The sequence below is a fragment of the Streptomyces sp. NPDC007896 genome (assembly GCF_042959425.1).
Classification (GTDB): domain Bacteria; phylum Actinomycetota; class Actinomycetes; order Streptomycetales; family Streptomycetaceae; genus Streptomyces.
Genome location: NZ_JBIBKX010000002.1, coordinates 602163 through 659833, shown reverse-complemented (window position 1 = coordinate 659833; position 57671 = coordinate 602163). Strand labels below are relative to the sequence as shown.

The following is a 57671-nucleotide window of genomic DNA, read 5'->3' as shown; positions in this document are numbered from 1 at the left end:
GCACGCCCGAACCAGGCATTTGTCGACGGCCCACAAAAAAAGCAACCTCCTCCTCGGACTCCGCTCCCACCGCCTCGGGCTCCGTCCGTGCACTGACGCTGCACGGACGGCCACCCCTTGGCCACCGTCGCCCCTGGATTTACTGACTCATGGATCAGTAGAAATCCAAGAAACAGCAGTTCAACGACCTCTTCCGGGATCCCGAACGCACCGACGACCCCGGAGGGCGAAACCTTTGACCTACGCATTCCATGCACAGGCGACTGAAGCATTATCCGAGCACATTCCAAGGTCAAGAAAACAAAGAAACCGCAGGTCAGAGGCTTGACCTGCGGTTTCCCATGGAGCCGCCTTCGGGATTCGAACCCGAGACCTACGCATTACGAGCTGTCCGGGCTTGTTCCGCAGTGGTCTGAGGACGTCCGTCAATGAGTTCGCATTGCAGGTCAGGTGGCGGGCCAGACGTTCACGGACGGGCGCGTACTACACCGGATTGAACAGCAATCGAGACTAAGACTGAGACTGAGGTCAAATCCGAACCCGAGGTTTGCTTACGCCTCAGCCGGTCCCTGCACATCCCCCGCCTGCCCCCGCCACCGGGTGAGCGCGTGCCGGGCGGCGAGGGTGCCGAATTGGTCCGGGCCCAACACCCGGATACAGTCGGCCAGCAGCGCGGCAAGCTCGTCGACCGCACCCTGCACATCCCCCGACTCCCCTCGCCACCAGGCAAGGTCGTGCCGGGCAGTAAGGGTGTCGGGGTGGTCCGGGCCTAGCACCCGAGTCCGGTCGGCCAGCAGCGCGGCAAGCTCGTCGACCGCGCCCTGCGCAATTCCCCGACGATGTCGACCTGATCTGTGGTGTCACCGTTGCCGCAGAGTACGCGTCCCTTTGTGGTGATCTGCAAATCCCCTGGAAGCCACTTCCTGAAGAGTGATGCCCAATTCTCTTCACCTTCGTCTCCGGCTGTTCCGGGATCTTCGGTAGCGCGTAATCGGATGCGTTCGTACTCTAGCTGCATTTCCATTGTGGCTTGTGTGAAGTAGGAAGCTAACTCCCGCCGGCTCACCGCTCATCTCCTCGCTAGGTATAGCCATTGATGCCAGTAGTGGCCCCAGGGGTCACAGTGCTTCAGGGGGCACCCTTCCGAATTGCCCTTCAAGGAAAAGTGTCGCCATTTCCCTCGCTAGGCGCAGGGGAGTGTTGCTGTTGGCGCAATTCTCTCGGATTACTTGCGAAGCGGCGAGGATCGCAGCTCTCGCCTTAGCGACCCCACGGTCTTCTATCTTTCTGGCGCCGAGCGCGGCGTAGAATGCTGTCAGAAATTGATCGCTAGCCACTCCGTTAGAGTCGGTTACTTTGGTGGCAATAGCGAAATCAAGCGCAAGAGTAGCTGCGACTTCAGTATGGAAAATTACACCCGATTCTTCCCCCCATTTTTCCGCTTCTAGTGCGCTAGCCAGTGCGTACTGCAATCGCTGATTTACGTGTTCGATTCTGGCGGACCATGCCAAGTGGTCCACGGCATCCTGGTCGAATGGTTGGTCGCGCGAGAAATTCAGCGGGAGTTGGTGCCCAATCTGTTCCTTGAGCTTTAGGTGATTGAAATGTATTTTGGGTTCGGTGTACCACCCGCAGTCGTCTTTGACGTCCCAGAGGACGGCTATGACAAGGTCTGCGCTTCGGGCCCAGCGTAGAATCTGGTTCGAGTCCACGTAGACGGAAGGGAGATTTCTTCCGCTATCGCGACAACCCTTCTCGGTTCCTTTTACTTGGATCCAGATCTTTCCTGGATCCATGTGCCCATCAAGGCAAGTCTGTACTAGTAGATCTTCGCCGTAGTCTTCCTTTATCTCATCAACTGCATGCCCTCGCCTATTCCACTCCTGACGAACTGCTGCGACGGCGTACGACGCGACTTGGTGTTGACGAGGCCTTCTTGTCATGAATCCCCCTCTACGTTGCTCTCCGGCTTCCTCAGCTTCGCACGAGGTACGGACAGTGGATGTGGCTTCCTCAATGTCTCAGGCACCCGCCGGGGCGTGCTCCTCTTGCTGTTCGGCGCTCGCGCCGCCCTAAGGACATGCCGCGCAGCGGCTCCTTCTTCACGCTCTGAGCGGCACCGCACTACACCAGACACCCCCTCTCTTTTTCCTAAGAGGGAAGACGCTGCGTCATCTGCGTCATGCGAGCCGAAAAACGGCCCCTGACCTGCGGCTACCGCCATGACGCAGACGGCCGCGCCTGCGTCATCCTGCGTCACCTGCGTCATGGGCTACGTCACGGATGACGCAGCCCATGACGCACCCATGACGCAGGCCTCGCCGCCTGCGTCACTCAAAACCGCAGGTCAGAAGCCCGAATGACGCTGATGACGCAATGACGCAGAAATCCGCACCTCGGACAGGCGCAGGCAAGGTCCCCCGCGCAACTCCCCGAAGGCGAAGACGAATTGCCCAGGAGGCACCCGGATGAGCACCGCGATCGCCGCCCCCGTCGACCGACTCCTGTACAAGCCCGAGGAAGCTGCCGAGGCACTCGCCCTTGGCCGGTCCACGGTCTACGAGCTGATGGCCGAGGGCGCCCTGAAGTACATCAAGTTGGGTCGCACGCGCCGGATTCGGCGCACTGACCTCGAAGCCTTCGTAGCCGCCCTCGCTCTGCTGCCCAACTGACCTGAGCACACCCTGAGGCGCCCCGAGCACTCCGCTCGGGGCGCCTCCCGCGTGGAGGAACACACATGAGCCCCCGGAAGTCGGATCTGGAATCGACCATCTACTTCGGTGATGACGGTTGGTGGCACGGTCGCGTGACCATGGGCGTACTGGCTGATGGCAGCCCTGACCGCCGCCACCGCATGGCCCGCACCGAACCCGCAGTGCGCCGCAAGGTCCGTGAACTGGAGAAGCTCCGGGACAAGGGACGCGCCCCGGTGGCCGGCCGCAAGCCGACCGTAGAGCAGTGGATGACCACGTACCTGACCGATATCGCGAGCCTGAAGCTTAAGCCGCGTTCGCTCGATGACTACTGGTCCAAGACCCGCAACGACATCGTTCCTGGCGTCGGGAAGCACCGCATCGACAAGCTCGCCCCCGAGCACCTTGAGCAGATGTACCGGGCCATGCTCGACGCCGGCCACGCCCCGTCCCACATCGTCAAGGTGCACCGCATCCTGTCGAGGGCCCTGAAGATTGCCCACCGCCGCCGGATGATCGGTGAGAACGTCGCCACGCTGGTCGACCCGCCCAGCATCGACGAGACCGAGACGAACCCGTTCACCCAGGAGGAAGCGAAAGCGTTCCTGGAAGCGGCGGCCAAGCGGCCCACGTTCATGCGGTGGATCGTCGGAGTCGGCATGGGGTTCCGGCAGGGCGAAACCCTGGGACTGCGATGGCCGTACGTCGACCTCGCGGCCGAACTGTTCCACCCCAGGTGGCAGCTACAGCGCCTCACGTGGCGGCACGGCTGCGGCGACGCGCACGCCTGCGGGGAGCGCCTGCACCGCTTCGACCCCTGCCCGCCCGACTGCGCCACGCACAAGAACTACAAGCGCGGATGCCCGAAGCCGTGCTCTGCGACGTGCGTCAAGCACGCGAGCATCTGCCCCGACCGCAAGGGCGGAGGACTGGCCTTCACCCGCCCGAAGACCAGGAAGAGCACGAACCCCGTACCGATCCCGCCCGCCTTCATCCCCTACCTGATCACGCACAAGGCACAGCAGGACGAACTACGCGCCGCCGCCGGCGAACTCTGGCAGGAACACCACGCCGTGTTCACCCGACCCGATGGCCGCCCCATCGACCCCCGCGACGACTGGGAGGAGTTCAAGGAACTACTGGCAGAGGCGGGCATCGGAGACCGCCGCCTCTACGACGGAAGCCGCCACACGGCCGGCACGATCCTCAACGAACTCGGGGTCGACATGCCCACGATCATGGAGATCCTGCGCCACACCCAGATCAGCCAGACCCGCCGCTACGTCAAGGGCCGCTCGCACCTCTCGAAGGACGCCATGCGCCGCATGGGAGACACGTTCCTGCCCGCCCCAGAACCTGCCCCTGCGCCCGCGACTGAGACTAGAACTGAGACTGGAGACCGCCGCGCGGCCCGCTCCCGCGCCCGCCGCCGCGTCCGGTAAAAAGCAAAAGCCCCAGGTCACGGCGAGTGAGAATCCTGGGGCTTCCACAGAGCCGCCTTCGGGATTCGAACCCGAGACCTACGCATTACGAGTGCGTTGCTCTGGCCATCTGAGCTAAGGCGGCGCGCTGTCCGCACTATGGTGCGATCAGCAACGTCGGTAAGTCTACACAGTTTCCGGGGGTGCTCTGTACACGCCCCGGGAGGGCCGGTTCCGGGGCGTGTGGGAGGGCTATGAGCAGCGCTTTCCCTTCGCGGGAGGGGTGCCCTGGAGGAGGTAGCGGTCGATCGTGGAGTCGATGCAGACGCTGCCGCGGCCGTACGCGGTGTGGCCGTCGCCGACGTAGGTGAGGAGGACGCCGGAGGAGAGCTGGGAGGCGAGGGACTTGGCCCAGGCGTAGGGGGTGGCCGGGTCCCGGGTGGTGCCGACCACGAGGATCGGGCCCGCGCCCTTCGCCTCGATGCGGTGCGGCTCGCCGGTGGGCCTCACGGGCCAGTACGCGCAGTTCAGGGAGGCCCAGGCCAGGCCGTCACCGAAGACGGGGGACGCCTTCTCGAAGCCGGGAAGGCCCTTCTCCACCTCGTCGGGTGTGGAGAAGGCGGCCGGGAGGTCGAGGCAGTTCACGGCCGCGTTGGCGAACATCAGGTTCGCGTACTTGCCGTCGGCGTCGCGCTCGTAATAGCTGTCGGAGAGGGCGAGCAGGCCCGCGCCGTCCTTGTCCTTCATTGCCGCGGTGAGCGCCTCGCGCAGCTGCGGCCACGCCGCCTGGTCGTACATCGCCGCGATCACGCCCGTCGTCGCGAGCGCCTCGCCGAGCTTGCGGCCGTCCGCGTCGCCCGTCGGGATCGGCTTCGCGTCGAGCTTCTTGAAGAAGGCGCTGAGGTTCCTGCCGACCTGGTCCGGGCTCGTGCCCGGGCCACCCAACGGGCAGTCGCTGTGGCGCACGCAGTCCTTCGCGAAGGACTGGAACGCCGTCTCGAAGCCCGCCGTCTGGTCCTGGTTGAGTCTGCGTGCGGACAGGGACGGGTCCATCGCGCCGTCCAGGACCATGCGGCCCACCCGGTCCGGGAACAGGCCCGCGTACGTCGCCCCGAGGAACGTCCCGTACGACGCCCCCACGTAGTTCAGCTTCTGGTCACCCAGGACCGCGCGCAGGATGTCCATGTCCCGGGCCGCCTCGACGGTGGACACGTGCCGCAGCAGGTTCGGCGAGTGCCGGCCGCAGCCCTCGGCGAACTTCTTGTACGCGTCGACCAGTTCACCCGTCTCCTTCTTGTCGTCGGGGGTGACGTCCGTCTCCGTGTACGTGTCCATCTGGTGGCCGGTGAGGCACTCGACGGGCTCGCTGCGGGCCACCCCGCGCGGGTCGACCGCGACCATGTCGTAGCGGGCACGGACCTCAGCCGGGTAACCGATCCCCGCGTACGACTGGAGGTAGCCCACCGCCGAGCCGCCCGGGCCGCCCGGGTTGACCAGCAGCGAGCCGATGCGCTTGCCGGGACCTGTCGCCTTCTTGCGGGCCACGGCCAGCTTGACGTCGCCCGAGGCCGGTTTCGCGTAGTCGAGAGGCACCTTCATCGTGGCGCACTCGAAGCCGGAGGCGCCGCAGCTGCGCCAGGCCAGCTTCTGGTTGTAGTACGGCGACAGCGTGGAGGGTGTGGCGCGGGGCAGTGCGGCCAGCACCGCGTCCGCCGACGTCGTGGCCGTCCTGGTCGAACTCCCCGTGGAGCAGGCAGAGACGAGCAGCGCGGTGGCGGCGAGCAGCACGCCGCCCGCACGGACGGTACGCATCGCGCGGATCGCACCGCGGGGTCGGTTCGGCCGACGGGACCGGGGCGGCCGGGGAGTGCGCCTGAAGTACCTGGAGTACATCTCGCGAGCGTAACCCTGGGCGACGCAATGATCACCAACAGTCGTGGATGTGCCTCGTACGAGTGATTCCGTCAACATGGCGACTCAACTCCTGGTCCCCACACCTCGCCTCAGCTCCTCACTCCGGCTCCTCGGCACGGCCCGGCCCGGCTGTCGGCTGGTCGCTGTCGGCTGGTCGCTGTCGGCTCCAGTTCCTCGGCTCGAGCGTGCCGTCGAGACTCTCGGCTCAGCCCGCCCGCAGCGCCATCGTCATCGCCTCCACCGCCAGCAGCGGGGCCACATTGCGGTCCAGTGCCTCGCGGCACGCGGCGATCGCGTCGATCCGGCGAAGGGTCGCCTCCGGCGAGCTGCCGCGGGCGAGGCGCTCGAGTACATCCTCGGCCTCCGTGTTGGCGAGGGCCACCCGGGAGCCGAGCTGGAGGGCGAGGACGTCGCGGTAGAAGCCGGTGAGGTCGATGAGGGCCAGGTCCAGGCTGTCGCGCTGCGTACGCGTTCTCCGGCGCTTCTGCCGGTCCTCCAGCTCCTTCATGAGGCCCGCGGTGCCACGCGGCATACGGCCGCCCTGCGACGCGCCGAGGGCCGCCTTCAGGTCTTCGGTCTCCTTGACGTCGACTTCCTCGGCGAGCTGCTTCGCGTCCTCCGAGGCCGTGTCGATCAGCTCCTGGGCCGCCTTGAGACAGCCGCCGATGTCGTCGACCCGCAGCGGGAGCTTGAGGACGGCGGCCCGGCGCTCACGGGCACGCTGGTCCGTGGCGAGACGGCGGGCGCGCCCGATGTGCCCCTGCGTCGCGCGGGCGGCGGCCGCCGCGACAGCGGGCTCGATGCCGTCCCGGCGGACGAGGATGTCGGCTACCGCGTCCACCGGCGGGGTGCGCAGGGTGAGCAGGCGACAGCGGGAGCGGATGGTGGGCAGGACGTCCTCGATGGAAGGCGCGCAGAGCAGCCAGACCGTACGGGGGGCCGGTTCCTCGACGGCCTTCAGAAGGACGTTGCCCGCGCCCTCCGTGAGGCGGTCCGCGTCCTCCAGGACGATGACCTGCCAGCGGCCGGTCGCCGGGGACATCTGGGCGCGGCGGACCAGGTCACGGGTCTCCTTCACACCGATGGAGAGGAGGTCGGTGCGGACGATCTGCACATCGGCGTGCGTCCCGATCAGGCTGGTGTGGCAGCCGTCGCAGAAGCCGCAGCCGGGGACTCCGCCCAGCGCGCGGTCGGGGCTCACGCACTGGAGCGCCGCCGCGAAGGCCCGCGCCGCGGTGGAACGCCCGGAGCCGGGCGGGCCGGTGAACAGCCAGGCATGCGTCATCTTGGACGCCTCGGGGAGCGGGGTGTCCGCGGCGACCGCCGAAACGAGGGCGTCGGCGTCACGAGCGGCGGCGGCGAGCTGCTCGCTCACCTTGTCCTGGCCCACCAGGTCGTCCCACACAGGCACGGGGCACCGCCCTTTCGTCGCACTTTGCCTTGCCGCGTCCATTGTGCGGGTCGCCACTGACAACAGGTCCCCGGACCGCTCCACGAACCACGAACCACGGCCAGGCATCGGTGCCGCCGCTCTCAAGAGCGGCTGCTGAGAGCGGCTCAGCGACGGCGGCGACCGCCCCGTCCCTCGCTCCCGTCGTCCTGCTCGTCGTCGTCACGCGGGCCCAGCAGTTCGTCCGCCAGGGTCGGGAGATCGTCGAGCGGGGTTTCCTCCGCCCAGTCGGAACGGGGGCGGCGGCGCGGTGCGCCCTCGGCATTGACCTGGGGCAGCTCACGCGTACGGTCACCGGCCCTCTCGGGCCGGGGCTCGGGCCGCTCGTCCCGGAAGAAGCCCGGAGGCACCCGGTCCGCGGGATCACCCGCACCGGCATCCGGGACGGCACCCGCGCCTCCGTCACGTACCGGAGGAAGCACCGCCGTCTCGTCGGCCGCGCCCGGCGCCACCGGCGGCAGCACCGTGGTCTCGTCCGCGGCCCCCGGAACCACTGGCGGGAGCACGGCCGTCTTCTCGGCCGCTTCCTCGGGCACGGGCGGCTTCGGCAGCTTGGCCGTCTCCTCCGAGTCGGAACGGGAACCCTCGCGGCTCTCTCCGGAGCGCACGGGCCGCAGCACCGTCGTCTCGTCCACCGAGCCGCCCGAGGTGCTCGGGGGCGTCACGACCGGCGTGGGAACCGTCGTCTCGTTGTCGGCCACGGGACCCGCGGCCGGCGACTCGCCAGAACCCACAGGCGCCGAAGCGGAAGGAGAAGCCGGCGCAGGAGCTGAAGCAGAAGCCGCAGTCGAAGCGGAAGCGGAGGCGGTCGTCGAAGCGGAAGCGGACGTCGAAGCCGCCGTGGCGGCGGCCGCCGCCGCTGCCGCCGTCTCCGTCGCGGCCCGCCGCGCCTCCTCGGCCCGCAGCAGCGCCTCCTCGGCCTTGCGCTGCTTCTCCAGGCGGCGCTCCTCGGCCTCGGCCCGCAGCCGTGCCTGCTCCTCGGCCAGCCTGCGCAGCCGGTCCTGCTCGGCGGCCTGGGCCTGCTCCTCGGCCAGCAGCCGCGCCCGCTCCTCCTCGGCCCGGCGGCGGGCCTCCTCGGCGCGCTGTCGGGCCTCCTCCGCCTGGCGCTCGGCCTCGCGCCGCTGAGCCTCCTCCAGCTCGCGCTGCTTGCGCTCCTCTTCCTCCGCACGCAGCCGGGCGAGCTGCTCCTGGCGCTCGCGCTCCAGTCGCTCCTCCTCGGCCTTGCGGGCGGCCTCTTCCTCGGCCTTGCGCCGGGCCTCCTCCTCGGCCGCCTTGCGTGCCTCCTCCTGGGCCTTCACCTCGGCCTCGGAGAGGGGCAGCATCACGTCGAGCCGGTGCCGGACGACGGTGGTGACCGCCTCGGGCTCCTGGGCGGCGTCGACGACCAGGTACCGGCCCGGGTCGGCGGCGGCCAGCGTCAGGAAACCGGACCGCACGCGCGTGTGGAACTCGACCGGCTCCGACTCCAGCCGGTCGGGCGCCTCCGTGAAGCGCTCACGCGCCGCCTCCGGGGAGACATCGAGGAGCACCGTCAGATGCGGCACCAGTCCGTTGGTCGCCCATCGGTTGATGCGGGCGATCTCGGTCGGGGACAGGTCCCGGCCGGCTCCCTGGTAGGCCACCGACGAGTCGATGTAGCGGTCGGAGATGACGACGGCGCCCCGCTCCAGCGCGGGCCGCACCACCGTGTCCACGTGCTCGGCGCGGTCGGCGGCGTACAGCAGCGCCTCCGCGCGGTGCGACAGGCCCGCCGACGACACGTCCAGCAGGATCGACCGCAGCCGCTTGCCGACCGGCGTGGCGCCCGGCTCGCGGGTCACCACGACCTCGTGGCCCTTCGCGCGGATCCACTCCGCGAGCGCTTCCGCCTGCGTCGACTTCCCGGCCCCGTCGCCGCCCTCCAGGGCGATGAAGAACCCGTTCGCGGTGGGATTCTGCACCGGGTCGTCGCCGCCGCGCAGCGCGTCCAGCAGGTCGTGCCGCAGCGGCACTCCGGAGCGGTCGTCGACCTTGGCGAGCACCAGGGCGGCGACCGGCAGCAGCAGAGCGCCCACCAGCATCAGCGTGAAGGCGGCGCCTCCGTGCGCGAACACGAACTTGCCGTCCTCGAGCCGGTGCGGGCCGATCGCCGCGGCCACCACCGGCGCCAGCAGGGCGCCGAGCGCCACGGAGACCCGTACGACCGCGTGCAGGTGTTCCGTCGTACGCGCCCGCCGGTACTCCTCGGTCTCCTGGTCGAGCAGCGCGTGCCCGGTGTTCGCGGCGACGCCCGCTCCGACGCCCGCGAGGGCGGCGATCAGCAACACCGTGGTGACGTCCGGGACCAGACCGGCGGCCAGCAGCGCGATCCCGGTGAAGGCGATCGCCAGCGAGAGCAGCCGGCGCCGCGACAGCGACGGCAGCACGGAGGAGGCCGTCCGGATGCCGATGACGACACCCCCGGTCAGCGCCAGCACCAGCAGGCCGTACGTGACCGGTCCACCGCCCAGGTCCTTGGCCTGCAGCACGGAGACGGCGACGGCGGCCGCGACCGCCGCGGCGACGGCCGCGCAGGCGAGCACCAGGAGCGGGATCGCGCCGGTACGGCCCTTGTCGACGCCCGTGCCCGTCTTGGGGCGGCGCAGGCCCTCCAGGGGCGAGCGCGCACGCGGGGTGCGGGTGTCGGGCAGTTCGAGGAACGTGAGCACCGAGAGCGAGGCGGCGAACAGTCCGGCGGCGACGTACGAGGCGAGCGCCCCCTGATGCTGGTCGAACCAGGCGATCCCGGCACCCAGCAGGTTGCTGACGAGCGACACCACGACGAGCGTGGCGGCCGCGATCGGCACCGCCACGAAGGCCGTACGCAGTGACAGGCGCCGCAGTGCGTCCAGGTGGTCCGGCAGCGGGCGTACGGTGGCGCCCTCCAGCGGCGGCGCGGGCAGCAGCGCGGGCGCCGCGCTCTCCCGGCACACCGTCCAGAAGCGCTCGGCGACGCCGGTCACGAAGGCGAGGACGAGGAGAGCGGCGAGTGCGTTGTCCGGGGTCCAGTCGATCCACAGGGGCGCGAGGAGCATGAGCACGGCGCGCAGTCCGTCGGCTCCGACCATGGTCCAGCGCCGGTCGAGCGGCCCCTCCTGGGACGTCAGCGAGGTGAGCGGCCCGAGGAGTACGGCTCCGAAGAGCAGCGTGGCCAGAATGCGTGCCCCGAAGACGGCCGCCACGGCCAGGGCGACCCCGCGGTAGCCACCGCCGAAGGAACCCTCCGCGATCGCCGCCTGAAGGACGAGGATGACCAGCACGAGCAGGGCCAGGGTGTCGCCGACACCGCCCACCAGGTGGGCGCTCCACAACCGTTTCAGCTGAGGTCGGCGCAGCAACGCGCGGACGGCGCGCTCGCGGGAATCTGCGACCAGGGCGTCGTCGGGGGCCGGAGTGGGGGCCGTTGGCTGCTCGGCTCGCGTCATCCTGCAAGCCTATCCGGCCCCACTGACTGCCCGTAGGGGTGCCCGAACATGTGGACGCCCCCACACCGAAAGGTGTAGGGGCGTCCACATCTGAATCCGACAGAGGCCGCGAGACCTGGCCGAGGCCGCGAGACCTGACAGCGGCCGCCGAGACCTGACAGCGGCCGCGAGCCCGGACCTCAGTTCTCCGAAGCCGCCGTCTTCTTGGCGGCGGCCTTCTTGGCCGGAGCCTTCTTGGCAGCCGTCTTCGAAGTCGTCGTCTTCTTCGCGGCGGTCTTCTTGGCAGGGGCCTTCTTGGTCGCCGTCTTCTTGGCGGCGGCCTTCTTCGCGGTCTTCTTGGCGGGGGCCTTGGCGCGCTTCTCCGCCAGCAGCTCGTAGCCGCGCTCCGGAGTGATCTCCTCGACGCTGTCGTCGGAGCGCAGGGTCGCGTTGGTCTCGCCGTCGGTCACGTACGGCCCGAAACGGCCGTCCTTGACCACGACGGGCTTCCCGCTGACCGGGTCCTCGCCCAGCTCCTTGAGCGGCGGCTTGGCGGCCGCGCGCCCGCGCTGCTTGGGCTGGGAGTAGATCTCCAGCGCCTCTTCGAGGGTGATGGTGAAGAGCTGGTCCTCGGACTGCAGGGAGCGCGAGTCCGTGCCCTTCTTCAGGTACGGCCCGTAGCGCCCGTTCTGCGCGGTGATCTCCACGCCCTCGGCGTCCTTGCCGACGACGCGCGGCAGGGACATCAGTTTGAGGGCGTCGCCGAGCGTCACCGTGTCGAGCGACATCGACTTGAAGAGTGAGGCGGTACGCGGCTTGACGGCGTTCTTGCCCGTCTTCGGGGTGCCCTCGGGGAGCACCTCGGTGACGTACGGGCCGTAGCGGCCGTCCCTGGCGATGATCTGGTGGCCCGACTCCGGGTCCGTACCGAGCTCGAAGTCGCCGCTCGGCTTGGCGAGCAGCTCCTCCGCGAGCTCGATGCTCAGCTCGTCCGGGGCCAGGTCCTCGGGCACATCCGCGCGCTGGTGGTGCTCGGAGTCCTTCTCGCCGCGCTCGATGTACGGGCCGTAGCGGCCCACACGCAGCATGATGCCGTCGCCGACCGGGAAGGACGACACCTCACGGGCGTCGATGGCGCCCAGGTCGGTGACGAGCTCCTTGAGGCCGCCCAGGTGGTCCCCGTCGCCGTTGCCGGCCTCGGCGGCGCCCGCGGCGTCGCCCTCGCCGAAGTAGAACCGCTTGAGCCACGGCACGGCCTGCGCCTCGCCCCGCGCGATGCGGTCGAGGTCGTCCTCCATCTTGGCCGTGAAGTCGTAGTCGACGAGCCGCCCGAAGTGCTTCTCCAGGAGGTTGACCACGGCGAAGGACAGGAAGGACGGCACGAGTGCCGTGCCCTTCTTGAACACGTATCCGCGGTCGAGGATCGTGCCGATGATCGACGCGTACGTCGACGGGCGGCCGATCTCGCGCTCTTCGAGCTCCTTGACCAGCGACGCCTCGGTGTAGCGGGCCGGGGGCTTGGTGGCGTGCCCGTCGACCGTGATCTCCTCGGCGGACAGCGGGTCGCCCTCGTTGACCTGCGGAAGACGGCGCTCACGGTCGTCGAGCTCGGCGTTCGGGTCGTCCGCGCCCTCGACGTACGCCTTCAGGAAGCCGTGGAAGGTGATCGTCTTGCCGGACGCGCTGAACTCGGCGTCGCGGCCGTCGGAGGCCGTGCCCGCGATCTTCACGGTGACGGAGTTGCCGACCGCGTCCTTCATCTGGGAGGCGACGGTCCGCTTCCAGATCAGCTCGTACAGCCTGAACTGGTCGCCGGTCAGGCCCGTCTCGGCCGGGGTGCGGAAACGATCACCCGAGGGACGGATCGCCTCGTGCGCCTCCTGCGCGTTCTTGACCTTTCCGGCGTAGGTCCGCGGCTGGGCCGGCAGGTAGTCGGCGCCGTAGAGCTGCGTGACCTGGGCGCGGGCGGCCGAGATCGCCGTTTCCGAGAGGGTCGTGGAGTCCGTACGCATGTACGTGATGAAGCCGTTCTCGTACAGCTTCTGGGCCACCTGCATGGTGGCCTTCGCGCCGAAGCCGAGCTTGCGCGAGGCCTCCTGCTGGAGGGTCGTCGTACGGAACGGCGCGTACGGCGAGCGGCGGTACGGCTTGGACTCGACCGAGCGGACCGCGAAGTTCGTGTCCTGGAGGGCGACGGCGAGCGCACGGGCGTTCGTCTCGTCCAGGTGGAGCGTGTTCGCGCCCTTGATCTGGCCCAGCGAATCGAAGTCGCGACCCTGGGCGACGCGCTTGCCGTCGACCGTGGTGAGGCGGGCGACCAGGTTGGACGGGTCGCTGGCGTCACCGGCGCGGCCGGTGAGGAAGGTACCGGTCAGGTCCCAGTACTCGGCGGAGCGGAAGGCGATGCGCTCGCGCTCCCGCTCGACGACGAGCCGGGTCGCCACGGACTGCACACGGCCCGCCGACAGCCGCGGCATGACCTTCTTCCACAGGACCGGCGAGACCTCGTAGCCATAGAGGCGGTCGAGGATGCGGCGGGTCTCCTGGGCGTCGACGAGCTTCTGGTTGAGCTCGCGCGGGTTGGCGACGGCGGCCTGGATCGCGGCCTTGGTGATCTCGTGGAAGACCATCCGCTTGACCGGAACCTTGGGCTTGAGCACTTCCTGGAGGTGCCACGCGATGGCCTCGCCCTCGCGGTCCTCATCCGTGGCGAGGTAGAGCTCGTCGGAGTCGCGCAGCAGGTCCTTGAGCTTCTTGACCTGGGCCTTCTTGTCGGCGTTGACCACATAGATGGGCTGGAAGTCGTGCTCGACGTCCACGCCGAGGCGGCGCACCTCGCCGGTGTACTCCTCGGGCACCTCCGCGGCGCCGTTGGGGAGGTCGCGGATGTGCCCGACGCTCGCTTCGACGACATAGCCGGGGCCGAGATAGCCCTTGATCGTCTTCGCCTTGGCAGGCGACTCGACGATGACGAGTCGGCGGCCGCCGTGTGCGGTGTCGCTGGTCGGGGACAACTTCGCTCTTCTCTCCGGTCGACGCAGGGGGTCTCCCCAGGCCTTGGTCCCGGGGGTCGGGTCATGCTGACGCTGCGGAGTGTGACGGTACATCCCGCCCCCGTGTCAAACGGGAAAAGCCCGCAACGGCCACTCGAACGGTAACCCGACTACCGCCATTCCTGCCGCCCGGAGTGTCCAGCAGCCCTTTCGGGCCTATCCGGAGCGTGACCTACCAGTTACCGGAGGCCCACCTCTCACGCGCGCGTAAAACACCACATCCCCAGTGCCAGCGCACCCGCTCCGGCGACGCCGGAGAGCGTCGCCGATGCGACGCGGTTCACACCGACGGCGACGGGCTCGCCGTGTCGCACCCGCACGGCGGTCCAGACCAGCAGTCCGCCTCCGAACAGGGCGAACACCGTCCCCACGAAGATCGCTGGTCCGCTTTCCATCGATATGTCCTTCCACCCCGGAGCCCCAGGATGGGGAGGCTGCCACTCCCCGGAAGCCGACGTGCGAACCTGCGGTGAACGCCGGGAAGACGGCGCACCATGGACCGCTCAGACCGTGGCGGGGTCGGGTATCCGCTCGCTCGTCCGCGTGCCGTCGACCCGTCTCACGGTGCACACGACTTTGCTGAAACCTTGATTCCATTCCTCCTCACTGGCCAGCCAACCGGAGACGGTGTGCTCCGTGTCGGACGCCCAACTCGACGCGAACTTGTTGGTACAGAGCTTGCCTCCCTGGGCGAGGGCCTTCTTGTAGTCCATGCCCGCCGCGGCCTGCGCGGTGCCGATCACCTGGTCGGTATGCGGCTCGCCGCAGTCCGCCAGGTGAGCATCGAAGCTCTTGTCCTTCTCCGCGTAGTCCCAGCAGTCCCCGGTGCCCATCTGAGTGGGCCACAGATTCACGCCCACGTCCCGGAACCGCCCCACCTCGCCGCCTATCGCGACATGCCGTCCGAGCACGAGACATGCCGTACCGCCCTTGGCCGCACCGAACCCGTCCTTCGTCGGTACGACGGCGTAGACACCCGCGTCGGGCAGGGCGTCGGCCGTCGCCGTGCTCTGGCTGGTGCAGCGCTGCGCGCCATGGGCGAGGGCGTCGGCGTAGTCGTCGGCCGTGTCGACGGCCACGACCTGGCCGTCCGGCCAGTCCTTGGCGCAGTTCACGACGCCCAGGTTGAGCGCCGACTTGAAGGTGGGCCCCGACCAGACCGCCTTCACACAGTCCCCGGCCTGCAACGGCTTGGTGAGGCCCACCTGTTCGCCGTACGGATACACCGGCCCCGTCGGTCCCGACGACGGACTCCCTGTGGGGCGCTTCTTCGCGGACGTGTCCTTCGTGCCCCCGTCGTCACCGGTGAGTGAGACGGCGGCCCAGGTGCCGCCGACGGCCACCAGGAGGACGCCCACGACGAGGGCGACGACGGGGACCAGGGGCCTCTTGCGGCGCGCGGGCGGCCGGGGCGGGCCGGCCGTGGACTGGGTGGGCGCGCCGGTCCCGGCGTACGGATTCCACTCGTACGCGCCGCTGGGGGTGGACGGGCGCCAAGGGCCGTACGGAGGCGGGGCACCGGAAGCCGGTCCGAGCGGGCCGCCGGGGGTGGCCGGGCCGCCGGGTGGAGTGTGCGGAGTGTTGGGGTTGGGCGGGGTGTTGGGGGTGTTCGGGTTGTGCGGGGTCGGGGGCGCACCTGAGGTCTGCGGAACGCCTGAAGTCTGCGAGACACCGGGGATCTGCGGAACGCCTGGAGCCTGCGGAACGCCGGGGATCTGCGGGACGCCCGGGGGCTGCGGGGTTCCCGGAGGCGAGCCGGTGACATATCCGGGTGGCGCCCCGGCGGCATATCCGGGCGACGCCCCCGCCGCATACCCGGGCGACGCCCCCGCGACGTACCCCGGCGGTAGCCCCGCGGGATACCCCGGCGGTGGACCGAACACCCCGCCCGCCGCCGCCTGCACCACCCGCTCAAGCCCCCGCGCGACCGCATCCGGCGACGACCGCCGCAATGGGTCCTTGAGGAGCAGTCCGTGCAGCACTGAGGTCAGTTCGCCGGCGCGGACGGGCGGGGTGGGCTCCTCACCGAGCAGGGCCGTCAGGGTCGCGTACTGACCCGGCCGGTCGAAGGGGCCGCGGCCCTCGACGGCGGCGTACAACGTGGCGCCGAGGGAGAAGAGGTCCGCGGCCGGGGTCGGCGGCTCGCCGCGGGCGCGCTCGGGGGCGAGATAGCCGGGCGTGCCGAGGATGCCGGCGGTGGCGGTGAGCCGGGGCTCGCGGGACTCTGGCTGGAGCGCGATCCCGTAGTCGGTGAGCAGTACACGCGCGTAGGGATCGCCCGAAGAGTCGGGCGCCAGAAGGATGTTGGCCGGTTTCACATCCCTGTGAAGGATCCCGATCCGGTGTCCGGCGGAGAGCGCGTCGAGGACGGCCAGCCCGATCCGGGCGGCCCGGGCGGGCGGCAGCGGTCCCGACTGCCGTACGACCGCCTGCAGATCGACCGCGTCCGGCACGTACTCCATGACGATCCACGGCAGTCCCTCGTGCACCACCACGTCGTGCACGGTGGCCACATGGGGATGCCCGCGCAGACGCGCCGCGTGCCGGGCCTCACTGCGCGCCCGGGCGACGCGCTGCCCATGCTCCGCCGCGTCCATCGGCACGTCCGGCAGCGCGATCTCCTTCATGGAGACCTCGCAGGCCAACTCCGCGTCGTACGCGAGCCACACCCTGCCCATGCCGCCCGCGCCGAGCGTCCGCAGCAGCCGGTACCGGCCGCCGATGATCCTGCCCTCGCCCTGATCCGGCGTCTCCCCCGCCATGGCGCCTCCCCCGAGACAGCGCGCCTCCCCCGAGGACGCATGGAGCTTGTCTCTTGAAGGTAGCTTCGCACGCACCACTGACAGGAGCCCTTTTACCGACCAATCCTGATGAATGTTGCCCAATCCCGCCAGAACAGGCACATGCGGCTCAGCCCTTCACTCCGCGGGCTCGAGGAACCCCTGCTCCACCAGCAGCCGGATCTGCGCGGGCGTACGGTCACGCAGCAACACCGGGTCCTCGCCGACCAATTGGGCGATGGCGTCCAGAATCCGCCCGGCGCTCAGCGTGCCGTCGCACACGCCCGCGAAGCCCGCGCCGACCGTGTCCACCTTGGTGGCCCGGCGCATCCCGCGGTGCTGGCGCAGCACCACGTGCTCCGGGTCCTCGGCGCCGGGCAGCCCGACCTGCTCCTGGACGACCTCGGCCACGAGCCTGAAGTGCCCGGCGAGCAGGGCCGCGTCGTCGCTCGCCCGCAGGTAGTCGACGCGGTCGAAGTGCGCGCGCACGGTCTCGCCGAGCGGCTGCTCGATGGAGTGCGGCCACTCCTCGACCGTGATCGAGGGCTCGGCGGCCGCCGTTCTGCGCAGCGTGATCCATCCGAAGCCGACGGCCTTGACCTTGCGGGCCTCGAACTCGTCCAGCCAGGCGTCGTACCGCGCCTGGTACTCGGCGGGGTCGTCGCGGTGGTCGCCCGCGTCGCGCAGCCACAACTCCGCGTACTGCGTGACGTCCTGCACCTCGCGCTGCACGATCCAGGCGTCACAGCCGCGCGGCACCCAGGAGCGCAGCCGGTCCTGCCACTCCTCGCCCTCCACGTGCTGCCAGTTGGCCAGGAACTGCGCGTACCCCCCGTCGCTGAGCCGGTCTCCCGCCTGCTGAACGAGCGTGCGGCACAGATCGTCCCCGCCCATCCCGCCGTCGCGATAGGTGAGCCGGGCGCCGGGCGAGATCACGAAGGGCGGGTTCGAGACGATCAGGTCGTACGTCTCGTCGTCCGCGATCGGTTCGAAGAGGGAGCCCTCACGCAGATCGGCCGCCGGGGCACCGGAGAGCGCGAGGGTGAGCGCGGTGATGTGCAGGGCGCGCGGGTTGAGGTCGGTCGCGGTCACGCGCGTGGCGTGCTGCGCGGCGTGCAGGGCCTGGATCCCGGAGCCGGTGCCGAGGTCGAGCGCGGAGGAGACGGGCGTACGGACGGTGATACCGGCCAGGGTCGTGGACGCGCCGCCCACACCGAGGACGACGCCCTCCTCGCGGCTGCCGATGCCGCCCGCGCCGCCGACGGCACACCCCAGGTCGGACACGATGAACCAGTCCTCGCCGCTGGGCCCGCCGTACGGCCGGATGTCCACGGTCGCGGCGATCTCGTCCGCGCCCGCCCGGGTCAGCCAGCCGCTCGCCAGGCAGTCCTCCACCGGCAGCACGTCCGCCACGCGCGCGTACGGCACGGGCTGCTGGAGCAGGAACAGCCGTACGAGCGTCTCCAGCGGTGTGTCCCCGCGGGTCGCCCGGAGCGCGGGCACGGTCTCGCTGCGCGCCAGCGCCGCGTACGCCGGAGCGCCGAGCAGGTCGAGCAGGCCGTCGGCGGTGAAGGAGGCGCCGAGCAGGGCGTCCCGCAGCCGAGCGGCGACGGCGACGCGGTCGGACGAGGGCAACGGTGACAGGCTGGTGTGACTCACGTCCCCCATTGTGTCCGTTCCCGCCGAAAGGGACGTACACCTGTGGACAGAGCCCGTGCCAATACGGACAAGCCCGCACGAGGACTCGTGGGGGCTTGCGCCGGGAGCCGTGGGCCGTGCGTCGTCGGGAGTCGTGGGCTTGCGCCGAGAGCCGTAGGGCACGCGCCACGGGCCCGGTACGCGCGCGTACCGGGCTCTTTCCGGGTGACGGGACGGACCCCGCTCTGCGGTCGCTCCGCGGTCGTTCTCCGGGGGTCAGCCCTGGGTGGTCGCCGGCGGGGCGGAGGCGGAGGCGGACTTGCAGCTCACCTGCTTGGCCATCGCCTTGCCGACGTCGCCCGCTTCGAGCTCCTTCAGGGCGTCGGTCCCGGTCTTGCTGAGCTTCTCCAGCTGCTTGGCGACACCGTCGAGACCGTCCGCGAACTTCGCCTGGTCCTTCGTGTTCAGCGCGTCGGACTGCTTCCCCAGATCGGCGTAGGAGGCGGAGAGGGCGTTGAGCTCCTTGACCGCGTTCTCCTGCTTGGTCTTGCCGCTGTCCACGTCCGGCGGGCCGGCCTTCTCGATGGCGGCCGCCATTGCCTTGTAGGCGTCGGAGATGTCCTGGAAGCCCTTGGAGTCGGCCTTCTGCACGTCCGCCGGTGCGCTCTGGTCCGTGGTCTCCTTCTGGATCGCGGTGTTGGCGGCCGCGATCTTCTGGACCTGCGGCTGCACCGCGTCACAGACCTGCTTGGCCCAGGGGTCCAGCTTGTCGTCCTTGCTACTACTACCGCTGCTGCATGCCGACAGCGCCAGCACCAGTACCGCACCGCCGGACAGTGCGGCCGTGAGCTTCTTGTTCACCGGATTGGTCCCTTCCGTGGCTCTCGGCCCCGGAACTTACACGCCGCATGAGTGTCGCCCCCATGGCGAATTTCCGATTTAGTCTCTATTGCAGCCATTTGCTCCACGCGAGAGAAGGCTCACGACACAGGTGTGAACGCACACGAACGACGGGCGGACGGCACGTCGCTGCGTGCCGCCCGCCCGTGGGGACCTGCCCAAAGACCCGAACGCTACGAAACCACCGCGGCGTCGTGAGACTTGGACACTCGTTCCGCGTTGCCTTCGTCACCCACGGCGATCCCGCGCCGCTTGGAGATGTACACCGCGCCCACGATCACGAGGATCGAGAGCACCGCGATCAGGATGCGCATACCGAGGTTCTTGTCGTTGCCGTACGAGAACTTCACGACCGCGGGTGCGATCAGCAGCGCCACCAGGTTCATCACCTTGAGGAGCGGGTTGATCGCGGGGCCCGCGGTGTCCTTGAAGGGGTCGCCGACGGTGTCGCCGATCACCGTGGCGGCATGGGCCTCGCTGCCCTTGCCACCGTGGTGGCCGTCCTCGACGAGTTTCTTCGCGTTGTCCCACGCACCTCCGGAGTTGGCGAGGAAGACCGCCATCAGCGTGCCGGTGCCGATCGCGCCCGCCAGATACGAACCGAGCGCGCCGACGCCGAGCGTGAAGCCGATGGCGATGGGCGCCAGGACGGCGAGCAGACCCGGAGTGGCCAGCTCCCGCAGGGCGTCCTTGGTGCAGATGTCGACGACCCGCCCGTACTCCGGCTTCTCCGTGTAGTCCATGATCCCGGGGTGCTCGCGGAACTGCCGCCGCACCTCGTAGACCACGGCCCCCGCGGACCGCGAGACAGCGTTGATCGCCAACCCCGAGAACAGGAAGACGACCGCCGCGCCCGCGATCAGGCCCACCAGGTTGTTGGGCTGCGAGATGTCCATCATCAGGTTCAGTGGCGCGCCGGGCCCGGAGACCTTCTCGCCCACGTCGTTCGCGGCCGTGAGGATCGCGTCCCGGTACGAGCCGAAGAGCGCCGAGGCCGCGAGGACGGCCGTGGCGATGGCGATGCCCTTGGTGATGGCCTTGGTGGTGTTGCCCACGGCGTCCAGGTCGGTGAGCACCTGGGCACCCGCGCCCGCCACGTCGCCGGACATCTCGGCGATGCCCTGCGCGTTGTCGGAGACCGGACCGAAGGTGTCCATGGCGACGATGACGCCGACCGTGGTGAGCAGACCGGTTCCGGCGAGCGCCACCGCGAACAGCGCCAGGATGATCGACGTACCGCCGAGCAGGAAGGCCCCGTAGACGCCGAGGCCGATCAGCAGGGCGGTGTAGACGGCCGATTCCAGACCGATGGAGATACCGGCCAGGACGACGGTGGCCGCGCCGGTGAGCGAGCTCTTGCCGATGTCCCGTACGGGACGACGGGTGGTCTCGGTGAAGTAGCCGGTCAGCTGCTGGATGAGGGCGGCGAGCACGATGCCGATGGCCACCGCGACGACCGCGAGGATCCGCGGGTCGCCGTCCTTGGCCCTGATCGCCGCGTCCGTGACGCCGTCGAGGTCGGCGTACTTCCCCGGCAGGTAGACGAAGACGGCCGCCGCCACCAGCACCAACGAGATCACCGCGGAGATGAAGAAGCCGCGGTTGATCGCGGACATGCCGCTGCGGTCGGAGCGCCGGGGTGCCACCGCGAAGATGCCGACCATCGCGGTGAGGACGCCGATCGCGGGCACGATCAGCGGGAAGGCGAGCCCGGCGTCGCCGAACGCCGCCTTGCCGAGGATCAGCGCGGCGACGAGCGTGACGGCGTACGACTCGAAGAGGTCCGCGGCCATGCCGGCGCAGTCGCCGACGTTGTCGCCCACGTTGTCGGCGATGGTCGCGGCATTGCGCGGATCGTCCTCCGGAATGCCCTGCTCGACCTTGCCGACCAGGTCGGCGCCGACGTCGGCGGCCTTGGTGAAGATGCCGCCGCCGACACGCATGAACATGGCGATCAGCGCCGCGCCGAGACCGAAGCCCTCCAGGACCTTCGGCGCGTCGGCCGCGTACACCAGCACCACACAGGAGGCGCCCAGCAGACCGAGCCCCACCGTGAACATGCCGACGACGCCGCCGGTACGAAAAGCGATCTTCATGGCTTTGTGCGAGACGGCGGTGAGATCCTTTTCGGGTTCACCCTCGGCCGGAGTCGCTTCCCTTGCCGCGGCGGCCACGCGGACGTTGCTGCGCACGGCGAGCCACATACCGATATATCCGGTGGTCGCCGAGAACGCCGCGCCGATCAGGAAGAAGATCGATCGTCCGGCGCGCTGATTCCAGTCGTCCGCGGGCAGCAGCATGAGCAGGAAGAACACCACGACGGCGAATACACCGAGCGTGCGCATCTGCCGCCCCAGGTAGGCGTTCGCGCCTTCCTGGATGGCCGTCGCGATCTTCTTCATGCTGTCGGTGCCCTCGCCTGCCGCGAGCACTTGCCGTACCAGCACCCCGGCGACCGCCAGGGCCGCCAGGGCCACGGCACCGATGACCATCACGATCAAGCGATTGTCATTGGTCAGTACTGCGGATGCGAAGGTTGTGGGATGGTCAAACTGATGAGGGGTAGAAAGCCCCGCCATTCGTCCTCCTTGACGCCTGTGCTGAGCTCAAGATGTGGACGGATTGTAGGTACCGGAACCTGATCAAAACAGTGCCCGGTAAGCGGAATTCGCCTTCACATGCCGATCAGCAAATGATCGACGGGCATCCATGGAACCCAAAAGAAGTAATGCCCTAAAAGCGTTGACGCTTGATCCAATAATCGCGTGATTGATCGTGAATGAATTCACGAAAAGGCCGGGCCGGACCCCGTCCGGAAGCGGGCATACAAAAAGGGCCCTGCTCAGCAGGGCCCTTCGAGTGTGTTGCGGGGGTGCGATCAGGGAACGAGCGCGGCCGGCGGCGTGGTCGGCCAGCTCATCTTGATCAGTCCACCGTGCTCACCGGCGGTGACTTCGACATCGTCGACGAGGCCACTGATGACCGCGAGGCCCATCTCGTCCTCCTCGGCATCCATGTCCGGATCACCCGACCCACCGGGTGCCGTCTCACCGGGCGCCGAACGCGGCGCCTCGTCGCCGACCTCGATGGAGAACTGCTTCTCCTCCTCGATCAGCTTCACCTGCACCGGCGCCGAGATGCCGTTGCTCTGGTGCAGTCCGACGGCACGAGTACAGGCCTCGCCGACGGCGAGTCTGACCTCGTCGAGGACGGCCTCGTCCACTCCGGCCCTGCGCGCCACCGCTGCCGCCACCAGTCGGGCGGTCCTGACGTGCTCGGGCAGCGCGCTGAAGCGGAGTTCAACGGTGGCCATGCATCCCCCTCAACTACGGGCGTGCTGTCAGGGGGCCGGGCCGCCGAGGCCCGGTCCTCCGTCCATTGCTTCTACCGTCTCGGACGCCACATCACTCGTGAGGCCCGGGTACGGGGTCAGTCGGTGGCCGCTACCGCTTCCTCGACCGAGGTGTGGATGGGGAACACCTTGGTGAGACCGGTGATGCGGAAGATCTTCAGAATGCGCTCCTGGTTGCAGACCAGTCGCAGCGAGCCCTCATGGGCACGCACTCGCTTCAGGCCGCCCACCAGCACGCCGAGCCCGGTGGAGTCGAGGAAGTCCACGCCCTCCATGTCGACGACAAGGTGAAAATTGCCGTCGTTCACCAGCTCGACCAACTGCTCGCGCAGCTTGGGCGCGGTATATACATCGATTTCGCCACCGACCTCGACGACCGTACGATCGCCGACGGTACGGGTCGACAGGGACAGGTCCACGGATCCTCCAGCACCTTGCTATCGAGCGGTCATCCCAAGGGACACCTCGGCAGAGCCCCCGGGACGGTTCGCCAGCCGCGATGGCATTCAATCACTTACCGGCAGGCGTGCACGACGCCTTGGCCCCATTGTCCGTCACGCCAGTGACACACTCGGTGCCGATGGCCAAGAATCACCGATCCGATCGACCCTCGACGGACACCGCTTCCCGCCCCGATCCGGGCGCGGTCCTTGACCGGCTCGCCTCCGGGCCGAGCCGGGCTTCGCGCATCACTCATACGGAGCACTTGCCCCCGCGGGCGGGTCGCCATGCAGTCTGGCCCGACCGGATCCGTCCAGAGGTCATCGCCGCGGTGCAGGCCGCGGGCATCGAGCACCCCTGGGCCCACCAGGCACTGGCCGCCGAGCACGCCCTGGACGGCGACTCCGTGATCGTCGCCACCGGCACCGCCTCGGGAAAGTCCCTGGCGTACCTCACACCGGTCCTGACGGCCCTCCTGGACGGCTCCGAGGCTCCGAACGGCCGGGGGGCCACCGCGCTCTATCTGGCCCCCACAAAGGCCCTTGCAGCCGATCAGCGCCGTTCGGTGAAGGAACTTTCACAACCTTTGGGCAATGCGGTTCGCCCAGCCGTGTACGACGGCGATACTCCGTTCGAGGAACGCGAGTGGGTACGGCAGTACGCCAACTACGTCCTGACCAACCCCGACATGCTGCACCGCGGGATATTGCCCTCCCACCCCCGCTGGTCCTCCTTCCTCCGCGCCCTGAAGTACGTCGTCATCGACGAGGTCCACACCTACCGCGGCGTCTTCGGCTCCCACGTGGCCCAGGTACTGCGCAGGCTGCGCCGTCTGTGCGCCCGCTACGGCTCCTCCCCGGTCTTCCTGCTGGCCTCCGCGACCGCCGCGGAGCCCTCGGTCGCCGCCCGTCGGCTGACCGGCCTCCCGGTCGTCGAGATCGCCGACGACGCCTCCCCTCGCGGCGAACTCGTGTTCGCCCTCTGGGAGCCCCCGCTCACCGAGCTGCACGGCGAGAAGGGAGCACCCGTTCGGCGTACCGCCACCGCCGAGACGGCCGACCTCCTCACCGACCTGACCCTCCAGGGCGTGCGCTCCGTCGCCTTCGTACGGTCCCGCCGCGGCGCCGAGCTGATCGCGGTGATCGCCCAGGAGCGTCTCGCCGAGATCGACCGCTCACTGGCCCGGCGCGTCGCCGCCTACCGCGGCGGCTACCTCCCCGAGGAACGCCGCGCTCTGGAGCGCGCCCTGCACTCCGGCGAACTCCTCGGCCTCGCCGCCACCACCGCCCTCGAACTCGGCGTCGACGTCTCCGGCCTGGACGCCGTCGTCATCGCGGGCTACCCGGGGACTCGGGCCTCCCTGTGGCAGCAGGCGGGCCGCGCCGGCCGCTCGGGGCAGGGCGCACTCGCCGTCCTCGTCGCCCGCGACGACCCGCTGGACACATTCCTCGTGCACCACCCCGAGGCCCTGTTCGACCAGCCGGTGGAATCCACCGTCCTCGACCCCGACAACCCGTACGTCCTCGCCCCGCACCTGTGCGCCGCCGCCTCCGAGATCCCCCTCACCGAAGAGGATCTGGAGCTCTTCGGCCCGGCCGCCGCGGATCTGCTGCCGCAGCTGGAGGCCGCGAAGCTGCTTCGCCGGCGGACGACGGCGTGGCACTGGACCCGTCGGGAGCGGGCCGCCGACCTGACCGACATCCGCGGCGAGGGCGGCAGTCCGGTGCAGATCGTCGAGGCCGGCACCGGGCGGCTGCTCGGCACGGTCGACGCGGGCTCCGCGCACACCACGGTCCACGAGGGCGCGGTCCACCTCCACCAGGGCCGTACGTACCTGGTGAAGCACCTGGACCTGGAGGACTCCGTCGCCCTGGTCGAGGAGGCCAACCCGCCGTATTCGACGGTCGCCCGCGACACGACGTCCATCTCCGTCCTGGAGACGGACACCGAAGTCCCCTGGGGCGAGGGCCGGTTGTGCTACGGCTCCGTCGAAGTCACCAACCAGGTCGTCTCCTTCCTGCGTCGTCGTGTCATCACCGGTGAAGTGCTGGGCGAGTCGAAACTCGACCTCCCTCCTCGTACGCTCCGCACGCGCGCCGTGTGGTGGACGGTCACCGAGGACCAGCTGGACGCGGCCCGGATCAGCCCGGAGATCCTCGGCGGCGCCCTGCACGCCGCCGAGCACGCGTCGATCGGCATGCTCCCGCTGTTCGCCACCTGCGACCGCTGGGACATCGGCGGCGTGTCCATCCCGCTGCACCCGGACACGCTCCTGCCCACGGTCTTCGTCTACGACGGCCACCCGGGCGGCGCGGGCTTCGCGGAGCGCGCATTCCACACCGCCCGCGCCTGGCTCACCGCCACCCGGCAGGCCATCGCATCCTGCGAGTGCGAGGCCGGCTGCCCGTCCTGCATCCAGTCCCCCAAGTGCGGCAACGGGAACGAGCCGCTGCACAAACGGGGCGCTGTGCGGCTGCTCACGGAGCTGCTGCGGGGGGCGCCGGAGGGCTAGGCCCCGGCTCCTGCGGTCTCGCGGGACCGGCTCTGGACCTGACCTCCACGTCGAAGGGTCCGGCGCCCGACGCGGCCGTGACGTCCGAGATCTCGCCCTCCACGGCGCACCGCACCAGCCGGGCCCGCTGGGCCCGCGCCACCCGGTCCGCCTGGGCGCAGGCCGCGGTGCCGCCGTCCGCCCAGTGGTCCGCCGCGGCGAGCGCGGCCAGGTCGGCCGCCCCCGCCGCGCGGTGCCGGACCACGACCGCCTGTCCCATGGCCAGGACGGCCCCGAACACGACACACAGCACGGCGATCGCCCCGACGGTCCAGACGGTGGCCGATCCTCTGTCCGAGCAACGGGTCCGGTAGGTGTGCCATCTGTTCCAAGCGGCCGTCCCCGCGACGTGACCGCGGCTCCAGACCCTCATCCCCTCACCACCCCCACCGTCTCCTCCGCCAGTGCCACGGCCTCGTCGCTCAGCTCCAGCGACAGTCCCTCCGGTCCCGGCGCGCTCGCCTTGACCGTGACCCGGACGAGGCCGCCCTCGCGGGTCACGGTGACCCTGGCGCCGCGCGGTGCCGCGCGGCGGGTCGTCGCCACCACCGTGTCCGGCGGGTCCTGGCGGGCCGCCGCACGGGCACCCGCCCTGGCCGCGTCCACGCACTGGATCTGCGCCGAAGCGGCGAGCAGGGCCCAGACCAGCGCCATTCCGACGAGCACCAGAGAGGGCAGCACCACGGCGGCCTCGGCGGTCACGAATCCCCGGTCCCGGCTCCGGCTTCGGTGCCAGCCCCAACCCGCCGTCCCGCGTTCACATCGGGGCATTGAGCGCCCGCCCCACGATGTCCTGCAACTCCGCGCCGACCTGGCCGCTCGTCACCACCTTGTAGAGCACCGCCGCGAAAGCCACCGCCGCGAGGACACCCACCGCGTACTCGGAGGTGACCATTCCCGCGTCCCCGCGCACCGCCAGACCCAGCAGCCACGCCCGCATCCGTACGCCCACCGTCTTGCACATCTCAACCCCCGTAAGGTTCGAACCTGTTGATCGTCCGTCGTTCAGCTGATCGTCCGTTGCTCAGCCCAAGCCGTAGCCCGTCATCCGCCACCCCCTCCCAGCACCCCGTCCGCCAGCCCGATCACCACGGGCAGGACGCCCATCGCGAGGAACGCGGGAAGAAAGCACAGCCCCACGGGCGCGGTGACCATGACGGCCGCCCGACGCGCCCGCGCCGTCGCGGTGCGGCCCCGCTCGGCGCGGGCCTCCATGGCGAGCCGCCCGACCGGCACGGCAGCCGGTACACCCGACTCGCCCGCCCGTTCCAGCAGTCGCGCCAGCGCCCCCGCGCCCGGGAGCGACGCCAACCTCCGCCATGCCTCGGCCGGTTCGCCCCCGAGCCGTACCTCCGCCGCGCCCCGCGCGAGCCGCTCCCCCACCGGTCCGCCCAGGGCCTCGCCCACCGCCTGCGCCGCGACCACGGGGTCCGCCCCCGCCGCGATACAGGCCGCGACCAGGTCGGCCGCCAGGGGGAGTTGCCGGGCGGCCAGTGCCGCGTCGTACTCCTCCACCGGTCCCGGTCTGCGACGCCGCCGCCACCGCCAGGCCCCGAAGCCGGCCAGCAGCCCCACCACAACCCCGGCAAGACCGCCGACCAGCACCCCGCCGGCGCACACCGCGCCCGCCACCGGCAGCCACCGCCGCACGACGTCCCGGACCGCGAAGCGCCGCTTCTCGGGTGTCCTCTCCAGGGCCAGCAGGTCGGTCAGCCTTCTGCGCGCCCGTCGCTCACGCCGCGCCGCACCGAGCGCCCGGGGCAGCCACCCCAGCGCGAGCGCTCCGCACACAAGCGCCCCCAGCCTGTGGACAACTTCCGTGTTCACGCCGCCTCCGCTCCCCTCACGATGCGCAGCGCCCACCACAGCCCCACGCCCTCCAGCACCCCTCCGACCACCAGACAGCCCAGGCCCGGCCCGCTGTGCAGCAGCACGTGCAGCGGATCGGCGCCCAGCGCGGCGCCGAGCAGAAGGCCCATGACGGGCAGTCCCGCGAGCATCACCGCCGTGGATCGCGATCCCGCCAATTGGGCTCGCAGGTCGGCCCGTTGGTCCCGCTCCGCGCACAGGGCCCCTTCCAGGCGGTCGAGTCCCGCCGCCAGGCCCGCGCCCCGGTCCACCGCCACCCGCCAACACGCGGCGAGCCCCACCAGCCCGTCGGCCCCCGGCTGCCGTGCCGCGTCGGTGAGCGCGCCCGGCACATCACCGCCGAACCGCGCCGCCGCCAGCACCACCGCCTGGGCCTCGCCGAGGCCGCCCGAGTCGCGCGCGGCTCTCCGCAGTGCCTCGCCCGGCTGATGCCCGGCCCGCACCTCGCCGGCCAGCGCCCCGCACAGGGCGATCACCGCCTCACCCCGCTGCTCCCCCGCGCGCCGCGCCTCCCCGGCCCGCCGTACTCGGCGGAGCAGCGGCATCCCGGCCGCCCCGAGGAACAGCGGCACCACGGACGCACCCAGTACCGCGATCACCAACCCGGCGACCAGCGACCACCCTTCGGGGCGCAGCCGCCCGCGCAGCCGCCGCCACTCGGCCCGTGCCCGCTCCCACGCCGGCGGTCCGGTGGCCACGACCCCGCCAGCAGCGCACAGCAGCCGCGCCCTGCGCGCGCCCGCGTCCCACCCGCCCATCAACCAGGCCGCCGCCCCGGCACACGCCATGGCCGCCCCCACCGAGATGTCACCGACCCCCGTCATCGCAGCCCACTCCCCTCGGTCCCGTCCCGGAGCAGCCCCCGCAGCCGCTCCCACCCCCGCTCATACGCGAACGCCTCCGTGCCCCACCGCAGCGCGGGCACCGTCACCACCAGCCCCGTCGCATCGCGCTCCAGGACATGCACCTCGGCGATCCGCCGCCGCCCGGCCCGGTCCCGTACGAGATGCAGGACCACGGACAGCGCCGCCGCCAGCTGACTGTGCAGCGCCGCCCTGTCGAGCCCTGCCGCCGTGCCCAGGGCCTCCAGACGGGCCGGTACCTGCGCCGCCGCATTCGCGTGCACCGTTCCGCAGCCGCCCTCGTGGCCTGTGTTGAGCGCCGCCAGGAGCGACACGACCTCCGGTCCGCGCACCTCCCCGACCACCAGTCGGTCCGGTCGCATGCGCAGGGCCTGACGGACCAGGTCCTGCAGCGCCACGAGTCCGACGCCCTCCTGATTGGCTGGCCGCCCCTCCAGACGCACCACATGGGGATGGTCGGGCCGCAGCTCCGCCGAGTCCTCGGCCAGCACGATCCGCTCCCCGGGACCGACCAACCCCAGCAGCGCGCTCAGCAGGGTCGTCTTGCCGCTTCCGGTGCCGCCGCTGATCAGGAACGACAGCCGGGCGTCCAGCAGGGCTCTGAGCACCCGGTCCCCGCTCGGCGGGACTGTCCCCGCCGCCATTAACTCGTCGAGGGTGAACGCACGCGGCCGTACGACCCGCAGCGACAGGCAGGTGGAGCCGACGGCCACCGGGGGCAGTACCGCGTGCAGTCGGGTGCCGTCCGGAAGCCGGGCGTCGACCCAGGGCCGGGCGTCGTCGAGCCTTCGCCCGGCCACGGCCGCGAGGCGCTGCGCGAGACGTCGTACGGCCGACGTGTCCGGAAAGGAGACGCTCGTCAGTTCCAGGCCACCGCCCCGGTCCACCCACACCCGGTCCGGCGCGGACACCAGGACGTCGGTCACCGACGGGTCGGCGAGCAGCGGCTCCAGCGGCCCACTGCCGACCAGCTCGGAGCGCAACCGCTCGGCGGCGCCGAGGACTTCGGCGTCTCCGAGCACTCGCCCCTGCTCGCGCAGGGCCTGTGCCACGCGCGCGGGAGTCGGCTCCGACCCGCTCTCGGCGAGCCACTGCCGTACGCCGTCCAGCAGTCCCGTTCCGGTCCCCGCGCCCGTGCCCGCCTCCCAGCTCATACGCCCCCGCCTTCCACCGGAACCCGCGCCCAGAAGGCCGTGCAGAACCGGGCGAGCGGCCCCCGCGACGCTCCCCCGGGCGGCACGCCGGTGTCTGGCGGCGTGGATTCCGCGGGCACCTCGCCGACCAGCGGCAGTCCGAGCAGGCGGGCCACTTCGCGGTCGTCGAGCCCCGGCGCGTAGGGGCCGCGGACCGCGACGCGCAGGTCGCGCAGGACCATGCCGACCACGGACGCCACCCGTTTGGCCGCCGCGACGCCGCGCAGATCGGCGGGGACCACCAGCAGCCCGAGGTCGAGCTGGGCGAGGGCTTCCGCGACGCCTTCGTCGACGCGGCGGGGCAGGTCGACGACCACGGTGCCGCCGCGCCGTCTGGCGGCGGCCAGGACCGCGCGGACGGCCTGCGCCGGGATGGTGACGCAGTCGCCGCGGTCCCAGCTGAGGACGCGCAGCGCGTGCAGTGCGGGAAGGGACTCCTCCAGGGCACCGCCGCCGACCCTGCCGCGGGAGGCGGCGAACGCCGGCCAGCGCAGGCCTTCGGCGGCCTCTCCGCCCAGGAGTACGTCGAGTCCGCCACCCAGAGGATCCGCGTCCACGAGCAGGGTGCGGCGTCCCTCGCGCGCAGAGGTGACGGCGAGCGCGCAGGCCAGCGTGGAGGCTCCGGCCCCGCCGCGGCCGCCGATCACGCCGACGGTGAGCGCGGGGCGGCCGACTCCTTCGGCCACGTCGGCGATGCGGTCGACGAGCCACTGCTCGCCGTCCGGAAGCATCAGGACGTGGTCGGCTCCGATCTCGACAGCCCGTTTCCAGACGCCGGAGTCGTCCTGGTCCCGGCCGACCAGCACCACTCCGCGTCGGCGCGCCGCTCCGCGCACGCGCCGCGCCGCGTCGTCGCCGACCAGGACGAGCGGTGCCGCCTCCCAGCTGCCGCGGCCCTCGGGCACCCCGTGGTGAACCTCCGGCCTCGCGCCCGCCGCGGCGCACAGGCGCAGCAGGTCGTCGAGGAGTTCGGCGTCCTCCGTGACGATCAATGGTCCGCCCTGCCGCCCGTCGGCGGCGGGCGGCAGGTCGTGTGTGATGGCTCCCGCCACGATCTCCAGCCCCCTTCGCTGCTCCTTGCGCGGAGCTCGCAAGGTCCTCTGCGGACCCGCGATTCCCGCTCGTGTGAAGAACCGGCAAGCGGCCTCCATATGAACGGCCGATACGAACCGGCCAAACGCGTCCGACAAACGGAACCGACCATGAACTTGCCGCGAGGAACTCGCCGCGAGCGGGACGCGCTGGAATCACGGTGCAGCGATCCAGAAAATCGTGTGGATCTTGGTCGATAACTGTGGACAACTCAGTGGTTGTGAATATCGCCTTCACCCATACCGGTGAGCCGCCTGTGACTTCCACAGAGCAGCCTCACGGATACGCAGAGTGATGAATCACGGGCATGCGGAGGGGGCGGCCACAGCGGTGACAACGGGGTCCCGGGGTCGCGCGAAAGAGGGAAAACCCATCCGGACATGCGACGACCCCCGCCGGGGGGGAGAGCGGGGGTCGTCCCCACGGCCGACTCGGGGGGGGAGGAGTCGGACCGGGTTAGCACGGTCGCGAACGATCCGTGACTTCCATGGTGTACCCGAGAGCCCTCTCAGGCAAACCCACGCGCCCCACACTAGCCCGAATGGTGGGCGCATATGCTCGGGCTCGTGGAAAACCACTCCTTGCCTCGCACGGCAGCCTTCTTTGACCTGGACAAGACGGTCATTGCGAAGTCGAGCACGCTCACGTTCAGCAAGTCGTTCTACCAAGGCGGGCTGATCAACCGAAGGGCCGTGTTGCGCACCGCATATGCCCAGTTCGTGTTCATGGCGGGCGGCGCGGACCACGATCAGATGGAGCGGATGCGCGCGTACCTGTCCGCGCTGTGCCGCGGCTGGAACGTCCAGCAGGTCAAGGAGATCGTCGCCGAGACGCTGCACGACCTGATCGACCCGATCATTTACGACGAGGCCGCCTCCCTCATCGAGGAGCACCACACCGCCGGGCGGGACGTCGTGATCGTCTCCACGTCCGGGGCCGAAGTGGTCGAGCCGATCGGAGAGCTGCTCGGCGCGGACCGGGTGGTGGCCACACGCATGGTCGTCGGCGAGGACGGCTGCTTCACCGGAGAGGTGGAGTACTACGCGTACGGGCCGACGAAGGCCGAGGCGGTCAAGGAGCTGGCCGCGTCCGAGGGGTACGACCTCGCGCGCTGCTACGCCTACAGCGACTCCGCGACCGACGTTCCGATGCTGGAAGCCGTCGGCCATCCCCATGCGGTGAATCCGGACCGTGCGCTGCGACGCGAGGCGCTTGCCCGCTCGTGGCCGATTCTGGACTTCCACCGGCCGGTCCGGCTCAAGCAGCGGCTGCCCGCGCTGTCGGTGCCGCCGCGTCCGGCGCTCGTCGCGGCGGCCGCGATAGGAGCGGCGGCGGCCACGGCGGGACTCGTCTGGTACGCGAGCAAGCGGCGCACGACGGTGGTGTGAGGGCGTCACGCGTGTGCGTGCGGCACATTTACGTCCGATTCACTGCCATTTGAACCTAAAAGTAAAGAAGTGCAGTCAGGGGTTCCGCTTCCTCTGGACCAGGAGTAGAAAGGGGTTAACGGCCCGCGAGACCAAGGACATCCGAAAGGATCACCTTCAAACGCAACCGAAGGCCCCACGGACCGCGCATGGACATCGAGCACCCACGCGACGTCGACCCGTCGATTACGGGCCAGCCGCACCAGGTGACGGGCAGGAGTTCCCGACCTGATGGGCAACATATCGAGGACGCTTGGTAACCCGGTGAGCATGCCAGCGGCGGTACGAAAACTCGTACCGCCGCAACCCTGTCCGGAAACTTACGCCGCGCCGCGCTGAAGCGCCTCGCAGACGGCTGTCGACTCCCTGGCTCCCAGTTCAATCGCCCTGCCGCAGTGGGCGATCCAGGTCGCCATGCCCTGCGGGGTACCGGAGACATAGCCTTCCAGGGCCGCCAGATAGGCCGCACGCCCCAGCTCGGCGTGACCGACCTCCGCCGGGCAGACGGATTTGGGGTCGAGGCCGCTGCCGACCAGGACGATGCGCTCGGCCGCGCGTGCGACCAGGCCGTTGTGGGTCCCGAAGGGGCGCAGGGCGAGCAGCTCGCCGTGCACGACGGCAGCCGTCACCAGCGCCGGGGCCGAACCACCCGCGATGATCAGCTGCGAGAGCCCTTCGAGTCGGCCGGCCACCTCGGTCGCGTCCGGCAGGGGCAGCTCGACGAGCGGCTCGTCGACCGGTTCGCCGTCCTGACGGGGCCTGCCGACGGTGTCCCCCTGGTCCGCGGCCGCGACGAGGTGCAGCCGGGCCAGCACCCGGAGGGGAGACTGCCGCCAGATGGACAGGAGTTGGCCCGCCTCGGCCGTGAGCCGAAGAGCCGCTCCGACCGTCTGGGCCTCGTCGTCACCGCTGAAGTCGGTGCGTCGGCGCACCTCTTCGAGGGCCCAGTCGGCGCCGGACAGCGCCGCGGAACCACGGGCGCCCCGCAGTGCGGCCTCGGAAGTGATCTCGTTGCTGCGGCGCCGCATGATCCGGTGTCCGTAGACCCGGTCCACTGCCTTGCGGACGGACTCGACGGATTCGGCCACGCCGGGCAGCGAGCCCAGGGCCGCGAGCGGATCGGCGGTCGCGCCTGTCGTACTCATGAGTACGACCCTACGCACCCCGACGGCCCGCCCCACGAAGGAGTGGTCTTCTTCACGTCACCAGGGCACTGTGCGCAATCACCCCACTACCCTTGGTGAACATGAAAATTGCTTTCGTAGGGAAGGGCGGCAGCGGCAAGACGACCCTGTCCTCCCTCTTCATCCGCCACCTCGCGGCCTCGGGATCGCCGGTCGTCGCGGTGGACGCCGACATCAACCAGCACCTGGGGGCCGCCCTCGGCCTCGACGAGGCGGTGGCCGCCGGGCTGCCCGCCATGGGCCCGCGACTGCAGCTGATCAAGGACTACCTGCGCGGCTCCAATCCGCGGATCACGTCCGCGGAGACGATGATCAAGACGACCCCGCCCGGTGAGGGGTCCCGACTGCTGCGGGTGCGCGAGAACAATCCGGTATACGACGCCTGTGCGCGGCCGGTGGAACTCGACGGCGGCGCCGTCCGTTTGATGGTCACCGGCCCGTTCAGCGAGGCCGATTTGGGGGTGGCCTGCTACCACTCCAAGACCGGTGCAGTGGAGCTCTGCCTGAACCATCTCGTCGACGGCCAGAGCGAGTACGTCGTCGTCGACATGACGGCGGGCTCCGACTCCTTCGCGTCCGGCATGTTCACCCGCTTCGACATCACGTTCCTCGTCGCCGAGCCGACCCTGAAGGGAGTCTCCGTCTATCGGCAGTACAAGGAGTACGCCCGCGACTTCGGAGTCATCCTGAAGGTCGTCGGCAACAAGGTGCAGGGCCAGGACGACATCGACTTCCTCCGCGCCGAGGTCGGTGACGACCTCCTGGTCACAGTCGGGCACTCGGACTGGGTGCGCGCCATGGAGAAGGGCCGCCCACCCCGGTTCGAGCTCCTGGAGGACGCCAACCGCCGCTCCCTGCGCACCTTGCAGACCGCCGCCGACGCCACGTACGAGCTGCGGGACTGGGAGCGCTACACGCGCCAGATGGTGCACTTCCACCTGAAGAACGCGGGCAGCTGGGGCAACGAGAGAACCGGGGCCGACCTCGCTGCGCAGGTCGACCCCGGTTTCGTTCTAGGAGAGGGACTGGTGGCTACGGCTTGAGGGCCGGCGCCCCGGGGATGCCCTTCGGGGCCGGGGCGGGGCGGCCCGACAGGAAGGACGCCCAGCCCTGCTTCGGGGCCTCTCCGACGGTGAGGCCGCGCAGCCTGTCCAACGTGGCCGGGTCCTGGGCGTCGAGCCAGTCGGCGAGTTGCCGGAAGGAGACGCAGCGGACGTCGGGCTTGTTGCAGACGTTCTCCACGACCTGGTCGATGGCACGCATGTAGGTGCCGCCGTTCCAGGACTCGAAGTGGTTGCCGATGATCAGCGGCGCGCGGTTGCCGTCGTAGGCGCGGTCGAAGCCCTTGAGCAGGCCGTCACGCATCTGGTTGCCCCAGTACTCCTGCTTGTCGGGGTCGCCCTGGGTCCGCGTGCCCGACTGGTTGACCATGAAGTTGTAGTCCATGGTGAGCTGCTCGTAGGTGTGCCCGGGGAAGGGGACCAGCTGCATCGACAGATCCCACAGGCCGTTCTTCTTCTTGGGCCAGAGCTGGTTGTTGACGCCGCTGGTGTCATAGCGGAAGCCCAGCTGCCGGGCCGCCTTCATGAAGTTCTTCTGGCCCTCCAGGCAGGGCGTGCGGGCGCCGATGAGCTCCTTGTCGTAGTCGAAGGGCAGCGGAGCCGCGTTCTTCATGCCCGCGTTGGTCTTCCAGGACTTCACGAACGCCTTCGCCTGGGCGATCTCGCTCTTCCACTCCGCGACCGACCACTCGCCGACACCGCCTCCCGCACCACAGAAGTGGCCGTTGAAGTGCGTGCCGATCTCGTTGCCCTCCAGCCACGCACCACGTAGCTGCTCGACGGTGTCCTTGATGCCCTTCTCGTCGTTGAAGCCGATCTCCGAGCTGCCCGGCGAGTGCTCCGGCGGCTTGTACAGCTCGCGCTTGTCCTCCGGCAGCAGGTACACACCGCTCAGGAAGTACGTCATCGTCGCCCCGTTGTCCTTGGCGACCTTGCGGAAGTGCGAGAAGAGCTTCTGGCTGTCCTCGCCGGCGCCGTCCCACGAGAAGACCACGAACTGCGGGGGCTTCTGACCGGGCTTCAGTCGCTCGGGCTTGGGCAGATACGGCTGCGCCCCGGTGTACGCGGTGGAGCCGTCGCCGATCAGGCGGACCACGCTCTGGGGCGCCGGGGCCCCCGCGGCCTCGTTCGCGCCGTGTGCGCCTTCCTTGGAACCGGTGGTGCCGGTGGCGCAACCGGCGAGCGCCGTGGCGCAGGCCGAGGCGACTGCTACGCCCGCGGCGATCCTCTGGGTGGTGGCCATTTCCGCCCACCTTCTTCCTTCTGTCAGAGCAACGCCGCTTTGGGCGTTCCAGGGTGCTGTGCGGCTAAATGCCGACAGCGCCGTCAAGGTCGCACGAGGCTGAGACCGAATAAATACGACAAGCCGATAAAAAGCTCGGTTCACCCACGAGGGTGAATTAATGCCCCATTTGCCACTAAAGTCCGCATGAGAGCTTTACTCTGGATTACGATCTATTTACCGAGCGTTGAAAGTCCCGCCACTGCACGCCGTGACCCACGGCCGCGATCTGCCCCCGTCCTCCCTGGACGGGGATCACCTGTCCGCGACCGCGCTGCCCCGGAGGAGACGGGAATGTCTGCCTGCGTCCCCACCCGCGCCGCCGACTCGACTCGGCCCAGGCGCATCCACCAACCCCACAGCCCCCCGCCGACCCCGCCCCGCCGATTCCGTATCGCGGGCGCCGATCTGTCGGCCTCGATCGCGGTCTTCCTGATCGCCCTGCCCCTGTCCCTCGGCATCGCCCTCGCCACCGGCGCGCCGCTCCAGTCGGGGCTCGTCGCCGCCGCCGTGGGCGGACTCGTCGCCGCGCGGCTCGGCGGCTCACCGCTCCAGGTGAGCGGGCCCGCCGCCGGGCTCACGGTCGTCACCGCCGAGCTCATCCACCGCTACGGATGGCGTACGACCTGCGCCATCACCGTCCTCGCCGGAGTCGCCCAGCTGGGCCTGGGATGCCTGCGCGTGGCCCGCACGGCGCTCGCCGTCAGCCCCGCGATCGTGCACGGCATGCTGGCCGGCATCGGTGTGACCATCGCCGTCGCCCAGCTGCACATCGTGCTGGGCGGCACCCCGCAGAGCTCCGTGCTCGACAACCTGCACGCGCTACCCGCCCAGTTGGCGCGCGTTCACCCCGCGGCGGTCTCGATGAGCGCGTTGACACTGACGCTCCTCTTCGCCTGGCCACGGATTCCCGGACGGGTCGGAAACGTCCTGCGCACCGTGCCGGCCGCGCTGGTCGCCGTCGCGGGGGCCACCCTGACCGCCTCACTCACCGGGCTGGTCCTGCCCAAGGTCGACCTGCCGTCCTGGAGCAGCCACGCGCTGGCCGGGCTGCCCGAGGGGCCGGTGCTCGGGATCGCCGCCGCCGTCCTCACCGTCACGCTGGTGTGCAGTGTGCAGTCGCTGCTCGGCGCCGTGGCCGTGGACAAGCTGGTGGCGGGGCGACCCGCGCAGCAAGCCCGGGTGGGCCGCTCCGAGCTGAACCGGGAGCTGCTCGGTCAGGGCGCCGCCAATGTCGTCTCCGGCGCGCTCGGCGGGCTGCCCGTCGCCGGGGTCGCCGTGCGCAGTTCGGCGAATGTGCAAGCCGGTGCCGTGAGCCGGAACTCCACGATGCTGCACGGCGTTTTCGTAGTAGTTGCCGCGCTGCTGATGGTCCCGATCCTGGAGCTGATCCCCCTCGCATCGCTCGCCGCCCTGGTGATGGCCGTCGGCATCCAGATGGTGTCCCTGCACCACATCCGCACGGTCACCCGCCACCGCGAAGTGCTGGTGTACGTCGTCACCACGCTCGGCGTCGTGTGCCTCGGTGTTCTCGAGGGCGTGGCGCTGGGGGTCTCCGTGGCCGTCGCCGTCGCCCTGCACCGCCTCACCCGCACGCGCATCACGCATGACGAGAGAGGAGCAGTCCATCACGTACGAGTAAGAGGGCAGTTGACGTTCCTCGCGGTGCCTCGGCTCAGCCGCGCCCTGCACCTGGTGCCTCAAGGGGCGCATGTGGTCCTGGAGTTGGACGGCTCGTTCATGGACCACGCGGCATACGAGTCCCTGCAGGACTGGCAGAACGCGCATGTCGCGCGAGGCGGCACGGTCGATTTGACCGGGCGGACCGGCACCCGGATCGCCGAGCCCGCGGGCCCCTCCCACTGCCGCTGCCACCCCTGGACGCCATGGCGCAACCATCACTGCGAACCCTCCGCCGGTCCGCAGCCCGCATCCGCCGACGACCGGTCGCGTGGGGCGGGCCGGGCAGACGGGTCGGTGGGGCCGGCCGGTGCCGCCGGGCGCGATGGCCGGAGCGGGCAGAGCGGTCATCAACTGGCGCGCGGGATCAGCGCGTTCCAGCGCAACACCGCGCCCCTGGTGCGGGGTGAGCTGGCGCGGCTGGCACGGGAAGGGCAGCAACCGTCGCAGCTGTTCCTGACCTGTGCCGACTCGCGGCTTGTCACGTCGATGATCACCTCCAGTGGTCCGGGCGACCTGTTCGTCGTACGCAACGTGGGCAACCTCGTGCCGAGACCCGGGGATGAGAGCGGGGACGATTCGGTGGCCGCGGCGATCGAGTACGCGGTGGACGTACTGCATGTGCGATCCATCACGGTGTGCGGGCACTCCGGGTGCGGGGCCATGCAGGCCCTGTTGAACGCGGAGCCCGGCGGGGCGCAGACCCCACTCAAACGGTGGCTGCGGCACGGGCTGCCGAGTCTGGAGCGGATGGCCGCCAAGAACCACCCCTGGGCCCGGCTCGCCGGGCGGGCGCCGGCCGACGCGGTGGAGCAGCTGTGTCTGACCAACGTGGTGCAGCAGTTGGACCATCTGCGGGCGCACGAGTCAGTGGCGCGGGCTCTGCGGGAGGGTGCGCTCGAGCTGCACGGGATGTACTTCCACGTCGGGGAGGCGCAGGCGTATCTGCTGGTCGAACGCGACGACGGCGAGCTGTTCGATCATGTGGGGGCGGCGGAGGATCTGCGGCACCCCGCCTGACCTCGCCACCCGTGTGACCTCGGCGTGGGGGGGGGCCCCCGGGGGGGGGGGGCCCCCCCCCCCCCGCGGGGGGGGGGGGGGGGGGGGGGGGGGGGGGGGGGCGGGGGCGGGCGGGGGGGGGGGGGGGGGGGCGGGGGGTGGTTGTGGGGGGGGGGGGGGGCCGCCGGCCCCCCCCCCCCCCCCCCCCCCCCCGGGGGGCCCGGGGGGGGGGGGGGGGCCCGGGGGGGGGGGGGCCCCCCCCACGCCGTACGTATGGATGCGGCGGGTATATAGGCGGGGCGCCCTTACGTGGGCCGGGCGTGAGGACCGGGCGTGAGGACCGGACGTGAGGACCGGACGTGAGGACCGGACGTGAGGGCCGGGCGTGAGGGCCGGGCGTGAGGGCCGGGCGTGAGGGCCGGGCGTGAGGGCCAGGCGTGAGGGCCAGGCGTGAGGGCCGCGACACGCCCGGGCGTCGCATGTGTCATGGCGTCCACGTGGGGGCGGTCGCGGGAATGGTTGGCGGGTGAACCCGCGTGCCTGTCCGTACGTGGCTCGGAGTGCGTACCCCATGCGTGCCTGGTGCGTGCTTCTGAAGGGACCTCAGCTCCTCGATAGGTCTAAACCAATTTGCGATCGGCCCTTGTCATCGAGGCCCCCGGTCTGATGAGCTGTGGCCTGGGACACAACGGACACCCTGGGAAAGGGAGATGTCGTGAGCAACGAAAGCCTGGCCAACCTGCTGAAGGAAGAGCGCAGGTTCGCGCCGCCCGCCGACCTGGCGGCGAACGCCAATGTCACCGCGGAGGCGTATGAGCAGGCCAAGGCTGACAGGCTCGGCTTCTGGGCCGAGCAGGCCCGCCGGCTGACCTGGGCCACCGAGCCGACCGAAACGCTGGACTGGTCGAACCCTCCGTTCGCGAAGTGGTTCGCCGACGGAAAGCTGAACGTCGCGTACAACTGCGTCGACCGGCATGTAGAGGCCGGGAACGGCGACCGGATCGCCATCCACTTCGAGGGCGAGCCGGGCGACAGCCGGGCGATCACCTACGCCGAGCTCAAGGACGAGGTGAGCAAGGCCGCCAACGCACTGATCGAGCTGGGCGTCGGGAAGGGCGACCGGGTCGCCGTCTATCTGCCGATGATCCCCGAGGCCGTCGTCGCGATGCTCGCGTGTGCGCGGATCGGCGCGGCGCATTCGGTCGTCTTCGGCGGATTCTCCGCGGACGCGATCGCCACCCGCATCCTGGACGCGGACGCCAAGCTGGTCATCACCTCCGACGGCGGTTACCGACGTGGCAAGCCGTCCGCGCTCAAGCCGGCCGTCGACGACGCGTTGAGCCGGGTCGACGGGGTCGACAAGGTGCTGGTGGTGCGGCGCACCGGCCAGGAGGTCGACTGGACCGAGGGCCGCGACGTGTGGTGGCACGAGATCGTCGAGCGGCAGTCGGCCGAGCACACGCCGGAGGCGTTCGACGCCGAGCAGCCACTGTTCATCCTCTACACCTCCGGGACCACGGGGAAGCCGAAGGGCATCCTGCACACCTCGGGCGGGTACCTCACGCAGGCCTCGTACACCCACCACGCCGTCTTCGACCTCAAGCCGGAGACCGACGTGTACTGGTGCACGGCCGACATCGGCTGGGTCACCGGGCACTCGTACATCACGTACGGGCCGCTTTCGAACGGTGCGACGCAGGTGATGTACGAGGGGACGCCGGACACGCCGCACCAGGGGCGGTTCTGGGAGATCGTGCAGAAGTACGGGGTGACGATTCTCTACACGGCGCCCACGGCTATCCGTACGTTCATGAAGTGGGGGGACGACATCCCCGCGAAGTTCGATCTCAGCAGCCTGCGGGTGCTGGGGTCCGTGGGTGAGCCGATCAACCCCGAGGCATGGATCTGGTACCGCAAGCACATCGGCGGCGACCGGACGCCCATCGTGGACACGTGGTGGCAGACCGAGACCGGCGCGATGATGATCTCGCCGCTGCCGGGGGTCACCGAGACCAAGCCGGGGTCGGCGCAGCGGCCGTTGCCGGGGATCTCGGCGACCGTGGTCGACGACGAGGCGCGGGAGGTTCCCAACGGGGGTGGCGGGTACCTGGTGCTCACCGAGCCGTGGCCCTCGATGCTGCGCACGATCTGGGGCGACGACCAGCGGTTCCTCGACACGTACTGGTCGCGGTTCGAGGGGAAGTACTTCGCCGGGGACGGGGCGAAGAAGGACGAGGACGGGGACATCTGGCTCCTCGGGCGGGTCGACGACGTGATGCTCGTGTCCGGGCACAACATCTCGACGACCGAGGTCGAGTCGGCGCTCGTCTCGCATCCTTCGGTCGCCGAGGCGGCGGTGGTCGGTGCGGCGGACGAGACGACGGGGCAGGCGATTGTCGCGTTCGTGATTCTGCGGGGGACCGCTTCCGCGGAGGATGCCGGGCTGGTGGCGGATCTGCGGAATCACGTAGGGGCGACGCTGGGGCCGATCGCCAAGCCGAAGCGGGTGTTGCCGGTGGCCGAGCTTCCCAAGACTCGGTCCGGGAAGATCATGCGGCGGTTGTTGCGTGACGTGGCGGAGAACCGGGAGCTGGGGGATGTCACGACGTTGACGGACTCCACGGTGATGGATCTCATCCAGGCGAAGCTGCCGGCGGCGCCGAGCGAGGACTGAGGGTTTCCTCCACCCACCCGCCCCTTTTGAGTGTGGGGGCACTAAGTGCCCCCACACCCCCAACCTCGCCGGGCTCCGCCCCACACCCCAAACCCTGCGAGGCTCCGCTCCTGCACCCCACACAGGGCTCCGCCCTCTCATCTGGGGGCTCGTGAGGTCTCCGTCGCGTCGGCTATGACCGCTCCGGCCTCCCCGCCCCTCTGGGCCTCGCGTCGCGTCCGTTACCAGGCCGTGGGCTCGCTCCCCGTACGCCGTGTCCCGGTCTGGCTCTCGCAGGTCCGTGCGACATGACCGTGGGCCATCATGTCCATCCCCCGTTGTGTCCAGCCCTCGTTGTGTCCAGCCCTCGTTGGTGCCGAGGCGCGCTCCGCACGTCCAAGCGGGGCGCCCACCCCCCTTGCGCACCATATGTTCGCAATGCGAAATATCTCGCTGTAATGGCAAGGTAAAGTAGTGACCTCAGGGTGTGCCGGGAAGTCTGGTCGGCGGTGTCGTCAGCGATCCCGTGTGGCGGCCGTCAGCAAGCAGCCGTAACGACCCGGAGGTCCCGCCGTGGCCACGCCCAGCGCCAACAACCGCAAGCTCCTCGGGCGCCTGTCCCTGCCCGAGCGGAACTTCGTCGCGGACGCGTTGCGGACCGAGACCGTCGGTGGGGTGCTGCTGCTCGTCGCGGCGGTTGCCGCGCTGGTGTGGGCCAACACGCCACTTCGGGACAGTTACGCCGCCGTCAGTCACTTCCATCTCGGGCCCTCCGCGCTCGGGCTGAACCTGTCCGTTCAGCACTGGGCGGCGGACGGACTGCTGGCCGTGTTCTTCTTCGTCGCCGGTATCGAACTCAAGCGCGAGCTGGTGGCGGGGGATCTGCGCGATCCGAAGGCCGCGATACTGCCCGTCGTCGCGGCCGTGTGCGGAATGGCCGTGCCCGCGCTGGTCTACACCCTCACCAATGTGATCGGGGGCGGATCCCTCGGTGGGTGGGCCGTACCCACGGCCACCGACATCGCCTTCGCCCTCGCCGTACTCGCCGTGATCGGCACCTCCCTGCCGTCCTCCCTGCGCGCCTTCCTGCTCACCCTCGCCGTCGTCGACGACCTGTTCGCGATTCTCATCATCGCGATCTTCTTCACCGACCACATCGACTTCGGCGCGCTGGGCGGGGCCGTCGTCGGGCTCGGCGTGTTCTGGGTACTGCTGCGCAAGGGCGTACGCGGGTGGTACGTGTATGTGCCGCTCGCGCTTGTCATCTGGGGGCTGATGTACAACAGCGGCGTCCACGCCACCATCTCCGGCGTCGCGATGGGGCTGATGCTGCGCTGCCACCGGCAGGAGGGCGAGGAGCACTCACCCGGGGAGCACATCGAGCATCTTGTACGGCCCCTTTCCGCCGGGCTCGCCGTGCCGCTGTTCGCGCTCTTCAGCGCCGGGGTCGTCGTCTCCGGCGGGGCGATCGGTGACGTGTTCACGCGGCCCGAGACGCTCGGTGTCGTGCTGGGGCTCGTCGTCGGGAAGGCCGTGGGCATTTTCGGGGGGACCTGGCTGGCGGCCCGGTTCACCAGGGCCTCGCTCAGTGAGGATCTCGTCTGGCCCGACGTCTTCGCCGTCGCCTCCCTCTCCGGAATCGGCTTCACCGTCTCGCTCCTCATCGGCGAACTCGCCTTCAAGAACGACCCGGTACTCACCGACGAGGTCAAGGCCGCCGTACTGATCGGCTCGCTCATAGCCGCCGTACTCGCCACGGCGCTGCTGAAGGTACGCAACGCCAAGTACCGTGCGCTGTACGAGGCCGAGGAGCTCGACGAGGACAGCGACGGCATCCCCGACATCTACGAGCAGAACAACCCGGCGTACCACCTGCGGATGGCCGAGATCCACGAACGGAAGGCCGCCGAGCACCGAAGGCTTGCCGAAGTGGCGGGCGGGGCAAGCGAGGAGAACGACGGTCCGGCATGATCTGAGCAGAACCGGATGGTCAGAACCGGATGGTCAAAGTCGGACGGTCAGGACCGGACGGTCGGCAGTGGACGGTACGGACGCTGGAGCAGCCAGGGCCGTACCGGCACCGTTGGCAGCCAGACCGTAGAGATCAGCCCGTACAGATCAGCCCGTGCAGAGCAGGCACATACAGAAGAGGGAGTCCGCGATGAGCGCACCCGACGGCAGCCCGGTCGGCGCCGAACGCAGCATCGGCCAGTTGTTCGCCTCGGCGACGACCGAGATGTCCGCACTGGTGCACGACGAGATCGCGCTGGCGAAGGCGCAGCTCAAGCAGGACGTCAAGCGCGGCGCGGTCAGCGGTGGCGCGTTCTCCGCGGCCGGAGCGGTGCTGATCTTCTCCCTCCCGATGCTGAACTTCGCCCTGGCGTACGGCATCCGGACCTGGAGCCACTGGAATCTCGCGATCTGCTTCGTCCTGTCGTTCGCCGCGAACGTGCTGGTCGCCGCCGTCCTCGCGTTGATCGGCCTGACCTTCGCAAAGAAGGCGAAGAAGGGCAAGGGCCCGCAAAAGGTCGCCGCCTCGGTCAAGGAGACGGCGGGTGTGCTCCAGAACGCCAAACCGCATCCCCGGACCGCCCCTGTAAGTGACGCGGTCGAGGTTGTGGCACGCTCGACGTCATGACGGACCCCGCCACCCCTTCGGCGCAACCCACCTCAGTCGTGCGGCTCGACGTCCCCGGCGGGAGAGAAGTGACCCACCGGGACGTCGCCGCCAACGGCGCCCGCTTCCACATCGCCGAGATGGGCGACGGGCCGCTCGTCCTGCTGCTGCACGGCTTCCCGCAGTTCTGGTGGACCTGGCGCCGGCAGATGGTGGCGCTCGCGGACGCGGGCTTCCGGGCCGTGGCCATGGATCTGCGCGGCGTCGGCGGCAGCGACCGCACGCCGCGCGGTTACGACCCCGCCAACCTCGCGCTCGACATCACCGGGGTCGTACGGTCCCTCGGGGAGCCCGACGCCGCGCTGGTCGGACACGACCTGGGCGGCTATCTGGCGTGGACGGCGGCCGTGATGCGCCCCAAGCTCGTCCGCCGACTCGCCGTGTCGTCCATGCCGCATCCGCGGCGCTGGCGCTCGGCCATGCTCTCCGACGTCAAGCAGTCGGCCGCGGGTTCGTACATCTGGGGGTTCCAGCGGCCCTGGATCCCGGAGCGCCAACTCATCGCCGACGAAGGCGCCCTGGTGGGGCGTCTGGTACGGGACTGGTCGGGGCCGCGACAGCCGGACGACGAGGCCGTGGAGACGTACCGCCGCGCCATGTGCATCCCGTCGACGGCGCATTGTTCGATCGAGCCCTATCGGTGGATGGTCCGTTCGATGGCACGGCCGGACGGGATCCAGTTCAACCGGCGTATGAAGCGGCCGGTTCGGGTGCCGACGCTGCATCTGCACGGATCGCTCGATCCGGTGATGCGGACGCGGAGCGCGGCCGGTTCCGGGGAGTACGTCGAAGCGCCGTACCGTTGGCGGCTGTTCGACGGTCTCGGACACTTCCCCCACGAAGAGGACCCCGTGGCGTTTTCGACCGAATTGGTCAACTGGCTGAAGGATCCCGAGCCCGACCGGTGACCCGTCGGTGACTGTCCGATTGCGACCCGTGGCCCGCCCGGTATGCGGACGGGAACACCTGTCCTACGAACAGCCAAATGCCTCGCGCATAGGCCAATTGGGGGGCTCGGGCGCGGTTATCGACCTTGGGGCAGGGGCACACGTCGGGGTATGGGCTGGACGCACGACTACAGTGACGCACCACGCAACCGCCGCTCGGCGACGGGCCTGAGCTCCCATCAGAGGGGCACCCCGCAGTTGCCGGGCGCGGACCCCCAAGTGGGGATCCCGCGCATTTTGCGCCGCCGGGCCCGCTGGGTTTCGGTACGGCTGCGTCACCCACGAGGCTGAGCCCCCGCACACCGCCGCCCGTCACCCTTGGCTCTCAGAGCGCGCAGCTGTCGCTGTCCACCTGCTGATCGGCCGTACGGCCCCTGGTGGCGTCCGGCTGGACCTCGTCCGCGGTGAGCGCGTACCCGGTGTTGGCGTCGTCGAGGGACTTCGCGAAGACCACTCCGTACACCTTGCCGTCGGGCGTGAGCAGCGGGCCGCCCGAGTTGCCCTGGCGCACGGTCGCGTAGAGCGAGTAGACGTCACGGCGCACGGTTCCGCGGTGGTAGATGTCCGGGCCGTTGGCCGTGATGCGGCCGCGCACGCGCGCGGGCTGGACGTTGTACGCGCCGTTCTGCGGGAAGCCGGCGACGATCGCGTTGTTGCCGCTGGTCGCGTCCTTGGCCGTGAACTGGAGGGCGGGCGCGCGCAGGTTCGGTACGTCGAGTACGGCGATGTCGCGCTCCCAGTCGTACAGGACGACCTTGGCGTCGTACTTCCTGCCCTCGCCGCCGATCTGGACGGTGGGCTCGTCGACCCCGCCGACCACGTGCGCGTTGGTCATCACGCGGCGGTCGCCGAAGACGAAGCCGCTGCCCTCGAGGACCTTGCCGCAGCTCTGCGCGGTGCCCATCACCTTGACGATGGACTTCTGGGCGCGGGTGGCGACGGGGCTGTTCACGAGCGCCGGGTCGGGGGGCCGGACGTCGGTGATGGGTTCGTTGGCGAACGGGCTGAAGACCTGCGGGAAGCCGTTCTGCGCGAGGACCGAGGAGAAGTCGGCGAACCAGGTGTCGGCCTGGGAGGGCAGGGCGCTGGAGACGCTGTGGAGCACCTTGGAGCCGCGGACCTCCTTGCCGAGGGTCGGCAGCGTCGTACCCGCGAGGGCCGAGCCGATCAGCCAGGCGACCAGGAGCATCGCGACGACGTTGACGAGGGCGCCGCCGGTCGCGTCCAGGGCGCGGGCCGGGGACCAGGTGATGTACCGGCGCAGTTTGTTGCCGAGGTGGGTGGTGAGGGCCTGGCCGACGGAGGCGCAGACGATCACGACGATCACCGCGACCACGGCGGCGGTCGTACTCACCTTGGTGTCGTCGGTCAGGGCACCCCAGACGACGGGAAGCAGATAGACAGCGACGAGGCCGCCGCCCAGGAACCCGATCACCGACAGGATGCCGACGACGAAGCCCTGGCGGTAGCCCACGATCGCGAACCACACGGCGGCGACCAGCAACAGGATGTCCAGCACGTTCACGGAGGCCACCCTGTCATGCGCGCCAGTCGAGCGGGACCTGCTTCTCGCGGTCCCAGGGCAGCTCCCAGCCCGCGTAGTGCAGCAGACGGTCGATGATCCCCGCGGTGAAGCCCCAGACCAGGGCCGATTCGACCAGGAATGCCGGACCTCGGTGACCGCTGGGGTGCACGGTCGTCGCACGGTGGTCGGGGTTCGTGAGATCCGCCACGGGGACCGTGAAGACCCGGGCCGTCTCGGCCGGATCGACCACGCCGACCGGGGTCGGCTCGCGCCACCAGCCCAGGACCGGGGTGACCACGAAGCCGCTCACCGGGATGTAGAGCTTCGGCAGCACGCCGAAGAGCTGGACGCCGCTGGGGTCCAGCCCGGTCTCCTCCTCCGCCTCCCGCAGCGCGGCCCGCAGCGGCCCGTCGGCCTTCGGGTCGCCGTCCTGCGGGTCGAGGGCGCCGCCCGGGAAGGAGGGCTGCCCCGCGTGCGAGCGCAGGGAGCTGGCACGCTCCATCAGCAGCAGCTCGGGGCCGCGGGCTCCCTCGCCGAAGAGGATGAGAACGGCGGACTGCCGCCCCGCACCGTTCGACGGCGGCAGGAAGCGGCTCAGCTGGAGCGGCTCCACGGTCTCGACGGCATGCACCACCGGGTCGAGCCAGGCGGGCAGGCCGTCCTTGGTCACCACGACCTGGCCGTTGTGCGAGTCGGGACCTTCGTGTGTGCGGTGGTGCGCGCCGGGTCCGTCGTACGTGCGGTGTGTGCCCGTCTCGTCCTGCGTGCCGCGCGTACCCGTCTCGTTCTGTGTGCGGTCTGTGTCCGGCTCGTCGTGCCTGCTGTGCGTGTTGCTCGCGTGCGTCATCGCCACCCCCGTTCTGTTCTCCGCAACGCCGGGCGGCGCCGTGTTCGTTCCGTCATCCGGCGCCCAGTGGGGGTGCCGGGATGCCGCCCGCGTCCAGGTAGGACTGCGGCGGGTTGAGGCGTTGGCCGGGGAAGCCGCCCTTCTCGTACTTCAGGAGCTTGCGCGCCTTCTCCGGGTCCGTCTCGCCCTCCCCGTACGCGGGGCAGAGCGGGGCGATGGGGCAGGCGCCGCACGCGGGCTTGCGGGCGTGGCAGATGCGACGGCCGTGGAAGATCACGTGGTGCGAGAGCATCGTCCACTCGGTCTTCGGGAAGAGCGCGCCGACGGCGGCCTCCACCTTGTCCGGGTCGGTCTCGTCGGTCCACTGCCAGCGGCGCACAAGCCGGCCGAAGTGGGTGTCCACGGTGATGCCGGGGCGCCCGAAGGCGTTGCCGAGGACCACGAAGGCGGTCTTGCGGCCTACGCCGGGGAGCTTGACGAGGTCTTCGAGGCGGCCGGGGACCTCGCCCCCGAAGTCCTCCACCAAGGCCTTGGAGAGCCCTATCACCGACTTGGTCTTGGCCCGGAAGAAACCGGTCGGACGGAGAATCTCCTCGACCTCCTCCGGATTCGCCGCGGCGAGGTCCTCGGGCGTGGGGTACTTGGCGAAGAGCGCCGGAGTCGTCTGGTTCACCCGCAGGTCGGTCGTCTGGGCGGACAGGACCGTGGCGATCACCAACTGGAAGGGGTTCTCGAAGTCGAGCTCCGGGTGGGCGTACGGGTACACCTCGGCGAGCTCGCGGTTGATGCGGCGGGCTCGGCGCACGAGAGCGGCGTGGGACTCGACGATCGCCTTCTTGGGGGCGGCTTGGGCGGGGGCCGCCTTCTTGGCCACGGCCTTGGCAGGCACCGCCTTCTTGGCGACCGTCTTGGCAGGCGCCGCCTTCTTGGCGGCAGCCGCCTTGGCCGGTGCCGCCTTCTTGGAAGCAGTCGCCTTCTTGGAGGCGCTCGCCCCCTTCTCGGACGTGGCTGTCGCCTTGCTGGACGTGGTCGCCGCCTTCTTGATCGTGGCCGTCGCCTTCTTGGCCACGCCTGTCATCTTCCCGGTCGCGGCTGTCGCCTTTTGGGCAGACTTCTTCGCGGCCTTCTTCGCGGCCTTCTTCGCGACCGGCTTCGCGACCGGCTTCACCGGCGTCGAATTTGTCGCTTTTGTCGTTTTCATACTTCCGACGGGACCTTGTTCGCCCACAGCGGAATCGCGACGTACAACCACCCGCCCAGCCCCCTTGGCCTGTGCTCTCACCGGCGATTTGGACACCCGGCCAGCCTAAAGCCCCCCACCGACATCCGCCCCGGACCCAGAAGATCAGCCCCCAATTGGCCCCCTGCCGCACTGCCCGGCACGCCAGTGCGGCAGACTTGTGACTGATCACACTGTTTGGACCGTCCAGCAAGATGGGGAACACGGTCCCCTGGTATCACGGGGGAACAAGATCCCCTGAGCAGGTCGACAAGGAGAGAACTCGTGGACGACGTTCTGCGGCGCGCCCCGCTCTTCGCGGCGCTCGATGACGAGCAGGCCGCGGAGCTCCGCGCCTCCATGAGTGAGGTGACCCTCGCACGCGGCGACGCTCTCTTCCACGAGGGCGACCCCGGGGACCGCCTCTACGTGGTCACCGAGGGCAAGGTGAAGCTTCACCGCACCTCACCCGACGGCCGCGAGAACATGCTGGCCGTCCTGGGCCCCGGTGAGCTCATCGGCGAGCTGTCGCTGTTCGACCCGGGCCCGCGCACGGCGACCGCCACCGCGTTGACCGAGGTCAAACTGCTCGGCCTCGGCCACGGCGACCTCCAGCCCTGGCTGAACGCGCGACCCGAGGTGGCCGCCGCGCTGCTGCGCGCCGTCGCCCGGCGCCTGCGCAAGACCAATGACCAGATGTCCGACCTGGTCTTCTCGGACGTGCCCGGCCGCGTGGCCCGCGCGCTCCTGGACCTCTCCCGCCGCTTCGGCGTGCAGTCGGAGGAGGGCATCCACGTCGTGCACGACCTGACGCAGGAGGAGTTGGCCCAGCTGGTCGGCGCGTCCCGCGAGACGGTCAACAAGGCGCTCGCCGACTTCGCGGGCCGTGGCTGGCTCCGCCTGGAGGCCCGCGCGGTCATCCTGCTGGACGTGGAGCGCCTCGCGAAGCGCTCGCGCTGACCGCACCGCGCGCCGGTTTTCGACGCACCTGAAGGGCCCCGCTGCACAGCGGGGCCCTTCGCGTATCGCCGGTATCGCAGGTTTCCGTGTCGTCGGTTTCCGTGTCGCCGGTTTCCGTGTCGCCGGTTTCCGTGTCGTCGGTTTCCGTGTCGCCGGGGTCGCCAGGGCGCCCACCAGCCGCCCGAACGCTCAAACGCCTAGATGAGGCCGTGTTCCCGGAGGTAGTCCATCTGCGCCCGGACCGACAGCTCCGCCGCAGGCCACAGTGAGCGGTCGACGTCCGCGTACACGTGCGCGACGACCTCGGCCGGCGACCGGTAGCCGTTCTCGACCGCCGTCTCGACCTGGGCCAGGCGGTGAGCGCGGTGGGCGAGGTAGAACTCCACGGCGCCCTGGGCGTCCTCCAGGACGGGCCCGTGCCCCGGCAGCACGGTGTGCACGCCGTCGTCCACGGTGAGGGACCTGAGCCGCCGCAGCGAGTCGAGATAGTCGCCCAGACGGCCGTCGGGGTGGGCCACGACGGTCGTACCGCGGCCGAGGATGGTGTCACCCGTCAGGACGGCCCGATCGGCCGGGAGATGGAAGCACAGCGAGTCGGCGGTGTGGCCCGGAGTCGGTACGACACGCAGTTCGAGGCCGCCCACGGTGATGACGTCCCCGTGCGCCAGGCCCTCGTCGCCGAGCCGCAGCGCCGGATCCAGCGCCCGCACCTTCGTGTCCGTCAGTTCCGCGAACCGCCCGGCGCCCTCGGCGTGATCGGGGTGCCCGTGCGTCAGCAGGGTCAGCGCCACCCGCTTCCCCGCCTTCTCGGCGGTGTCCACGACATTGCGCAGATGTACGTCGTCCAGGGGCCCGGGATCGATCACCACCGCCAGGTCGGAGTCCGGCTCGGAGACGATCCAGGTGTTGGTGCCGTCCAGGGTCATCGCGGACGCGTTGGGCGCGAGCACGTTGACGGCGCGCGAGGTGGCGGAGCCGGAAAGGACCCCGCCTCGCGGCTGGCCGGGGAGGGCTGCGGCGTCGGTCATGCGGGGGCTCCACCGGTCGGGATGTGCTTGGTGAACTCGTCGTGGCCCGGCCAGGCGAGGACCACTTCGCCGTTCTCCAGGCGGGCCTTGGCCAGGACGGGGGTCAGATCACGGGCGGGCGCGGCGGCGAGGACGTCGGCGGCGCTGTCGTACGGGATGAGCTGGCGCAGGGTCGCGACGGTGGGCGGCATCATCAGGAGCTCGCCCTTGTCGTACCCGTCCGCCGCGTCCGCGGGACGGATCCAGACCGTACGGTCGGCCTCCGTGGAGGCGTTGCGGGTGCGCTGGCCCTCCGGGAGGGCGGCCACGAAGAACCAGGTGTCGTAGCGACGGGTTTCGAACTCCGGGGTGATCCAGCGGGTCCAGACGCCCAGGAGGTCGGACCTGAGCACGAGTCCGCGGCGGTCGAGGAACTCGGCGAAGGAGAGGTCGCGGGCGACCAGGGCCGCGCGGTCCGCCTCCCAGTCCTCGCCGGTGGTGTCGCCGACGACGGTGTCCGGGGTGGGTCCGGCCAGCAGGACGCCGGCCTCCTCGTACGTCTCGCGGACCGCCGCGCAGACGACGGCCTGGGCGGACGTCTCGTCGGTGCCGAGCCTTTTCGCCCACCACGCGCGTGTGGGGCCCGCCCAGCGGATCTGGTGCTCGTCGTCGCGTGGGTCCACCCCGCCGCCCGGGTACGCGTACGCGCCTCCGGCGAAGGCCATGGAGGCGCGTCTGCGCAGCATGTGCACCACGGGGGTGGAGGGAGTGTCCTTGAGCAGCATGACGGTGGCCGCGCGCTTGGGGAGTACCGGGGTCAGCGTGCCCTTCGCGAGCGCGCGGATCCGCTCGGGCCACTCCGGTGGATACCACTGCCCATTCGCCATGGCCGGAGGCTATCCCGAGCCGGGCGAATGTTCGAGGGGCCCATGGGGATCTCCGGGCCGGGGGCGGGGGCGGCGGGGGCGAAGAAAACCGCCGCCGGTCCCGACCGCCTACACCGCCGTCAGCTCCACCTGGATCTCGACCTCGACCGGGGCGTCCAGCGGGAGGACGGCCACACCGACCGCGCTGCGGGCGTGGACGCCCTTGTCGCCCAGGGCCGCGCCCAGGAGCTCGCTCGCGCCGTTCAGGACACCCGGCTGGCCGGTGAAGTCCGAGGCCGAGGCCACAAAGCCGACGACCTTCACGACGCGCGCGATGCGGTCGAGGTCGCCCGCGACGGACTTGACCGCGGCCAGCGCGTTCAGCGCGCAGATGCGGGCCAGGTCCTTGGCCTCCTCGGCCGTGACCTCCGCGCCCACCTTGCCGGTGAGCGGAAGCTTGCCGTCCACCATCGGCAGCTGCCCCGCGGTGAAGACGTACACGCCGGACTGCACGGCGGGCTGATAGGCGGCCAGCGGCGGTACGACGCCCGGCAGCGTCAGACCGAGCTCCGCGAGCTTCGCCTCGACGGCGCCGCTCATGCCGACTTCTCGCGCTTCAGGTAGGCCACCAGCTGCTCGGGGTTGTTCGGCCCGGGCACGACCTGGACGAGCTCCCAGCCGTCCTCGCCCCAGGTGTCCAGAATCTGCTTCGTGGCATGGACGAGCAGCGGCACGGTTGCGTATTCCCACTTGGTCATGTCGCCGACTGTAGTCGTTGCCGAGGGGGGCCTCGCGCGCACGTTGTCCACAGCCTCCTGCGTAGTACGGCGGCGGACTGGTTAGGCTCGAAGACGTGAGCAGGCTCCAGGTCGTCAGCGGCAAGGGCGGTACCGGCAAGACCACGGTAGCCGCGGCCCTCGCGCTCGCCCTCGCGACCGAGGGCAAGCGCACCCTCCTCGTCGAGGTCGAGGGCAGGCAGGGCATCGCGCAGCTCTTCGAAACAGAAGCGCTGCCCTACGAGGAGCGGAAGATCGCCGTCGCTCCAGGGGGCGGGGAGGTGTACGCCCTCGCCATCGACCCCGAACTGGCCCTTCTGGACTACCTCCAGATGTTCTACAAACTGGGCGGCGCCGGCCGGGCCCTGAAGAAGCTCGGCGCCATCGACTTCGCGACCACCATCGCGCCCGGTCTCAGGGACGTGCTCCTCACGGGGAAGGCGTGCGAGGCCGTCCGCAGGAAGGACAAGAGCGGGCGGTTCGCGTACGACTACGTCGTCATGGACGCGCCACCCACGGGCCGCATCACCCGCTTCCTGAACGTCAACGACGAGGTCGCGGGGCTCGCCAAGATCGGGCCGATACACAATCAGGCGCAGGCCGTGATGCGCGTCCTGAAGTCGCCGGAGACGGCGGTGCACATGGTGACGCTGCTGGAGGAGATGCCCGTCCAGGAGACCGCGGACGGCATCGCCGAGCTGCGGGCGGCGAAGCTGCCGGTGGGACGGATCATCGTGAACATGGTGCGGCCCGCGCTCCTGGACGATGTCGACCTGGAGCTCACGGCCGCCGTCGCGCGCAGCGCCATCGCCAAGTCGCTCTCGGCGGCCGGGCTCGGCGGCGCCCGCCGCGGCGGGAACGCCGAGCGGCTCGTCGGGCCCCTCCTGGAACAGGCCGAGGAGTACGCCGAGCGGCACACCCTGGAGCGCGAGCAGCGGGCCGTCCTGACCGAGCAGGACCTCCCGCTGCACGAACTCCCCCTGCTCGCCGAGGGAATGGACCTGGCGGGCCTGTACGAGCTCGCCACGGAACTGCGCACTCAAGGGATCTCATGAGTCTGGACCCGGCCCGCGTACTCGACCTCGACCCTCTGCTCGACGACCCCGACACCCGCATCGTGGTGTGCTGCGGTTCGGGCGGCGTCGGCAAGACGACCACGGCGGCGGCCCTGGGGCTGCGCGCCGCGGAGCGGGGCCGCAAGGTGGTCGTCCTGACCATCGACCCGGCTCGCCGGCTCGCCCAGTCGATGGGCATCGACTCCCTCGACAACATCCCACGCCGTGTGAAGGGCATCGACGACTCCGCAGGCGGCGAGCTGCACGCCATGATGCTCGACATGAAGCGCACGTTCGACGAGATCGTCGAGGCGCACGCGGACGGCGAGCGGGCGGCCGTGATCCTGAACAACCCCTTCTACCAGTCGCTTTCGGCGGGCTTCGCGGGCACGCAGGAGTACATGGCGATGGAGAAGCTGGGGCAGCTGCGGGCGCGGGACGAGTGGGACCTGATCGTCGTCGACACGCCGCCGTCCCGCTCGGCGCTCGACTTCCTGGACGCGCCCAAGCGGCTCGGGTCCTTCCTCGACGGACGGCTGATCCGGCTCCTGACAGCCCCGGCGAAGCTGGGCGGGCGTGCGGGGATGAAGTTCCTGAACGTCGGGATGTCGATGATGACCGGCACCCTGGGAAAGCTGCTGGGGGGACAACTCCTGAAGGACGTGCAGACGTTCGTGGCGGCGATGGACACGACGTTCGGGGGCTTCCGTACGCGCGCGGACGCCACGTACAAGCTGCTCCAGGCGCCCGGGACGGCGTTCCTGGTGGTGGCGGCCCCGGAGCGGGACGCGCTGCGCGAGGCCGCGTACTTCGTGGAGCGGCTGGCGGCCGAGGACATGCCGTTCGCCGGTCTCGTACTCAACCGGGTGCACGGCAGCAGTGCCGCCCAGCTGTCCGCGGAGCGGGCGCTCGCGGCGGCGGAGAACCTCGATGCCGAGACCGCCGAGGAACTTGCGGCCGAGGGGGACAGGGATCCCGAGGCCGTCGGCGGCCTGGATCCCGATCCTGCGGAAGATCTTGAATCCACGGCTGTAGAAAATCTTGACGACGCCCGCATTGTGGATCAGGAGGGCGGGAAAGCTGGACTTCGTAACTCTCCCGACACGTACGGCAGTTCAGAATCTCCCGCTTCCGAGACATCAGCTCCCGACGGCTCCGAAGGTCCAGCCGGCTCCGACGGTTCCGATGAAGGCTCCCCCGCCGCCACGGACAGCACAGACGCCACGGACAGGACCGACGCACCGACCGACACGCCGCCGCACGGGCACCGGACCGTCGAACAACTCACCGCAGGCCTGCTGAGGCTGCACGCCGAGCGCATGCAGCTGCTCTCCCGCGAGCAGCGCACGCGTGACCGCTTCGCCGCGCTCCACCCGGAGGTGGCGGTTGCCGAAGTGGCCGCGCTGCCCGGCGACGTACACGATCTCGCAGGACTGCGGGACATCGGAGAACGGCTCGCGGCCAACCGGCCGGAGCTGCCTGAAACCGACGCCTGAGCGGCGCCGTCCACGGGCCCGGGGCCGGCCCTGAGTCATGAACTCGTGGCCGGGCCTGAGATGACCTGAGGTGAGCCTGAGATTGCCTGAGGCGAGTGGGTCCGAGGCGGTAGGTGGGTCCGAGGCGGTAGGTGAGTCCGACGCGGGCCGAGGTGGCCCGCGGGACGCCTTCCGTGGCGCCCTCAGCCCACCGCCGCGTAGCGCTCGTACACCTCTTCCTCGTCGAGGGGCAGCAGGCCCGCGCCGCGCTCGTACTCCGTACGCGCGGTCTCCAGCAGGCGTCGCCACGAGGTGACGGTGGGACGCCTGCGCAGCAATGCGCGACGCTCCCGCTCCGTCATGCCACCCCACACGCCGAATTCGACGCGATTGTCGAGCGCATCGGCGAGGCACTCCGTGCGTACCGGACATCCGGTGCACACTGCCTTCGCCCTGTTCTGCGCTGCTCCTTGAACGAACAGTTCATCCGGATCGGTAGTGCGGCAGGCCGCCTGCGCACTCCAGTCGGTTACCCAGCCCATACCGGCGCCGTCCTCTCCCGAATCGAGGCTCCCCCACGGCGGCAGCGGCATATTCACCGCCGCCAGTTGAGGACGTTACGGAAGGCAGGCACAGCGCAACACCCCCTGCGGGCCCAATCTTGAATGGCCCGAACGGACTATGCGTAAGCGGCAGATCACCCGGGGGAGTGAGCGGCGGACATATGTGAGTACTCCGGCAAACCGGGACAGTTCAGTTGAGTCACAACGGACGCCAGGTGACGCATGAGGCTGATTCGGACACGACCTCCCCAAAAAAGTTGGGGAACCTCCGGAACGATTCGGGGTCGCCGGACGTATTGATACGTGGCCATACTGCTGTGACAGTTGAGAACAGCTTAGGCCAAGGCATATACGCGTGTCCGGCGAATGAGAACGTAGGCTGCCCCTATGCCAAAGAAGCGCTCGGGCGGTGGTCTGTCGCCAACGCAACAGGCCGCCAAGTTCCTCGGTGTCAGCGTGCTCGCTGGAGCAGTCATGGCCGGAATCGCGCTGCCCGCAGCGGGCGCGCTCGGTCTCGCGGCCAAGGGTTCCGTCCAGGGGTTCGACGAGATTCCCGACAACCTGAAGAGTCCCGCGCTGAGTCAGCGCACCACCATCCTGGACAGCAAGGGCGGTCAGATCGCGACGGTCTACTCGCGCGACCGCACGGTGGTCGACCTCAAGGACATCTCGCCGTACATGCAGAAGGCGATCGTCGCGATCGAGGACTCCCGCTTCTACCAGCACGGCGCGATCGACCTGAAGGGCGTCCTGCGCGCCCTGAACCAGAACGCGCAGAACGGCGGGGTCGCCCAGGGCGCCTCCACGCTCACCCAGCAGCTGGTGAAGAACTACTTCGTGGAGGAGGCCGGCGACGACCCGACGAAGGTCGCCCAGGCCACCCAGCAGACCCTCGGCCGCAAGGTCCGCGAGCTCAAGTACGCGATCCAGCTGGAAGAGAAGCTCGGCAAGAAGAAGATCCTCGAGAACTACCTGAACATCACGTTCTTCGGCGAGCAGGCCTACGGCATCGAGGCTGCCGCCCAGCGTTACTTCTCCAAGCCCGCCAAGGACCTGAGCCTCGAGGAGTCGGCGATGCTCGCGGGCATCGTCCAGTCGCCCAGCCGGTACGACCCGGTGAACGACGAGGCGGAGGCCACCAAGCGCCGCAACACCGTGCTGCAGCGCATGGCCGAGGTGCACGACATCTCCCAGCAGGAGGCCGACAAGGCCAAGGAGGCGAAGCTCGGCCTGAAGGTCAGCCAGCCGAAGAACGGCTGCATCACGGCGGTCAAGGGCGCGAGCTTCTTCTGCAAGTACGTGGAGAACGTGTTCCTCAGCGACCCGGTCTTCGGCAAGACCAAGGAGGCCCGGGCGAAGGTCTGGAACCAGGGCGGCCTGACCATCCGTACGACGCTCGACCCGCAGGCGCAGCAGTCGGTGCAGTCCTCGATCAAGTCCCACGTCAACAAGTCGGACTCGGTCGCCACGGCGGCCACCCTGGTCGAGCCGGGCACCGGGAAGATCGTCGGCATGGGCCAGTCGAGGCCGTACGGCTACGGGAAGAACGAGACGGAGTACAACTACTCGGTCGACCGTGACATGGGCGGTTCGAACTACGGCTTCCCGACCGGTTCGACCTTCAAGCCGTTCGTGGCCGCGGCCGCGCTGGAGGAGGGCCGGCCGGCGACCCAGCAGTACCCGTCGCCGTACGAGATGGCCTACCCCAGCCCCGTGCAGACGTGCAGCAGCAAGCCCTGGACCAACCTGACCAACGAGAAGCTGTCGAACGAGAGCACCGAGGAGAAGGGCCCGTACGCGCTGAAGACGGCGATGGCCAAGTCGGTCAACACCTACTTCGTGCAGATGATCTCGGACATCGGCATCTGCCCCGTGGTGAAGATCACCGACAAGCTGCACGTCGTGCAGGGCAATGGCGACAAGCTGCCCGAGGTGCCCGCCATCACCCTCGGCTCCAAGGGCATCTCCCCGCTGACCATGGCGAGCGCGTACGCCACCTTCGCCTCCCGGGGCATGTACTGCACGCCGATCGCCATCGAGTCGATCACCCAGAAGGCCGACGGCAAGGAGAAGTCGCTCGAGGTCCCGAAGTCGACGTGCTCGCGGGCCATGTCCGAGAAGACCGCGGACACCGTCAACACGCTGCTCCAGGGCGTGATCGACTCCGGTACGGGTCAGCAGGCCGGCCTCTCCGACCGCGACAACGCCGGTAAGACGGGTACGACGGACGAGCGCAAGAACGCCTGGTTCGTCGGGTACACGCCGAACCTGTCGGGCGCGGTCTGGGTCGGCAGCCCCAAGCAGAACGTCAAGATGACGAACATCAGCATCGGCGGCGTTTACCACGACCTCGTCTACGGCGGTCAGGTGCCCGGCCCCATCTGGAAGGACGCCATGACCGGCGCCCTCTCGGGCAAGGACTCCCCGTCCTTCAACCTCGTCGACATTCCCGACGAGAAGCCCAAGGACAACGGCCACGGCCCGGGCGACGGGAACAACGGCGACAACAAGGGCAACGCGAACGGTGGGAACACCACCAACGGCAACACCGTCAACGGGAACACGATCAGCGGCAACACCATCAGTGGCACCAACGGTGACACGAACGGTGGCGGGTTCCCGACGCCTACGTTCTCGATCCCCTCGGGCTTCATTCAGGGTCAGAACGGCAACGGGGGGCGTCACGGGTAACCCACCCCGTCACGCCCGCTGACAGAGAGCGGCACCGCACAGTCGTGGGGCGCGGCGCGCCCCCCCGGGGGGGGGGGGGGGGGGCCGCCGGGGGGGGGGGGGGGGGGGGGGGGGGGGGGCGGGCGGGGGGGGGGGGCGGGGCTCG

The 57671-nt window shown here is 70.0% G+C and carries 46 protein-coding genes and 1 tRNA gene; 15 read left to right on the top strand and 32 right to left on the bottom strand.

Features of this window, described 5'->3' with window-relative positions; all coding sequences use genetic code 11:
* Positions 1-551 precede the first annotated feature (551 nt).
* The 3 genes from ACFZDJ_RS10535 to ACFZDJ_RS10525 form a co-directional block, all read right to left on the bottom strand.
* A complete protein-coding gene (locus ACFZDJ_RS10535; protein ID WP_391057873.1) occupies positions 552-830 on the bottom strand; it encodes a tetratricopeptide repeat protein in 279 nt (92 codons plus the stop codon).
* Positions 770-1018 carry a DUF6602 domain-containing protein gene (locus tag ACFZDJ_RS10530; protein WP_391057870.1) on the bottom strand — a complete coding sequence of 83 codons (249 nt, stop codon included), beginning with the start codon at positions 1016-1018 and terminating at the stop codon, positions 770-772. The genes ACFZDJ_RS10535 and ACFZDJ_RS10530 overlap by 61 nt, the downstream gene beginning before the upstream one ends.
* Positions 1019-1118: 100 nt before the next feature.
* Positions 1119-1943, bottom strand: coding sequence for a DUF4365 domain-containing protein (locus tag ACFZDJ_RS10525; protein ID WP_391057680.1), 825 nt, complete (start codon positions 1941-1943; stop codon positions 1119-1121).
* 525 nt (positions 1944-2468) lie between these two features.
* Between ACFZDJ_RS10525 and ACFZDJ_RS10520 the strand changes: the two genes are divergently transcribed.
* The gene (locus tag ACFZDJ_RS10520; protein WP_362081431.1) at positions 2469-2672 is read left to right on the top strand and encodes a helix-turn-helix domain-containing protein; all 204 of its coding nucleotides are present in this window, start codon (positions 2469-2471) and stop codon (positions 2670-2672) included.
* A 65-nt stretch (positions 2673-2737) separates the two neighbouring features.
* On the top strand, positions 2738-4135 hold the full coding sequence (locus ACFZDJ_RS10515) for a tyrosine-type recombinase/integrase (protein ID WP_391057677.1): 1398 nt from the start codon (positions 2738-2740) through the stop codon (positions 4133-4135).
* Positions 4136-4185: 50 nt separating this feature from the next.
* On the opposite strand, the gene ACFZDJ_RS10510 is transcribed toward ACFZDJ_RS10515, so the two are convergent.
* The 12 genes from ACFZDJ_RS10510 to bldG all read right to left on the bottom strand — a co-directional run bounded on the left by ACFZDJ_RS10510 (position 4186) and on the right by bldG (position 23042).
* Positions 4186-4259, bottom strand: a tRNA-Thr gene (locus tag ACFZDJ_RS10510).
* 107 nt (positions 4260-4366) lie between these two features.
* Positions 4367-5926 (bottom strand): alpha/beta fold hydrolase, encoded by a 1560-nt coding sequence (locus tag ACFZDJ_RS10505; protein ID WP_391057675.1) that lies wholly within the window; start codon positions 5924-5926, stop codon positions 4367-4369.
* A gap of 307 nt (positions 5927-6233) precedes the next feature.
* A complete protein-coding gene (locus ACFZDJ_RS10500) occupies positions 6234-7439 on the bottom strand; it encodes a DNA polymerase III subunit delta' (RefSeq protein WP_390934268.1) in 1206 nt (401 codons plus the stop codon).
* A 146-nt stretch (positions 7440-7585) separates the two neighbouring features.
* Positions 7586-10921 carry a dTMP kinase gene (gene tmk, locus ACFZDJ_RS10495; RefSeq protein WP_391057672.1) on the bottom strand — a complete coding sequence of 1112 codons (3336 nt, stop codon included), beginning with the start codon at positions 10919-10921 and terminating at the stop codon, positions 7586-7588.
* Between the two features lie 179 nt (positions 10922-11100).
* Entirely contained in the window at positions 11101-13914 is a 2814-nt protein-coding gene (gene topA / locus ACFZDJ_RS10490; protein WP_390934265.1) for a type I DNA topoisomerase, read from the bottom strand.
* Between the two features lie 236 nt (positions 13915-14150).
* Positions 14151-14348 (bottom strand): hypothetical protein, encoded by a 198-nt coding sequence (locus ACFZDJ_RS10485; protein ID WP_168509929.1) that lies wholly within the window; start codon positions 14346-14348, stop codon positions 14151-14153.
* A gap of 108 nt (positions 14349-14456) precedes the next feature.
* On the bottom strand, positions 14457-16715 hold the full coding sequence (locus ACFZDJ_RS10480; RefSeq protein WP_391057669.1) for a protein kinase: 2259 nt from the start codon (positions 16713-16715) through the stop codon (positions 14457-14459).
* 156 nt (positions 16716-16871) lie between these two features.
* Entirely contained in the window at positions 16872-18401 is a 1530-nt protein-coding gene (locus ACFZDJ_RS10475) for a methyltransferase (RefSeq protein ID WP_390934262.1), read from the bottom strand.
* A 246-nt stretch (positions 18402-18647) separates the two neighbouring features.
* Positions 18648-19232, bottom strand: a complete 585-nt coding sequence (locus ACFZDJ_RS10470; RefSeq protein WP_391057666.1) for a small secreted protein — start codon at positions 19230-19232, stop codon at positions 18648-18650.
* 212 nt (positions 19233-19444) lie between these two features.
* Positions 19445-21850: a sodium-translocating pyrophosphatase gene (locus ACFZDJ_RS10465; RefSeq protein ID WP_385374964.1), complete on the bottom strand. Its 2406-nt coding sequence runs from the start codon at positions 21848-21850 to the stop codon at positions 19445-19447.
* A 299-nt stretch (positions 21851-22149) separates the two neighbouring features.
* The gene (locus ACFZDJ_RS10460; RefSeq protein WP_384917650.1) at positions 22150-22584 is read right to left on the bottom strand and encodes an ATP-binding protein; all 435 of its coding nucleotides are present in this window, start codon (positions 22582-22584) and stop codon (positions 22150-22152) included.
* Positions 22585-22700: 116 nt separating this feature from the next.
* The gene (gene bldG, locus ACFZDJ_RS10455; protein WP_010986038.1) at positions 22701-23042 is read right to left on the bottom strand and encodes an anti-sigma factor antagonist BldG; all 342 of its coding nucleotides are present in this window, start codon (positions 23040-23042) and stop codon (positions 22701-22703) included.
* 80 nt (positions 23043-23122) lie between these two features.
* Between bldG and ACFZDJ_RS10450 the strand changes: the two genes are divergently transcribed.
* Complete coding sequence (locus ACFZDJ_RS10450; protein ID WP_384917647.1) at positions 23123-25576, top strand: DEAD/DEAH box helicase; 2454 nt, start codon at positions 23123-23125, stop codon at positions 25574-25576.
* Here the strand turns inward: ACFZDJ_RS10450 and ACFZDJ_RS10445 are convergent.
* The 7 genes from ACFZDJ_RS10445 to ssd form a co-directional block, all read right to left on the bottom strand.
* Positions 25542-25988: an Rv3654c family TadE-like protein gene (locus ACFZDJ_RS10445; RefSeq protein ID WP_390934260.1), complete on the bottom strand. Its 447-nt coding sequence runs from the start codon at positions 25986-25988 to the stop codon at positions 25542-25544. The two genes, ACFZDJ_RS10450 and ACFZDJ_RS10445, sit on opposite strands and share 35 nt — an antisense overlap.
* Positions 25985-26386 carry a TadE family type IV pilus minor pilin gene (locus tag ACFZDJ_RS10440; protein WP_391057662.1) on the bottom strand — a complete coding sequence of 134 codons (402 nt, stop codon included), beginning with the start codon at positions 26384-26386 and terminating at the stop codon, positions 25985-25987. Before ACFZDJ_RS10440 ends, ACFZDJ_RS10445 begins: the two co-directional genes overlap by 4 nt.
* The gene (locus tag ACFZDJ_RS10435) at positions 26373-26579 is read right to left on the bottom strand and encodes a DUF4244 domain-containing protein (protein ID WP_384917639.1); all 207 of its coding nucleotides are present in this window, start codon (positions 26577-26579) and stop codon (positions 26373-26375) included. Before ACFZDJ_RS10435 ends, ACFZDJ_RS10440 begins: the two co-directional genes overlap by 14 nt.
* 80 nt (positions 26580-26659) lie before the next feature.
* On the bottom strand, positions 26660-27442 hold the full coding sequence (locus tag ACFZDJ_RS10430; RefSeq protein WP_390934258.1) for a type II secretion system F family protein: 783 nt from the start codon (positions 27440-27442) through the stop codon (positions 26660-26662).
* On the bottom strand, positions 27439-28308 hold the full coding sequence (locus ACFZDJ_RS10425) for a type II secretion system F family protein (RefSeq protein ID WP_385374973.1): 870 nt from the start codon (positions 28306-28308) through the stop codon (positions 27439-27441). Before ACFZDJ_RS10425 ends, ACFZDJ_RS10430 begins: the two co-directional genes overlap by 4 nt.
* A complete protein-coding gene (locus ACFZDJ_RS10420) occupies positions 28305-29501 on the bottom strand; it encodes a TadA family conjugal transfer-associated ATPase (RefSeq protein ID WP_390934256.1) in 1197 nt (398 codons plus the stop codon). Before ACFZDJ_RS10420 ends, ACFZDJ_RS10425 begins: the two co-directional genes overlap by 4 nt.
* The gene (gene ssd, locus ACFZDJ_RS10415) at positions 29498-30592 is read right to left on the bottom strand and encodes a septum site-determining protein Ssd (protein ID WP_391057657.1); all 1095 of its coding nucleotides are present in this window, start codon (positions 30590-30592) and stop codon (positions 29498-29500) included. Before ssd ends, ACFZDJ_RS10420 begins: the two co-directional genes overlap by 4 nt.
* 594 nt (positions 30593-31186) lie before the next feature.
* Here ssd and ACFZDJ_RS10410 point away from each other — a divergent pair.
* Positions 31187-32020: an HAD family hydrolase gene (locus tag ACFZDJ_RS10410; RefSeq protein WP_384917626.1), complete on the top strand. Its 834-nt coding sequence runs from the start codon at positions 31187-31189 to the stop codon at positions 32018-32020.
* Positions 32021-32379: 359 nt separating this feature from the next.
* Here the strand turns inward: ACFZDJ_RS10410 and ACFZDJ_RS10405 are convergent, their stop codons facing one another.
* Positions 32380-33204: a Fic family protein gene (locus ACFZDJ_RS10405; protein ID WP_168509914.1), complete on the bottom strand. Its 825-nt coding sequence runs from the start codon at positions 33202-33204 to the stop codon at positions 32380-32382.
* Positions 33205-33305: 101 nt separating this feature from the next.
* Between ACFZDJ_RS10405 and ACFZDJ_RS10400 the strand changes: the two genes are divergently transcribed.
* Positions 33306-34286 (top strand): ATP-binding protein, encoded by a 981-nt coding sequence (locus tag ACFZDJ_RS10400; RefSeq protein WP_390934252.1) that lies wholly within the window; start codon positions 33306-33308, stop codon positions 34284-34286.
* Here ACFZDJ_RS10400 and ACFZDJ_RS10395 read toward each other — a convergent pair.
* Positions 34276-35547, bottom strand: coding sequence for a hypothetical protein (locus tag ACFZDJ_RS10395; RefSeq protein WP_390934251.1), 1272 nt, complete (start codon positions 35545-35547; stop codon positions 34276-34278). The genes ACFZDJ_RS10400 and ACFZDJ_RS10395 overlap by 11 nt on opposite strands.
* A gap of 333 nt (positions 35548-35880) precedes the next feature.
* Between ACFZDJ_RS10395 and ACFZDJ_RS10390 the strand changes: the two genes are divergently transcribed.
* From ACFZDJ_RS10390 to ACFZDJ_RS10365, 6 genes are all read left to right on the top strand, one after another.
* Entirely contained in the window at positions 35881-38286 is a 2406-nt protein-coding gene (locus tag ACFZDJ_RS10390) for a SulP family inorganic anion transporter (RefSeq protein WP_391057654.1), read from the top strand.
* 652 nt (positions 38287-38938) lie between these two features.
* A complete protein-coding gene (gene acs, locus ACFZDJ_RS10385) occupies positions 38939-40939 on the top strand; it encodes an acetate--CoA ligase (RefSeq protein WP_390934249.1) in 2001 nt (666 codons plus the stop codon).
* Between the two features lie 552 nt (positions 40940-41491).
* Positions 41492-42889 carry a Na+/H+ antiporter NhaA gene (gene nhaA, locus ACFZDJ_RS10380; RefSeq protein ID WP_391057651.1) on the top strand — a complete coding sequence of 466 codons (1398 nt, stop codon included), beginning with the start codon at positions 41492-41494 and terminating at the stop codon, positions 42887-42889.
* A 190-nt stretch (positions 42890-43079) separates the two neighbouring features.
* Positions 43080-43556: a phage holin family protein gene (locus ACFZDJ_RS10375; protein WP_390934247.1), complete on the top strand. Its 477-nt coding sequence runs from the start codon at positions 43080-43082 to the stop codon at positions 43554-43556.
* Positions 43553-44503, top strand: a complete 951-nt coding sequence (locus tag ACFZDJ_RS10370; protein WP_101399615.1) for an alpha/beta fold hydrolase — start codon at positions 43553-43555, stop codon at positions 44501-44503. Before ACFZDJ_RS10375 ends, ACFZDJ_RS10370 begins: the two co-directional genes overlap by 4 nt.
* 150 nt (positions 44504-44653) lie before the next feature.
* Positions 44654-44833 carry a hypothetical protein gene (locus tag ACFZDJ_RS10365; RefSeq protein ID WP_075033566.1) on the top strand — a complete coding sequence of 60 codons (180 nt, stop codon included), beginning with the start codon at positions 44654-44656 and terminating at the stop codon, positions 44831-44833.
* A gap of 34 nt (positions 44834-44867) precedes the next feature.
* Here ACFZDJ_RS10365 and ACFZDJ_RS10360 read toward each other — a convergent pair whose 3' ends face one another.
* The 3 genes from ACFZDJ_RS10360 to nth all read right to left on the bottom strand — a co-directional run bounded on the left by ACFZDJ_RS10360 (position 44868) and on the right by nth (position 48115).
* Positions 44868-46067: a MarP family serine protease gene (locus ACFZDJ_RS10360; protein WP_390934246.1), complete on the bottom strand. Its 1200-nt coding sequence runs from the start codon at positions 46065-46067 to the stop codon at positions 44868-44870.
* A 13-nt stretch (positions 46068-46080) separates the two neighbouring features.
* Entirely contained in the window at positions 46081-46740 is a 660-nt protein-coding gene (locus tag ACFZDJ_RS10355; protein WP_168517629.1) for a CoA pyrophosphatase, read from the bottom strand.
* A 226-nt stretch (positions 46741-46966) separates the two neighbouring features.
* Positions 46967-48115: an endonuclease III gene (gene nth / locus ACFZDJ_RS10350; protein WP_391057648.1), complete on the bottom strand. Its 1149-nt coding sequence runs from the start codon at positions 48113-48115 to the stop codon at positions 46967-46969.
* Positions 48116-48418: 303 nt separating this feature from the next.
* Between nth and ACFZDJ_RS10345 the strand changes: the two genes are divergently transcribed.
* The gene (locus ACFZDJ_RS10345; RefSeq protein WP_006382668.1) at positions 48419-49093 is read left to right on the top strand and encodes a Crp/Fnr family transcriptional regulator; all 675 of its coding nucleotides are present in this window, start codon (positions 48419-48421) and stop codon (positions 49091-49093) included.
* A gap of 197 nt (positions 49094-49290) precedes the next feature.
* Here ACFZDJ_RS10345 and ACFZDJ_RS10340 read toward each other — a convergent pair whose 3' ends face one another.
* The 4 genes from ACFZDJ_RS10340 to ACFZDJ_RS10325 form a co-directional block, all read right to left on the bottom strand.
* Positions 49291-50121: an MBL fold metallo-hydrolase gene (locus tag ACFZDJ_RS10340; RefSeq protein ID WP_168494124.1), complete on the bottom strand. Its 831-nt coding sequence runs from the start codon at positions 50119-50121 to the stop codon at positions 49291-49293.
* A complete protein-coding gene (locus tag ACFZDJ_RS10335; RefSeq protein ID WP_391057644.1) occupies positions 50118-50987 on the bottom strand; it encodes an NUDIX hydrolase in 870 nt (289 codons plus the stop codon). The genes ACFZDJ_RS10340 and ACFZDJ_RS10335 overlap by 4 nt, the downstream gene beginning before the upstream one ends.
* 108 nt (positions 50988-51095) lie before the next feature.
* Positions 51096-51566 carry a RidA family protein gene (locus ACFZDJ_RS10330; protein ID WP_095853386.1) on the bottom strand — a complete coding sequence of 157 codons (471 nt, stop codon included), beginning with the start codon at positions 51564-51566 and terminating at the stop codon, positions 51096-51098.
* Positions 51563-51724: a DUF4177 domain-containing protein gene (locus tag ACFZDJ_RS10325; protein WP_075033571.1), complete on the bottom strand. Its 162-nt coding sequence runs from the start codon at positions 51722-51724 to the stop codon at positions 51563-51565. The genes ACFZDJ_RS10330 and ACFZDJ_RS10325 overlap by 4 nt, the downstream gene beginning before the upstream one ends.
* A 95-nt stretch (positions 51725-51819) precedes the next feature.
* Here ACFZDJ_RS10325 and ACFZDJ_RS10320 point away from each other — a divergent pair, with 95 nt between their 5' ends.
* On the top strand, positions 51820-52797 hold the full coding sequence (locus ACFZDJ_RS10320) for an ArsA family ATPase (protein WP_385375089.1): 978 nt from the start codon (positions 51820-51822) through the stop codon (positions 52795-52797).
* Entirely contained in the window at positions 52794-54293 is a 1500-nt protein-coding gene (locus ACFZDJ_RS10315; protein WP_390934243.1) for an ArsA-related P-loop ATPase, read from the top strand. Before ACFZDJ_RS10320 ends, ACFZDJ_RS10315 begins: the two co-directional genes overlap by 4 nt.
* A gap of 182 nt (positions 54294-54475) precedes the next feature.
* Here the strand turns inward: ACFZDJ_RS10315 and wblA are convergent, their stop codons facing one another.
* On the bottom strand, positions 54476-54814 hold the full coding sequence (gene wblA / locus ACFZDJ_RS10310) for a transcriptional regulator WblA (RefSeq protein WP_028799159.1): 339 nt from the start codon (positions 54812-54814) through the stop codon (positions 54476-54478).
* 408 nt (positions 54815-55222) lie between these two features.
* Here wblA and ACFZDJ_RS10305 point away from each other — a divergent pair, with 408 nt between their 5' ends.
* Complete coding sequence (locus tag ACFZDJ_RS10305) at positions 55223-57526, top strand: transglycosylase domain-containing protein (RefSeq protein WP_390934242.1); 2304 nt, start codon at positions 55223-55225, stop codon at positions 57524-57526.
* The last annotated feature ends 145 nt before the right edge of the window (positions 57527-57671 follow it).

Coding starts and splice junctions, on each gene's coding strand:
- ACFZDJ_RS10530 (WP_391057870.1), bottom strand. CDS start 1,018: ATGCAGCTAGAGTACGAACGCATCCGATTACGCGCTACCGAAGATCCC.
- ACFZDJ_RS10525 (WP_391057680.1), bottom strand. CDS start 1,943: ATGACAAGAAGGCCTCGTCAACACCAAGTCGCGTCGTACGCCGTCGCA.
- ACFZDJ_RS10520 (WP_362081431.1), top strand. CDS start 2,469: ATGAGCACCGCGATCGCCGCCCCCGTCGACCGACTCCTGTACAAGCCC.
- ACFZDJ_RS10515 (WP_391057677.1), top strand. CDS start 2,738: ATGAGCCCCCGGAAGTCGGATCTGGAATCGACCATCTACTTCGGTGAT.
- ACFZDJ_RS10505 (WP_391057675.1), bottom strand. CDS start 5,926: ATGCGTACCGTCCGTGCGGGCGGCGTGCTGCTCGCCGCCACCGCGCTG.
- tmk (WP_391057672.1), bottom strand. CDS start 10,921: ATGACGCGAGCCGAGCAGCCAACGGCCCCCACTCCGGCCCCCGACGAC.
- ACFZDJ_RS10485 (WP_168509929.1), bottom strand. CDS start 14,348: ATGGAAAGCGGACCAGCGATCTTCGTGGGGACGGTGTTCGCCCTGTTC.
- ACFZDJ_RS10480 (WP_391057669.1), bottom strand. CDS start 16,715: ATGGCGGGGGAGACGCCGGATCAGGGCGAGGGCAGGATCATCGGCGGC.
- ACFZDJ_RS10475 (WP_390934262.1), bottom strand. CDS start 18,401: ATGGGGGACGTGAGTCACACCAGCCTGTCACCGTTGCCCTCGTCCGAC.
- ACFZDJ_RS10465 (WP_385374964.1), bottom strand. CDS start 21,850: ATGGCGGGGCTTTCTACCCCTCATCAGTTTGACCATCCCACAACCTTC.
- ACFZDJ_RS10460 (WP_384917650.1), bottom strand. CDS start 22,584: ATGGCCACCGTTGAACTCCGCTTCAGCGCGCTGCCCGAGCACGTCAGG.
- ACFZDJ_RS10450 (WP_384917647.1), top strand. CDS start 23,123: ATGGCATTCAATCACTTACCGGCAGGCGTGCACGACGCCTTGGCCCCA.
- ACFZDJ_RS10445 (WP_390934260.1), bottom strand. CDS start 25,988: ATGAGGGTCTGGAGCCGCGGTCACGTCGCGGGGACGGCCGCTTGGAAC.
- ACFZDJ_RS10440 (WP_391057662.1), bottom strand. CDS start 26,386: ATGCCCCGATGTGAACGCGGGACGGCGGGTTGGGGCTGGCACCGAAGC.
- ACFZDJ_RS10435 (WP_384917639.1), bottom strand. CDS start 26,579: ATGTGCAAGACGGTGGGCGTACGGATGCGGGCGTGGCTGCTGGGTCTG.
- ACFZDJ_RS10425 (WP_385374973.1), bottom strand. CDS start 28,308: ATGACGGGGGTCGGTGACATCTCGGTGGGGGCGGCCATGGCGTGTGCC.
- ACFZDJ_RS10420 (WP_390934256.1), bottom strand. CDS start 29,501: ATGAGCTGGGAGGCGGGCACGGGCGCGGGGACCGGAACGGGACTGCTG.
- ACFZDJ_RS10410 (WP_384917626.1), top strand. CDS start 31,187: ATGCTCGGGCTCGTGGAAAACCACTCCTTGCCTCGCACGGCAGCCTTC.
- ACFZDJ_RS10405 (WP_168509914.1), bottom strand. CDS start 33,204: ATGAGTACGACAGGCGCGACCGCCGATCCGCTCGCGGCCCTGGGCTCG.
- ACFZDJ_RS10400 (WP_390934252.1), top strand. CDS start 33,306: ATGAAAATTGCTTTCGTAGGGAAGGGCGGCAGCGGCAAGACGACCCTG.
- ACFZDJ_RS10395 (WP_390934251.1), bottom strand. CDS start 35,547: ATGGCCACCACCCAGAGGATCGCCGCGGGCGTAGCAGTCGCCTCGGCC.
- ACFZDJ_RS10390 (WP_391057654.1), top strand. CDS start 35,881: ATGTCTGCCTGCGTCCCCACCCGCGCCGCCGACTCGACTCGGCCCAGG.
- ACFZDJ_RS10375 (WP_390934247.1), top strand. CDS start 43,080: ATGAGCGCACCCGACGGCAGCCCGGTCGGCGCCGAACGCAGCATCGGC.
- ACFZDJ_RS10370 (WP_101399615.1), top strand. CDS start 43,553: ATGACGGACCCCGCCACCCCTTCGGCGCAACCCACCTCAGTCGTGCGG.
- ACFZDJ_RS10365 (WP_075033566.1), top strand. CDS start 44,654: ATGGGCTGGACGCACGACTACAGTGACGCACCACGCAACCGCCGCTCG.
- nth (WP_391057648.1), bottom strand. CDS start 48,115: ATGAAAACGACAAAAGCGACAAATTCGACGCCGGTGAAGCCGGTCGCG.
- ACFZDJ_RS10340 (WP_168494124.1), bottom strand. CDS start 50,121: ATGACCGACGCCGCAGCCCTCCCCGGCCAGCCGCGAGGCGGGGTCCTT.
- ACFZDJ_RS10335 (WP_391057644.1), bottom strand. CDS start 50,987: ATGGCGAATGGGCAGTGGTATCCACCGGAGTGGCCCGAGCGGATCCGC.
- ACFZDJ_RS10330 (WP_095853386.1), bottom strand. CDS start 51,566: ATGAGCGGCGCCGTCGAGGCGAAGCTCGCGGAGCTCGGTCTGACGCTG.
- ACFZDJ_RS10325 (WP_075033571.1), bottom strand. CDS start 51,724: ATGACCAAGTGGGAATACGCAACCGTGCCGCTGCTCGTCCATGCCACG.
- ACFZDJ_RS10315 (WP_390934243.1), top strand. CDS start 52,794: ATGAGTCTGGACCCGGCCCGCGTACTCGACCTCGACCCTCTGCTCGAC.
- wblA (WP_028799159.1), bottom strand. CDS start 54,814: ATGGGCTGGGTAACCGACTGGAGTGCGCAGGCGGCCTGCCGCACTACC.
- ACFZDJ_RS10305 (WP_390934242.1), top strand. CDS start 55,223: ATGCCAAAGAAGCGCTCGGGCGGTGGTCTGTCGCCAACGCAACAGGCC.